At 60.3% G+C, this 54915-nt stretch carries 59 protein-coding genes and 6 pseudogenes (1 of these 65 only partly in view); 29 read left to right on the forward strand and 36 right to left on the reverse strand.

Going from position 1 to position 54915, the window contains the following annotated elements; genetic code table 11:
* Positions 1 to 90: 90 nt before the first annotated feature.
* Entirely contained in the window at positions 91 to 1041 is a 951-nt protein-coding gene (locus tag GGI60_RS13030) for an IS481 family transposase (protein ID WP_183916330.1), read from the reverse strand.
* A gap of 57 nt (positions 1042 to 1098) precedes the next feature.
* On the opposite strand from GGI60_RS13030, the pseudogene GGI60_RS31990 reads away from it, so the two are divergent.
* Together GGI60_RS31990 and GGI60_RS13035 are read left to right on the forward strand one after the other, a co-directional pair.
* Positions 1099 to 1287: pseudogene (locus GGI60_RS31990) on the forward strand (glycoside hydrolase family 15 protein); the annotation flags it as partial.
* A gap of 121 nt (positions 1288 to 1408) precedes the next feature.
* Positions 1409 to 1510, forward strand: a pseudogene (locus GGI60_RS13035) (DUF982 domain-containing protein); the annotation flags it as partial.
* 11 nt (positions 1511 to 1521) lie between these two features.
* Here GGI60_RS13035 and GGI60_RS13040 read toward each other — a convergent pair.
* Positions 1522 to 1768: pseudogene (locus tag GGI60_RS13040) on the reverse strand (transposase); the annotation flags it as partial.
* Positions 1769 to 2271: 503 nt separating this feature from the next.
* On the opposite strand from GGI60_RS13040, the pseudogene GGI60_RS13045 reads away from it, so the two are divergent.
* A pseudogene (locus GGI60_RS13045) lies at positions 2272 to 2989 on the forward strand (Crp/Fnr family transcriptional regulator).
* A gap of 421 nt (positions 2990 to 3410) precedes the next feature.
* Here the strand turns inward: GGI60_RS13045 and GGI60_RS13050 are convergent.
* The 3 genes from GGI60_RS13050 to GGI60_RS13060 form a co-directional block, all read right to left on the reverse strand.
* Positions 3411 to 3782, reverse strand: a complete 372-nt coding sequence (locus GGI60_RS13050) for a hypothetical protein (RefSeq protein WP_183916332.1) — start codon at positions 3780 to 3782, stop codon at positions 3411 to 3413.
* Positions 3783 to 4301: 519 nt separating this feature from the next.
* Positions 4302 to 4520 carry a 4-oxalocrotonate tautomerase family protein gene (locus GGI60_RS13055; protein ID WP_183916334.1) on the reverse strand — a complete coding sequence of 73 codons (219 nt, stop codon included), beginning with the start codon at positions 4518 to 4520 and terminating at the stop codon, positions 4302 to 4304.
* A 28-nt stretch (positions 4521 to 4548) separates the two neighbouring features.
* Positions 4549 to 5289 (reverse strand): SDR family oxidoreductase, encoded by a 741-nt coding sequence (locus tag GGI60_RS13060; protein WP_183916336.1) that lies wholly within the window; start codon positions 5287 to 5289, stop codon positions 4549 to 4551.
* Positions 5290 to 5391: 102 nt separating this feature from the next.
* Between GGI60_RS13060 and GGI60_RS13065 the strand changes: the two genes are divergently transcribed.
* Complete coding sequence (locus GGI60_RS13065) at positions 5392 to 6285, forward strand: LysR family transcriptional regulator (protein WP_183916339.1); 894 nt, start codon at positions 5392 to 5394, stop codon at positions 6283 to 6285.
* 211 nt (positions 6286 to 6496) lie between these two features.
* Here the strand turns inward: GGI60_RS13065 and GGI60_RS13070 are convergent, their stop codons facing one another.
* The 16 genes from GGI60_RS13070 to oiaX form a co-directional block, all read right to left on the reverse strand.
* Positions 6497 to 6694, reverse strand: coding sequence for a HigA family addiction module antitoxin (locus GGI60_RS13070; protein ID WP_183917007.1), 198 nt, complete (start codon positions 6692 to 6694; stop codon positions 6497 to 6499).
* 97 nt (positions 6695 to 6791) lie between these two features.
* Positions 6792 to 7400: a LysE family translocator gene (locus GGI60_RS13075; protein ID WP_183916340.1), complete on the reverse strand. Its 609-nt coding sequence runs from the start codon at positions 7398 to 7400 to the stop codon at positions 6792 to 6794.
* Between the two features lie 396 nt (positions 7401 to 7796).
* On the reverse strand, positions 7797 to 7919 hold the full coding sequence (locus tag GGI60_RS32475; protein ID WP_275621083.1) for a hypothetical protein: 123 nt from the start codon (positions 7917 to 7919) through the stop codon (positions 7797 to 7799).
* Positions 7920 to 7980: 61 nt separating this feature from the next.
* Positions 7981 to 8628: a dihydroxyacetone kinase subunit DhaL gene (gene dhaL, locus GGI60_RS13080; RefSeq protein ID WP_183916342.1), complete on the reverse strand. Its 648-nt coding sequence runs from the start codon at positions 8626 to 8628 to the stop codon at positions 7981 to 7983.
* A 3-nt stretch (positions 8629 to 8631) separates the two neighbouring features.
* Positions 8632 to 9636, reverse strand: coding sequence for a dihydroxyacetone kinase subunit DhaK (locus GGI60_RS13085; RefSeq protein WP_183916344.1), 1005 nt, complete (start codon positions 9634 to 9636; stop codon positions 8632 to 8634).
* Positions 9637 to 9690: 54 nt separating this feature from the next.
* Entirely contained in the window at positions 9691 to 11535 is a 1845-nt protein-coding gene (locus GGI60_RS13090) for a hypothetical protein (RefSeq protein ID WP_183916346.1), read from the reverse strand.
* Positions 11532 to 12566, reverse strand: a complete 1035-nt coding sequence (locus GGI60_RS13095; protein WP_183916348.1) for a Gfo/Idh/MocA family protein — start codon at positions 12564 to 12566, stop codon at positions 11532 to 11534. The genes GGI60_RS13090 and GGI60_RS13095 overlap by 4 nt, the downstream gene beginning before the upstream one ends.
* A 1-nt stretch (position 12567) precedes the next feature.
* Complete coding sequence (locus GGI60_RS13100; protein ID WP_049731474.1) at positions 12568 to 13632, reverse strand: ABC transporter permease; 1065 nt, start codon at positions 13630 to 13632, stop codon at positions 12568 to 12570.
* A complete protein-coding gene (locus GGI60_RS13105; protein ID WP_183916350.1) occupies positions 13629 to 15179 on the reverse strand; it encodes a sugar ABC transporter ATP-binding protein in 1551 nt (516 codons plus the stop codon). The genes GGI60_RS13100 and GGI60_RS13105 overlap by 4 nt, the downstream gene beginning before the upstream one ends.
* On the reverse strand, positions 15176 to 15820 hold the full coding sequence (locus GGI60_RS13110) for a DUF2291 family protein (protein ID WP_183916352.1): 645 nt from the start codon (positions 15818 to 15820) through the stop codon (positions 15176 to 15178). Before GGI60_RS13110 ends, GGI60_RS13105 begins: the two co-directional genes overlap by 4 nt.
* A 73-nt stretch (positions 15821 to 15893) precedes the next feature.
* On the reverse strand, positions 15894 to 16835 hold the full coding sequence (locus GGI60_RS13115; protein WP_183916354.1) for a D-ribose ABC transporter substrate-binding protein: 942 nt from the start codon (positions 16833 to 16835) through the stop codon (positions 15894 to 15896).
* A 98-nt stretch (positions 16836 to 16933) separates the two neighbouring features.
* Positions 16934 to 17761 carry a phosphogluconate dehydrogenase C-terminal domain-containing protein gene (locus GGI60_RS13120; protein WP_183916356.1) on the reverse strand — a complete coding sequence of 276 codons (828 nt, stop codon included), beginning with the start codon at positions 17759 to 17761 and terminating at the stop codon, positions 16934 to 16936.
* Positions 17762 to 17835: 74 nt separating this feature from the next.
* Complete coding sequence (locus tag GGI60_RS13125) at positions 17836 to 18282, reverse strand: RpiB/LacA/LacB family sugar-phosphate isomerase (protein ID WP_183916358.1); 447 nt, start codon at positions 18280 to 18282, stop codon at positions 17836 to 17838.
* Positions 18279 to 19082, reverse strand: a complete 804-nt coding sequence (locus GGI60_RS13130; RefSeq protein WP_183916360.1) for a triose-phosphate isomerase — start codon at positions 19080 to 19082, stop codon at positions 18279 to 18281. Before GGI60_RS13130 ends, GGI60_RS13125 begins: the two co-directional genes overlap by 4 nt.
* 1 nt (position 19083) lies before the next feature.
* Positions 19084 to 20418 (reverse strand): four-carbon acid sugar kinase family protein, encoded by a 1335-nt coding sequence (locus GGI60_RS13135; RefSeq protein WP_183917009.1) that lies wholly within the window; start codon positions 20416 to 20418, stop codon positions 19084 to 19086.
* Between the two features lie 5 nt (positions 20419 to 20423).
* Positions 20424 to 21680: a 3-oxo-isoapionate-4-phosphate decarboxylase OiaX gene (gene oiaX / locus GGI60_RS13140; RefSeq protein ID WP_183916362.1), complete on the reverse strand. Its 1257-nt coding sequence runs from the start codon at positions 21678 to 21680 to the stop codon at positions 20424 to 20426.
* A gap of 180 nt (positions 21681 to 21860) precedes the next feature.
* Between oiaX and GGI60_RS13145 the strand changes: the two genes are divergently transcribed.
* Entirely contained in the window at positions 21861 to 22565 is a 705-nt protein-coding gene (locus GGI60_RS13145) for a transcriptional regulator NanR (RefSeq protein ID WP_183916364.1), read from the forward strand.
* 136 nt (positions 22566 to 22701) lie between these two features.
* Here GGI60_RS13145 and GGI60_RS13150 read toward each other — a convergent pair.
* Positions 22702 to 23422, reverse strand: a pseudogene (locus GGI60_RS13150) (IS6 family transposase); the annotation flags it as partial.
* Positions 23423 to 23813: 391 nt separating this feature from the next.
* Positions 23814 to 24179, reverse strand: a complete 366-nt coding sequence (locus tag GGI60_RS13155; RefSeq protein WP_183916367.1) for a MarR family transcriptional regulator — start codon at positions 24177 to 24179, stop codon at positions 23814 to 23816.
* A 98-nt stretch (positions 24180 to 24277) separates the two neighbouring features.
* On the opposite strand from GGI60_RS13155, the gene GGI60_RS13160 reads away from it, so the two are divergent.
* From GGI60_RS13160 to virB11, 13 genes are read left to right on the forward strand one after another with little or no spacing between them, the layout of a single operon-like run.
* A complete protein-coding gene (locus tag GGI60_RS13160; protein ID WP_183916369.1) occupies positions 24278 to 24817 on the forward strand; it encodes a hypothetical protein in 540 nt (179 codons plus the stop codon).
* Between the two features lie 3 nt (positions 24818 to 24820).
* Entirely contained in the window at positions 24821 to 25480 is a 660-nt protein-coding gene (locus GGI60_RS13165) for a transglycosylase SLT domain-containing protein (protein ID WP_183916371.1), read from the forward strand.
* Positions 25477 to 25776, forward strand: coding sequence for a TrbC/VirB2 family protein (locus GGI60_RS13170; RefSeq protein WP_183916373.1), 300 nt, complete (start codon positions 25477 to 25479; stop codon positions 25774 to 25776). Before GGI60_RS13165 ends, GGI60_RS13170 begins: the two co-directional genes overlap by 4 nt.
* 6 nt (positions 25777 to 25782) lie before the next feature.
* Positions 25783 to 26121 (forward strand): type IV secretion system protein VirB3, encoded by a 339-nt coding sequence (locus tag GGI60_RS13175; RefSeq protein ID WP_183916375.1) that lies wholly within the window; start codon positions 25783 to 25785, stop codon positions 26119 to 26121.
* The gene (locus GGI60_RS13180) at positions 26114 to 28480 is read left to right on the forward strand and encodes a VirB4 family type IV secretion/conjugal transfer ATPase (RefSeq protein WP_183916377.1); all 2367 of its coding nucleotides are present in this window, start codon (positions 26114 to 26116) and stop codon (positions 28478 to 28480) included. The genes GGI60_RS13175 and GGI60_RS13180 overlap by 8 nt, the downstream gene beginning before the upstream one ends.
* Positions 28480 to 29178 carry a P-type DNA transfer protein VirB5 gene (gene virB5 / locus GGI60_RS13185; protein WP_183916379.1) on the forward strand — a complete coding sequence of 233 codons (699 nt, stop codon included), beginning with the start codon at positions 28480 to 28482 and terminating at the stop codon, positions 29176 to 29178. Before GGI60_RS13180 ends, virB5 begins: the two co-directional genes overlap by 1 nt.
* A complete protein-coding gene (locus GGI60_RS13190) occupies positions 29175 to 29408 on the forward strand; it encodes an EexN family lipoprotein (RefSeq protein ID WP_183916381.1) in 234 nt (77 codons plus the stop codon). The genes virB5 and GGI60_RS13190 overlap by 4 nt, the downstream gene beginning before the upstream one ends.
* A 3-nt stretch (positions 29409 to 29411) precedes the next feature.
* Positions 29412 to 30344 carry a type IV secretion system protein gene (locus GGI60_RS13195; RefSeq protein ID WP_183916383.1) on the forward strand — a complete coding sequence of 311 codons (933 nt, stop codon included), beginning with the start codon at positions 29412 to 29414 and terminating at the stop codon, positions 30342 to 30344.
* 41 nt (positions 30345 to 30385) lie between these two features.
* The gene (locus GGI60_RS31995; protein ID WP_246720381.1) at positions 30386 to 30670 is read left to right on the forward strand and encodes a hypothetical protein; all 285 of its coding nucleotides are present in this window, start codon (positions 30386 to 30388) and stop codon (positions 30668 to 30670) included.
* A 1-nt stretch (position 30671) separates the two neighbouring features.
* Positions 30672 to 31343, forward strand: coding sequence for a virB8 family protein (locus GGI60_RS13200; protein WP_183916385.1), 672 nt, complete (start codon positions 30672 to 30674; stop codon positions 31341 to 31343).
* The gene (virB9, locus tag GGI60_RS13205) at positions 31340 to 32197 is read left to right on the forward strand and encodes a P-type conjugative transfer protein VirB9 (RefSeq protein ID WP_183916387.1); all 858 of its coding nucleotides are present in this window, start codon (positions 31340 to 31342) and stop codon (positions 32195 to 32197) included. Before GGI60_RS13200 ends, virB9 begins: the two co-directional genes overlap by 4 nt.
* An 8-nt stretch (positions 32198 to 32205) precedes the next feature.
* The gene (virB10, locus tag GGI60_RS13210; RefSeq protein WP_183916389.1) at positions 32206 to 33378 is read left to right on the forward strand and encodes a type IV secretion system protein VirB10; all 1173 of its coding nucleotides are present in this window, start codon (positions 32206 to 32208) and stop codon (positions 33376 to 33378) included.
* Positions 33379 to 33386: 8 nt separating this feature from the next.
* A complete protein-coding gene (virB11, locus tag GGI60_RS13215; protein WP_183916391.1) occupies positions 33387 to 34415 on the forward strand; it encodes a P-type DNA transfer ATPase VirB11 in 1029 nt (342 codons plus the stop codon).
* 119 nt (positions 34416 to 34534) lie between these two features.
* On the opposite strand, the gene GGI60_RS13220 is transcribed toward virB11, so the two are convergent.
* Both GGI60_RS13220 and GGI60_RS13225 read right to left on the reverse strand, forming a co-directional pair.
* The gene (locus GGI60_RS13220) at positions 34535 to 35113 is read right to left on the reverse strand and encodes a PIN domain-containing protein (RefSeq protein ID WP_097583035.1); all 579 of its coding nucleotides are present in this window, start codon (positions 35111 to 35113) and stop codon (positions 34535 to 34537) included.
* Positions 35103 to 35624, reverse strand: coding sequence for a DNA-binding protein (locus tag GGI60_RS13225; RefSeq protein WP_183916393.1), 522 nt, complete (start codon positions 35622 to 35624; stop codon positions 35103 to 35105). The genes GGI60_RS13220 and GGI60_RS13225 overlap by 11 nt, the downstream gene beginning before the upstream one ends.
* A 500-nt stretch (positions 35625 to 36124) precedes the next feature.
* Between GGI60_RS13225 and GGI60_RS13230 the strand changes: the two genes are divergently transcribed.
* The 3 genes from GGI60_RS13230 (at position 36125) to GGI60_RS13240 (ending at position 40341) form a co-directional block, all read left to right on the forward strand.
* The gene (locus GGI60_RS13230; RefSeq protein ID WP_183916395.1) at positions 36125 to 38260 is read left to right on the forward strand and encodes a ParB/RepB/Spo0J family partition protein; all 2136 of its coding nucleotides are present in this window, start codon (positions 36125 to 36127) and stop codon (positions 38258 to 38260) included.
* A 111-nt stretch (positions 38261 to 38371) separates the two neighbouring features.
* Entirely contained in the window at positions 38372 to 39025 is a 654-nt protein-coding gene (locus GGI60_RS13235) for a hypothetical protein (protein WP_183916397.1), read from the forward strand.
* A gap of 125 nt (positions 39026 to 39150) precedes the next feature.
* Entirely contained in the window at positions 39151 to 40341 is a 1191-nt protein-coding gene (locus GGI60_RS13240) for a DUF932 domain-containing protein (RefSeq protein ID WP_183916399.1), read from the forward strand.
* 66 nt (positions 40342 to 40407) lie between these two features.
* Here the strand turns inward: GGI60_RS13240 and GGI60_RS13245 are convergent, their stop codons facing one another.
* On the reverse strand, positions 40408 to 40536 hold the full coding sequence (locus tag GGI60_RS13245) for a hypothetical protein (protein ID WP_409527258.1): 129 nt from the start codon (positions 40534 to 40536) through the stop codon (positions 40408 to 40410).
* 90 nt (positions 40537 to 40626) lie between these two features.
* Here GGI60_RS13245 and GGI60_RS13250 point away from each other — a divergent pair.
* Together GGI60_RS13250 and GGI60_RS32625 are read left to right on the forward strand one after the other, a co-directional pair.
* Positions 40627 to 40951, forward strand: a pseudogene (locus tag GGI60_RS13250) (dihydrolipoyl dehydrogenase); the annotation flags it as partial.
* A gap of 53 nt (positions 40952 to 41004) precedes the next feature.
* Positions 41005 to 41205, forward strand: a complete 201-nt coding sequence (locus GGI60_RS32625) for an ATP-binding protein (protein WP_409527259.1) — start codon at positions 41005 to 41007, stop codon at positions 41203 to 41205.
* Positions 41206 to 41435: 230 nt separating this feature from the next.
* Here GGI60_RS32625 and GGI60_RS13260 read toward each other — a convergent pair whose 3' ends face one another.
* From GGI60_RS13260 to GGI60_RS13270, 3 genes are all read right to left on the reverse strand, one after another.
* Complete coding sequence (locus GGI60_RS13260) at positions 41436 to 42197, reverse strand: slipin family protein (RefSeq protein WP_183916401.1); 762 nt, start codon at positions 42195 to 42197, stop codon at positions 41436 to 41438.
* Between the two features lie 28 nt (positions 42198 to 42225).
* Positions 42226 to 43629 (reverse strand): NfeD family protein, encoded by a 1404-nt coding sequence (locus GGI60_RS13265; protein ID WP_183916403.1) that lies wholly within the window; start codon positions 43627 to 43629, stop codon positions 42226 to 42228.
* Between the two features lie 121 nt (positions 43630 to 43750).
* The gene (locus GGI60_RS13270) at positions 43751 to 44254 is read right to left on the reverse strand and encodes a hypothetical protein (protein ID WP_183916405.1); all 504 of its coding nucleotides are present in this window, start codon (positions 44252 to 44254) and stop codon (positions 43751 to 43753) included.
* A gap of 256 nt (positions 44255 to 44510) precedes the next feature.
* On the opposite strand from GGI60_RS13270, the gene GGI60_RS13275 reads away from it, so the two are divergent.
* The 6 genes from GGI60_RS13275 (at position 44511) to GGI60_RS13300 (ending at position 48459) form a co-directional block, all read left to right on the forward strand.
* On the forward strand, positions 44511 to 45035 hold the full coding sequence (locus GGI60_RS13275; protein WP_183916407.1) for a tetratricopeptide repeat protein: 525 nt from the start codon (positions 44511 to 44513) through the stop codon (positions 45033 to 45035).
* Positions 45036 to 45145: 110 nt separating this feature from the next.
* On the forward strand, positions 45146 to 45580 hold the full coding sequence (locus GGI60_RS13280; RefSeq protein ID WP_312862802.1) for a universal stress protein: 435 nt from the start codon (positions 45146 to 45148) through the stop codon (positions 45578 to 45580).
* Positions 45581 to 45946: 366 nt separating this feature from the next.
* On the forward strand, positions 45947 to 46234 hold the full coding sequence (locus GGI60_RS13285; protein ID WP_183916408.1) for a DUF2282 domain-containing protein: 288 nt from the start codon (positions 45947 to 45949) through the stop codon (positions 46232 to 46234).
* A 64-nt stretch (positions 46235 to 46298) separates the two neighbouring features.
* Positions 46299 to 47186 carry a DUF692 domain-containing protein gene (locus GGI60_RS13290; RefSeq protein ID WP_183916410.1) on the forward strand — a complete coding sequence of 296 codons (888 nt, stop codon included), beginning with the start codon at positions 46299 to 46301 and terminating at the stop codon, positions 47184 to 47186.
* A complete protein-coding gene (locus GGI60_RS13295) occupies positions 47183 to 47965 on the forward strand; it encodes a DUF2063 domain-containing protein (RefSeq protein ID WP_409527260.1) in 783 nt (260 codons plus the stop codon). Before GGI60_RS13290 ends, GGI60_RS13295 begins: the two co-directional genes overlap by 4 nt.
* A complete protein-coding gene (locus GGI60_RS13300; RefSeq protein ID WP_183916414.1) occupies positions 47962 to 48459 on the forward strand; it encodes a DoxX family protein in 498 nt (165 codons plus the stop codon). The genes GGI60_RS13295 and GGI60_RS13300 overlap by 4 nt, the downstream gene beginning before the upstream one ends.
* A gap of 154 nt (positions 48460 to 48613) precedes the next feature.
* On the opposite strand, the gene GGI60_RS13305 is transcribed toward GGI60_RS13300, so the two are convergent.
* From GGI60_RS13305 to GGI60_RS13335, 7 genes are all read right to left on the reverse strand, one after another.
* Positions 48614 to 49183 carry a hypothetical protein gene (locus GGI60_RS13305; RefSeq protein WP_183916416.1) on the reverse strand — a complete coding sequence of 190 codons (570 nt, stop codon included), beginning with the start codon at positions 49181 to 49183 and terminating at the stop codon, positions 48614 to 48616.
* A gap of 64 nt (positions 49184 to 49247) precedes the next feature.
* Positions 49248 to 50552 carry an AAA family ATPase gene (locus tag GGI60_RS13310; RefSeq protein WP_183916418.1) on the reverse strand — a complete coding sequence of 435 codons (1305 nt, stop codon included), beginning with the start codon at positions 50550 to 50552 and terminating at the stop codon, positions 49248 to 49250.
* A 15-nt stretch (positions 50553 to 50567) separates the two neighbouring features.
* Complete coding sequence (locus tag GGI60_RS13315; RefSeq protein ID WP_183916420.1) at positions 50568 to 51512, reverse strand: type II secretion system F family protein; 945 nt, start codon at positions 51510 to 51512, stop codon at positions 50568 to 50570.
* Between the two features lie 7 nt (positions 51513 to 51519).
* The gene (locus tag GGI60_RS13320) at positions 51520 to 52473 is read right to left on the reverse strand and encodes a type II secretion system F family protein (RefSeq protein WP_183916423.1); all 954 of its coding nucleotides are present in this window, start codon (positions 52471 to 52473) and stop codon (positions 51520 to 51522) included.
* Positions 52470 to 53921, reverse strand: coding sequence for a CpaF family protein (locus GGI60_RS13325; RefSeq protein WP_183916424.1), 1452 nt, complete (start codon positions 53919 to 53921; stop codon positions 52470 to 52472). The genes GGI60_RS13320 and GGI60_RS13325 overlap by 4 nt, the downstream gene beginning before the upstream one ends.
* A 14-nt stretch (positions 53922 to 53935) precedes the next feature.
* Positions 53936 to 54508, reverse strand: a complete 573-nt coding sequence (locus GGI60_RS13330) for a L,D-transpeptidase (RefSeq protein ID WP_183916426.1) — start codon at positions 54506 to 54508, stop codon at positions 53936 to 53938.
* Positions 54505 to 54915: the final stretch of a pilus assembly protein gene (locus tag GGI60_RS13335; protein WP_183916428.1), read on the reverse strand. The gene runs 732 nt beyond the window's last position; 411 of the gene's 1143 nt are visible here — the last part of the coding sequence; its start codon lies beyond the right edge, outside the window; the stop codon is at positions 54505 to 54507. Before GGI60_RS13335 ends, GGI60_RS13330 begins: the two co-directional genes overlap by 4 nt.

Here is a 54915-nt window from a genome sequence, read left to right on the forward strand (position 1 = left end):
AGCTTCTGGCTGGCTGATGCCTATGTTCTTAGCGGCCGCCGGCAGGATGCACACCAGTTGTTTGACCACTTGCTAAGTCTTCGTAACGATCTAGGTGTTTAGTCCCGGCATTTGATGGATGGGGTCGATGATGAATCGATCCGGCTCCAAAGTCCATCGTCTACAGATGAACTCGTAAGGCGTAAGGCCCTTTAACGTCTTGAGCCGGCGCCCGAAATTGTAGGCGTCGATAAAGTCGGCCAGATGTTTTTTCAACTGCGCATGATCGTCGTAGTGGAAGCGCTTGACGGTCGCCTCCTTGATCGTTCGGTTCATCCGTTCGACCTGTCCGTTGGTCCAGGGATGCTTCACCTTGGTCAGGCGATGCTCGATGCTGTGATCGTCGCAGACCCAATCGAAGATGTGCTGGAAGGCATTTCGATCACAAGCTCGGTTGGTGAACTGAATGCCATTGTCGGTCAAAACGGTGTGAATGGTGTAGGGCACTGCCGTGATCAGATTGCGCAAGAACTGGGCGGCATTCATCTTGCCGGCTTTGGTGTAGAGTTCTGCGAACGCGAACTTGGATGTTCGGTCAATTGCGACAAAGAGATAGAGCTTGCCCTCGGCCGTCTGCACCTCGGCAATATCGATGTGGAAGTAGCCGATCGGATAACTATTGAACTTCTTCTTCGGCTCCTTGTCGCCTCCGACCTCCGGCAGACGTGAAATGCCGTGGCGCTGCAAACACCTGTGCAACGACGAACGCGTCAGATGTGAAATGGTCGGCTGAAGAGCGTAGAGGCAATCATCGAGCGGCAGCAACGTGTGCCGGCGGAAGGCGACGATAACGGCCTCTTCTTCGAGGGAAAGGGTCGTCGAGTGCGGGTCCTTTGGGCCTGTAGGAAGGTCGACCAACGATGTCCGCTTCTTCCATTTCGCCACGGTTTTCTGGTTGATCCCGTATCGCTTCGAAAGCGTTCTCAGGCTCTCTTCACTATTTTGTATTGCTCGACGGATTGCCTCTGTCGTCGTGGCGCTCCCGTGTAAAACCTGGCCCATAGTGCTTCCCTCCATGCCAAGGAAAATATTGCACCATCAAATGCCGGGACTAAACATCTAGGCTTGCTCGCGGAGGAATTCGACCCAATCCGCCGGCGCCTGCTCGGCAATTTCCCTCAAGCCTTCTCGCACATTGGCCTGATCAACACCGCGCATAATCTCGTCAGCGCGGGAGGGCCAGCGCGGCAGCGCGCTGAAAAGACCGCCCCCAGCAGGCCGAACAAGGTCTCATCGCACGCATTGTAGCGGCGCCGATACTCTGGGAGCCAAGTTGGCAGCTTGCTTGAAAAGCGGCTTGTTGTGCATAGAAGAGGTTACCAGCGCCTGAAGGGACTTGGATCGCACGCTCGGATCAATGCCAAGCTGAAAGGTATGCCTGGACGCGGCGAGTGGCGTTGTTCCCGATGCGGAAGCGCGATCTGCGTTCGAGGCTGCGGCGAAGGAAGCTGGCATCCTTCGACAAACTTGAGCTCGCGGCCGCACGTCCTGAAGCATGGCCTTGTCCAATGACAGGTCCGCGACGATCCGCTTCAGCTTGGCATTCTCCTCTTCAAGCTGCCGCAGACGCTTCATCTCAGACGGCATCAGGCCGGCATATTTTTTGCGCCAGTTGTAGAACGTCGCGTCCGAAATTCCTGCCTTGCGGCACACCTCGCCGACCGGCGTGCCATCTTCTGCCTGCTTCAGCACGAACGCGATCTGCTTCCGAAAACTTCGAGGCCTTCATCGAATTATCCTCTTCTTCCCATCGGGGATCATAAGTGGAAAATTCCAGTTCCAAATGGCCTAAATTATTGGGGGCACGTCAAAACTCCGCCGGGACGGGGAGAGCAAAGGGTGATGGTTTTCTAAGAAAACAAACAGCCTGATTGCCTTATAATAGATCTATGACAACACAGGTTATTTTGGAAATTCATATCAGATCGACATTGATTTTCCTCTCGCTATTCCAAGCAAAAGCGGTTAATTTTCGAAGTGCGCGGTTTTTGACAAAAGTCCTCGCCTGAATAACAAAAAGTAAAACTGTCCGCTATTCTTTCGCACCGAAGACAAGGCCGCTCAGCGATCTGTTGCTATCACCCCAGGCATCCAATTCTCCTGTGCGTTGGGCGGCCGCATAATCTGGTCGTGCGTTATCGGCATGAAAGCCTGTGTACCGGTTTATTGATGGCGTTTACTTGGCTCTCGGCTGGACCTGCGTTGGCGTTCCGATTAACAGAGGATGTGGCGATGTCGGCTCCCAGACAGCACCTTTTAAAGAACAAGCTTTTGAACATTCTGCCTGAGCAGGACTTCATTCCGCTTACACCACATCTGGAGCTGGTAAACCTTCCGAAGGGCACGGTGATTGCCAGAAGAGACGAGAGGTTCGAGCACGTCTACTTCCTTGAGAGCGGCATTGCCTCTGTTGTTCCAGTCACTCCTGACGGTAACCAGGCGGAAGCGGGTATCTTTGGATTCGAAGGTTATGTGCCCACTTCAGCCGTCGCCGGTATCGACAGCAGCACGCACGACATCAGCATCCAATGGGACGGCGCAGCCTACCGGATGAGCTATGAAAACTTCCGGGTCGCGATGGAGGAGAATCGCAACCTCTGGAAAGTCATCATCCGCTCCATTGAGGCTTTTTTCAGTCCAACTTGCCTACACTGCAGTAAGCAACGCCGTTCATGACGTCAACGAGCGCTTGGCGCGATGGTTGCTGATGTGCGACGACCGCATACACGGCAATGCGCTGCCCGTTACCCATAAATTCCTGTCCATGATGCTTTCGGTGCGGCGCGCCAGCGTGACGACGGCATTACACGTGCTGGAAGGCAACGGCTTCATCCGATCCGAGCGTGGCATTGTCGTCATCAGGAACCGGGAGGCAATGGAAGAGTTCGCTCACGATGCTTACGGCATACCCGAGTCAGAGTACCGTCGACTGATGACCGGGCTCTTTTGAAGACGGAAGCTTAGCGGCGCCGACGAGACCGTCAATCTCTCGGCGCGCCCATCCGCGATTGAGCTTGCCATTCCGATCGACACGATCCACAGGCCGCCGCGTTCAAAAGGAGTGGCGGATATGTTCTATTCGTCCGATCCTAGATTGGCAGCCGAGCAGGACGAGTTGTCGATGCGGCGGTTCGTCGTCTTCCCGTTTGCAGCTGATGGTGCAGAGCGTGCAGGTGCCGATCGCCTACCGCGGGCCGCCACGATGACGCCAAGCTCGAAAAGTAGGTCGTGTTTATCTCGCGCAAATTTCGACGCCCCTTGACAGGGTGATTGTCTCGATGTCTGACTGGGATGAGTCACGCGGTTGTATCATCGCCTTCATCCCAGTTTGAGCTTTTCAATTTTGCACTGAAAGGCTCCAGTGCGCCGGACTACTTGGCGACATGCCAAACGCCGCCGACGCCATCGCCGGTCATATCGCCGGGCTTCTTGTCTCCGGCGAAGGTGTAAAGCGGCTTACCTTCGTAAGCCCACATCTCCTTGCCGTCGGCCGCCTTGACGAGCGACCATTCGCCTTCGGCCTTGGCCTTGGCGGCGGCGTGGAAGGCCGGCCATTTCTTCAAGCAGGCCTCGTCGCAGTTTGATTTGCCCATGGTGTCCTTGTCGAACGTATAGAGTGTCATACCTTTGGCGTTTGCCAGGATCTTACCCATCTTCGTATCGACCATTTTGGCTGGTTCCGCTGCAAAGGCCGAAAGGACGGTTGCAGCCAATAGGCCCATGGAGACGATCAGCGTTTTCATGATTACCTCCGGTTCGGGAGTGCCAGCGGAATGCTGGTAGCGTCCGATGTGAGCCAGAAACGCTCCGGCGAGGTGGCGGTTCCATGATTTGGGTGGCGGCGATACTCATTAGGATTGTCTTGTGACCGGCAGAGGTTCCGAGGTTTGAATTGCGAGCAAGCGCCTTGTCCGGGCATGGATGAAAGGACCTGACGCCGCCTTCCGACCGTTGTGACTTGCCCTACCAGTCAAAGCTGACGGTTGCACCGCTGCCGTTGTCCCGCACCACGTCTTTCCACGCCGGCAGGTCTCTCCAATTTAGGGATAGCTCATCTTTCTGAACGAGCGGGAATTCATCAGCTCCACGAGTGATTGCCGCCACTGTGGCCCTGCTGCGAGATCTCCATCATAATCCCGACGACCGACAGTTGCAGGAGCGCGTGGTGGCAGGTCACGCTCCTCGCGTCTTCAGACCGGCACCCTCTGCCCTCGGGGCGAACTGGTGCGGAACCTCCGCCCCAGCTCTGATCACTCCCGGAATCAACCGTCTTCTTTCGCGCGATAGGCGTCCGGAAGAATGAAAATCTCGTCCGCACGCCCGTATCCGCCGTCCTTCACTTCCTCAATGAGCACCATTGTGTGTGGCCGTGCCGCCTCGGAGAAATACTCCACCAGCATGTCGGTGGCGCGGTGCACGATTTCTTCCTTCTGGGAGCGGCTAAGCGCGCCCTCAGGTGTCTTTATGTTAACGAATGGCATAGGACTCTCCTTTCTTGTGGGTTCTGCTTCAGATCATGCCGCCATTGGCGCGTAACACCTGACCGTTCACCCAGCCGCCTTCCGGACCGGCAAGGAAGGAAACGACCGAGGCAATGTCATCAGGTTGGCCCAGGCGCGCCAGCGGAATGGTACCGACGATTTTCTGGACCAGTTCGTCGGGCTTGCCGGACATGAACAGTTCGGTCTCGACGGGACCGGGCGCCACCGCATTGACGGTAATGCCGCGCCGGCCGAGTTCCTTGGAGGCGACGTGCGTGATCGCCTCGACGGCCGCTTTGCTCGCCGCATAGACACCGTAAGTCGGCCCGTAAGCGCCGACGACGCTGGAAGAGAAATTGATGATGCGCCCACCATCGCGGAGCCGACGGGCAGCTTCGCGCACGGCGCGGAATGTCCCTGTGAGGTTGATGGCGATCTGCTCCTCGAAAGTCGCGTCGTCCATATCGGCAATCGGAGCCACCTTTAGAATGCCGGCATTGTTGACCAGGATGTCGGTCCCGCCGAAGCGCTCTTCGGCCGCGGTAAACAGATCACCAGCGGCGGCCGGACCGCTTATGTCAGCCTGCACCGCGAGAGCCTTCCCGCCGCCCAATTCAATATCTGCGACGACTGCATCAGCCGCCTGACGGCTGCTTGCGTAATTCACCACGACGGCGATGCCGTCTCGCGCCAACCGAAGCGCAATGGCTCGGCCGATGCCTTTGGATGCGCCGGTGACGATAGCGACGCGCTGCCCTTTGATGGTCATGGCACCTTTCTCCTACGTGACGGAATAGGAGATATTGCCGGCGCCGTGGAAGAACAATCTCCTGTCATTTGACAACAGAATTCGACCGTGGTGAATAAAGGTATGGATCGGCTTGATCGCATGAAGCTCTTTATCCGGATCGTTGAGCGGCGTAGCTTCGCCGCGGCGGCGTCCGACCTTGGGCTTGCCCGCTCCACGGCCACCGAGGCGATCAAGCAGCTGGAAGACAATCTCGGGGTTCGGCTTCTCGAGCGAACCACCCGGCATGTCGCGCCGACCCTGGACGGCGCGGCTTTCTACAGGCGATGTGTTGCGATCCTGGCGGAGGTGGACGAGGCGGAAAACGTCTTTCGTGACATGCAACCGCGCGGCCTGCTGCGCGTCGACGCCCATCCCTTGCTGACACGCACATTCCTGTTGCCGCGGCTCCATGAATTCCTCGATCGTTATCCTCTGCTGGACCTACAGATCGGGCAGGGCGACCGGTTGGTGGATCTCGTCAGGGAGGGTATCGACTGCGTCATCCGCGCCGGAGAGATTGCTGATAGCGGCCTGATCATGCGCCGCCTCGGTATGATCGCAGAAATCACCTGTGCCAGCCCGGCCTATATAGCGAGGCACGGAGTGCCACGCTCACCCGACGCGATGGAGGGGCATCGCGCCGTTGGTTTCATATCGTCCCGCACCGGGCAGATCATGCCGCTCGAGTTCACGGTCGGCAACGCTGTCCGCTTCGTATCCTTGCCGTGTCGGCTAACGGTCAACAACTCGGACACGATGTCCGATCTCGCCCGCCTCGGCTTCGGCCTCATTCAGGCACCGCGTTACCGCCTGCAGCGGGATCTGGACGAGGGGACGCTGGTCGAGGTCCTTGCCGACTTTCTTCCCCCGCCGACACCGCTTACCGCGCTCTACCCGCAGAATCGCCAGCTTTCGCCGCGTGTGCGGGTCTTTCTCGACTGGATCGTCGAATTGTTCTCCGAAGCAGCCTTGTGACGGTTCGCGGGGTTCGTGACTATTGCCCGTCGATACCGTACGCGGGTTTCAATAATACCTCCTACGCCACTGACACTGAAATAGCGGGTCAACGGTTCTGGCGAGAGCTTCCCAGGCGAGCGCCCGGCTTGTTGCTATGGGGTTCACGTTTTGGCCAGGAAGATCGCATAATGGATCGACTGGAATTGTTCCGGGCGTCGGCAGGGCCCGGCTATGCTGCTCTGTCGATTTCCCGGATCAGCTCGAGTTCGCTACGAAGTGCTATTTCCTCTGTCTTGAGGTCGAAGCTGGCTTGCATGTTCATCCAAAACTCCGGCGTCGTGCGGAAGTACTTTGCGAGGCGCAGTGCGGTATACGTCGGAATCGGTGTTTGCTCCGCCGCAATACGTTCGATGCGCCGATAGGGAATGCGCTTATCGAAAGTGAAGTGTTACACAGGGGTGATCTGTGAGGATCGCTGACCGTGGCCTATGGATACCGTTGTGACTCAAGCCAGTTGTAGAGGACTAACTGCGTGTCGCGATAGCTACCGCTGCGCCTCCCATGCAAAAGGCAGCACTCCGGTTCATCATAGACATCGCCCTTGGCGATGTAAGTGCCATTCGCGCCCGGGCGCCGGCGAGTGCGAAGGGATATTGGGCAACTGCCAGGATCACGGCCGTCATGGCAAGCAGCAGGATGATATCCGTGCTCGATAGCCCATTCACGTCCACGACTGTCGGCAGAATGGATACGTAGAACAATACCGATTTTGGATTGCCCAGGGTCACCAGAATGCCGGAGGCGAACACGCCGCCTGCGGTGGAGGATCTATGCTGCGGCAGCAGCGAGTTGGGAGCGTTCCAGAATCGATAGGCGAGCCAGCATAGGTAGACGACGCCAGTCCATTTGATGACGATTAGCAGTGTGGTGAAGGTCGCTGCGATATAGGCCAGCCCCGCCAACGCCGACGAAAGATAGATCACGTCGCCGACCACCATCCCGGCAGTCATCCATGCTGCCCTGCGGTATCCCGAGTGGAGCGCCTGCGCTATAATGGCAACGATCTGCGGACCTGGTATGATCGCGGCGATGGCGAGCGCGCCAGAATAGGCCAGAAAGCCAGAAAGCGTCATCAAAAGCTCCAAGAAACTTTGTTTGCTCAATATTCACATTCCCAGGCGAAAGCCAATGCCGTTTCGGAACCTATTCGCCAATTCTGGATTTCACTGCTGCCCGTGTGCCGGCCCAAGCGCGGCAATTGATCTGGCCCGCGGTAATAGCACCGAGATACTCCCCGCGCGTTAGTGCTATGCCGATCGGCCGCGTCAATCTGTATCACCGGCTCAAGGCGGCAGCGTGGATCTCGCTCTGCTTTTGATAGAGGTGGCTCGGGCAGCACATTAATCTGGCGAAAGGTTGCAGATGTGCGTTGATTGCAAAGCCTTCGCACGCCACCACAGACAATCTTACCAATGACGAGGGCAGCGCGTGCAAGGAAAACGATGGGGTGCGCATTGTTGCGCAGCTCATCAATGCTCCCACGAAGCACGCTGCTCTGAGGTGGTTTCCATCTTTGCACTGCGCCTGTAGCAGAACTCGACGCGTTCAATTTCGCCGATAGGATCGGCGCCGCCGCCGATTGGGAGAAGCATGACTCCTCCTCTTGATAAGCCGAACCCTTATCGCACGTTTGCATGCCAACTGATATATGAGCTACCTATCATGATGATGGATAAATCTCGTGAAGGAAGCGATGATTATGGCCGCTGATGCCGCGCCTGGATCGATGTGGCCAATCACCCGGTCCCCCAGCCGCGATGCCCGCCCCTTTGCCGCCGTCATGTCCCGGGTCGCCTCGCAGCCCTGGAGCGCTGCCTGCTCCGCCAGACCGAAGCATTGCTGAAGGGAGGCTCCCGATGCCAAGGCATCGAGCGCCGCATCGGCCGCGGGCTTCCAGGCATCGACCATGGTCTTTTGGCCGGGTTCGGCCTTGCCGCGCTCTTGAATGCCCGCAGCCATCGCAGCGAAAGCGCGCACGAATTCCTCGTCGCCGAGGTCCGGCCTGTCCTTGACCGCGGCTCCGGCACGCATGAAGGCCGTTGCATAGAGCGGGCCCGATGATGCGCCGACCGCGTTCAGGAATGCCTTTGCAGCCGCATTGAAGGCGGCCGTCGGCGCCGCCTGCCCGGGATCGAGCGCAGCGACCGCCTTGGCCGCGGCCTCACAGCCGGCGTCCATGGCAAGGCCGTGATCACCGTCGCCGATCGCGCCGTCCAGCTCGCAGAGATGGTCGCGATGCGCCGCGATATCTTCGGCGATCAGGTCAAAGAGACGCTGCAGATCTTTGGAGGTGATCGCCATCGATCACCTCCTGAACATGGCGCAATCGCAGGGATGGTCGATCAGCCGCCGGAGTTCGTCGTCGAGATGCATGAGCGTGACCGAGGCGCCGGCCATTTCGAGCGAGGTGCAGTAATTGCCGACGAGCGAAGTATGGATGACGAGGCCGGCCTCGTCGCACCGCGCCTTCACCCGCCGCATCATTATGTAGAGCTCCATCATCGGCGTCGAGCCCAGCGAATTGACGAGCACGGCGACACGATCACCCCGCTCGGCTTTCATCTCCTGGAGAAGATTGTCCATCAGTTCGTCGGTCACCGCATCGGCCGTCTTCAGCGGCCCGCGCGCCACGCCGGGCTCGCCGTGGATGCCCATGCCGATCTCCATCTCCTCCTCGCCGATCTGGAAGTTCGGTTTCAAGGTTTGGGGCAGCGAGCAGGGCGAGAGCGCCACGCCCATCGTATAGGTGCGCGCATTGGCATGGCGGGCGGCGCGCTCGGCCTCGTCGAAGGAATAGAGAAGATCGCAGGCAGCGCCGACGGCCTTGAAGATGAAGACATTGCCCGCCACGCCGCGCCGCCTGTCCTTCTGATCGGCTGGGGCGGACGCGACATCGTCGGTGGTGAGCACGGTGCGCACCGCGATGTCGTCGAGTGCCAGCATTTCCGCGGCCATATCGAAGTTCATGACGTCGCCGGCATAATTGCCGTAAATGAAGAGCACGCCGACGCCGCCGTCGACGGCCATGGCGCAGGCCATGATCGGATCGGGCGGCGGCGAAGCGAAGACGTTGCCGATCGCGGCGGCATCGGCGAGCCCCTTGCCGACATAGCCGAGGAATGTCGGCTCGTGCCCGGAGCCGCCGCCGATCACCAGCCCGACCTTGCCCTTGCGCGGCCCGTTTCTGGCAATGATGGCGCGCGGCATGCTGTCCACGGCATAGAGGTGCTCGGGATGGGCCGCGAGAACCCCTTGCAGCATTTCATCGACGGCATCCGCGCCTGAATTGATAAGCTTCTTCGTCTTCATGCCGATCCTCCCAGGACTTCTCCGCCTGAATAGATGCGGCTGGCGTGCGGGACGTCAATCCGCCAGCGGCAAGACAACCGTTGCGAACGGCGCGAGCTGCACCTCTCTCTCCAATGCGCTGCCGCCGACCCATCGCTCTTTGCCTGTGAGATTGACCATGTAGAGCTTGGCGCCAGCGGCATCCCGCGCCACGAAAGACAGCACTTCGGAGGGCGAAGACGACATGCATTCCTGCCAGGAGGCGCCTGCCAGTGCCGACAAGGTCCGCACCGTGTTGAAGAGCGGCCGCCGCCCGCCTCGTTCGACCGGTTCATCTGGACCGGCGATCAATCCGAAAGGACCGGTCAGCGCCGAAAGCGTCAGGCATTCGAGACCGGCATCCAGCACGCGGATCGCATAGCCGAGCGCGAAGGCCTCCGCGAAACGGCCGTTGTGGCGAGGGTCGCGGTTGGACATCGGAATGCGTCCACCGGCGGTATTGTCCATCGTGCGGCTGCCATAGGGATTTTGCCGCATCGGGATCGTGGACGGGCCGATGCGATACGGCTTGTCGCCGTAGATCGCGCGGACGGAGCGCGTGATGAAGGGCAGCGCTTCCAATGTCTGCATGACGCTGAGATCGTCGGCCGCATGCACGATCGGATTGGTGCAATGGCTGACGAAATCGATCTCGCCCGCCGGCACACGTTTGCGATTGAGCTCGGTGAAATAGCTGAGCATGCCGCCGCCGATGCGGATACCGGGGAAGGCGGCGCGGGCCGCGGCATAGACCTCTTCGAGCGGAGGGCAGTCCGGCCATTGGCGGCCGGGCGGCGTCGATTGCCGGTCGACGGAAGGCGAGATCAGGATCGCATCCGGACGAAGGCCTGCGATCTGCATCTGCCGGGCGATCTCGGCTGCCTCGACTGCCGGCGACGATTTGCAGGGAAGCGCGATCTCCAGCGTCGAGCGGCCGTCATGGAGAGCGGCGATCGCGGCAAAGTTTTTCAGCCCCTCAAGGCCGTGCCCGGCGACTGGATCGAAATGGAAGAGCAGTTCCCGGGGCGCGATCTCCGATAGGAGGGACCCGGCCGCCAGGGTCTCATCGGCCTCCTCGGGCGTCACGATCACGCCGATATCCGGCATGGTGCCGGTCCCTACGCCGATTTCGAGCCTTATGACTCCGTTCTGCGCCGGGTCTGAAGGCGCAACGGAGCGGCTGATATCCCTGATGAGGAGCGACGTCTTCTGCCGGGCGGGCTGATTGGCCGGGATTTGATAAGGCCAGGGCAAAGCGAGCGGCCTGACATAGGTCTTGTACGAGGCATCGGACCAGTTACGCTGATCCTCCATCTCGAAAATGTCGCCCTCCATCCGGCATTCCGCGGTAACGCCTGGCATGACCTGATGGGTGATGGCGCGCATGTCCTTGAAGGGCTGCCAGGGCTCGATGAGATCAGGAAAACGCGTGGCCGCGATCTGTCCGTCGACATGCTCGACCGCCGCCGGCGAACCGGCAACGTCGACGATCGGATGCAGGATGCAGAAGCCGCAGCGGTTGGTCTCGAAGCCGGTCCCGCTCTGGGCTTCGGCCTCGAAATCGAGCCTGTCCTGATTGCCGCTGATGCGGACGTCGATCACGAGCGTCGTCTCATCGGGCCCCTGGCAGCGAGCCCGATAAGTCACCTCGAACCGATCCTCGCCCTGCTCGATCCTGAGGTCGGTGATGTCAGGACTGTAGGTGCCCCAATCCCGGTCGCGGACGAGATAGGAAATCGCCCGCAGCACTTCGGTTCCGTCGTAACGGATCGAGCGAAGGTTGCCGTCGGCGAGATCAGCCGTCAGCTTTCCCGCCGTCAGACGGACCGGCGATTTTTCTCCAGCGCGGGTGCCGTAGAGCTGGAACGCATCGGTCGTCATCGCAGCATCGCCCTGACATCGATCGTCTGGCCGCGCGCGGCGCTGTCATAAGCGGCCTCGACGAGGGCGAAGGTCTTCAGATTGTCGGCGCCCGAGGTCGAATGCTCGGCGCCGCGCCTGAGCTGGTCGACCCAATGCTGCTCAATCGCATAGACGCTTTCCTGGATATTGTGCCAGGGCCGCGAGGCCCAGGACAGCAGTTTCGGCGAGACATCCATGACGGTCGTGCCCCTGCCGTTGGTGATCTCCAGGCCGTAACCCTGGCTGAGGCGGATCGTGCCTTCGGAGCCGTCGAGCTCGATCAGTGTCTCGGGGAAGGGCTCTTTCGGAAGCTTCGTGGCATAGCTGACGTCAACGACCGAGGTCGCGCCGTTCTCATGATCGAGCAGGATGGTCGCCACATCCTCACCCTTGATCTCGGGATTAACCCGCTTCGTGCGGGCCGTCAGCGAGCTCACGTCGCCGAGGAGATAGCGGGCGATATCGAGCGTATGGATGCCGAGATCCTCGATGATGAAGCGCTCGCCTTCGGCGAGATAAGGCTGGCCGGAAAAGACGTCATAGCCCGAGCGGAAGGAGAAGCGGCCCCAGAAGGGCGTACCGATGGCGCCGGCATCGAGCGCCTTGCGCACCGCCTGGATCGGCGTCTGCCAGCGGAAATTCTCGTGCACCATCAGCGCCACGCCGGCGGCCCGGCAGGCCTCGACCATCGCCTTGGCATCGGCCAGCGTCTTGGCGAAGGGCTTCTGGCAGATGGCGGGGATCTTATTCCTCGCAGCCATTTCCACCAGCGCACGGTGGCTTTGAACTGTCGTGGCGATATCGAAGAAATCGAAGCCGCCGTCGGCAAACATCGCTTCGGCATCGCTGTAGCGCCGCTCGATGCCGAACTGGTCGCCGACGAGTTTCAGCCGCTCGGGATCGCGATCGCAGATGGCGACGATCTCGGCACCGTCGACATCGTTCCAGGCATGCATCTGGTTGATCGCAAAGAAGCCGCAGCCGATCAACGCGCCTTTCAATCCGGTCATGTCAACCTGCCTTTGCCATCTGCATGAGGGTGACGCGCTGCTGCAGGCGGCGCTGTGCCTGGTCGACGACCACGGCGATGATGATGACGAGGCCCTTGATGACCATCTGCCAGAAGGAGGAAACGCCCATCATGACGAGACCGTCGGAGAGGATGCCGATGACGAAGGCGCCGATGATCGTGCCGCCGATCGTTCCGCGCCCGCCCGACATCGAGGTGCCGCCGAGCACGGCCGCGGCGATCGCGTTGAGCTCGAAGCTTTCGCCGGTCGCCGGATGGGCGGCCATCAGCTCCGAGGAGATGACGACGCCGACGATGGCCGCGCAAAGGCCGGAGAACATGTAGACGAAGATTTTTACGAGATCGACGCGGATGCCGGACATGCGCGCCGCCCGCTCATTGCCGCCGACGGCGAAGATGTGGCGGCCGATCGGCGTCGAGCGGGCGACATAGGCGGCCGCGAGCGCCAGCACGATCAGGATCCAGATCGACACCGGCAGGCCAAGAATGCGGCCCGCGCCGAAGAAGTCGAAGCCGGTCGTGGCGTATTCCGGCCGGCCGACAAGGTTCGGAAAGGTCTGGCCATCAGAAGACAGCAGCGCCAGGCCACGGGCGACATAGAGCGTGCCGAGCGTGGCGATGAACGGCGCGACGTTGAGCTTGGTGATCAACAGACCGTTGATGAGACCAATGACAAGGCCGATCGACAGCGTGATCAGCACGATCTCGAAGAGGTTGAAATAGATGGTGTAGCCGATCGGCAGTTCGATCCCGTAGAGGATCAGGCCGCCGGCCACCATGCCGCACAGGCCGACGATCGAACCGACGGAGAGGTCGATACCGCCGGTGATGATGACGAAGGTCATGCCCATCGCCAGGAACGCATTCAGCGCCACATGCTTCGACATCAGGATCATGTTCGCCGTCGAGGTGAAGTTCGGCGCGAAGATCGCAAAGAAGATGATGACGGCGAAAAGCGCGATGAAGGTCCTGAGCTTCATCAGCGTCAGAAGCGCGGAGCCGTTGGCGCCTTTCGGCGCAAGAGTGGTAGACGTAGCCGCCATCATGACGCGAGTTTCCCTTGATGTCCGTGTCCCTTGGCCGAAGCCGCGATGATCGCTTCTTCCGTCGCCTCGTCCCGGTCGAAGACAGTAACCAACTGGCCGTTGCTCAAGACCGCGATGCGATCGGATAGCGCCATGACCTCTTCGAGGTCGGAGGTCGAAAACAGAATGGCGAGCCCGTTTGCCGCCAGCCGCCGCATGGTGCGGAAGACGTCCGCCTTGGCGCCGACATCGATACCGCGGCTCGGCTCGTCCATCAGCAACACCTTCGGATTGGTCATCAGGGCCTTACCGATGACGACCTTCTGCTGGTTGCCGCCGGACATCGAAGTGACCTCGAAATCCGGGTTCGGCGCCTTGATCGAGAGATCGCGGATCGCCTCCCGAATGGCGCTTTTCTCCGCGCCGCTGTCGATATGGAAAAGCCGGGTGAAACGCGAAAGGCTTGCGAGCGTCAGATTGGAGGCGATGGAAAGCACCTGCACCAATCCTTCGCGCTGCCGATCTTCCGGGATGAGCGCAAGGCCGCGGCGGATGCGCCGCGTGGTGTCGCGTGCTCGCACTTCCTTGCCGTCGATGAAAATCTTGCCGCTCGAATGCATATGACGCCCGATCACGCATTCGAAGAATTCGCTGCGCCCGGCGCCCATCAGGCCGTAAATGCCGAGAATTTCGCCTGCCTTGACCGACAAGGAGACATCGTTGACAGCAAGCCCGCCGGTCGGTCTGGGAAGGCTGATATTTTCGGCGCGGAACATCTCGCTGCCGATAGAATGGGTAACGGATTTCGCAAAATCCTTGGCATCCGAGCCGATCATCGAGCGCACGATCCAGCGTGTATCGATGTCGCGCACCATGGCATGACCGGTGATCTGGCCGTCGCGCAGCACCGTGATGTAGTCGCCGATGCGCATCAGCTCTTCCAGCCGGTGCGAGATATAGACGATGGCCACGCCCTGCGCCTTCAGCTCGGCGATCACCTTGAACAGGATCTCGACTTCGGCCGCCGACAGCGCGGAGGTCGGCTCGTCCATGATCAGGATGCGGGCATTGAGCGACATCGCCTTGGCGATCTCGACGAGTTGCTGCTGGCCGATCGGCAGATCCTCGACCATAGTGTCGGCCTCGATGCCGGCATCGAGACGCCGCAGAAATTCATTGGCTTTCTCGACCTGCGCCCGGTGATCAATGCCGAGCAGGCCGCGAGTGATCTCGCGCCGGGCAAAAATGTTTTCGGCAACCGACATGTTGGCGAAGAGATTGAGTTCCTGGAAGATCATGCCGATCCCATTGGCCTGCGCGTCGGCCGGACTGTCGAAGGAGACAGGCTTGCCGTCGAGGATGATGCGGCCGAGCGTCGGGCGCTCGACGCCGGCGATGATCTTCATCAGCGTCGATTTGCCGGCGCCGTTTTCGCCGACGAGCACGTTCACCGCGCCGCGGCGCAGCTCCAGATTGGCGCGCTTGACGGCAACGATGCCCGAATAGACCTTCGACACGTCATCGAGGCGCAGGATGATATCGTCCTCTTGTGCCTCTGCCACCGTCATGAGCCCACCTTCAGTTCAGAAGGGGTCACGAGCGGAAGCTCGCCGCTTTTCGGCAGCGGAAAGGCGCCGATCACTGTCACCGTCTTACCGGCGAGGCCGTCGCGCGGAACGGCGGAGAGAAAAGCGGTATTGGCCTTCTCGTTGAACGCCTTGCCGAACTGCGCCCATTCGATCTGGTTTTTGAATTCGTTGAAATTGACGAACTCCAGCGTGTCGCGCAGTGCGGTGCCGCGCAGGGCCGGTCCGATCTGCACCTTCGCATCGGCCTTGCCGTCGCCATCGGCGTCGACATCAAGCGTTGCCGCGCGAGAGGCCGTGTCGGCCGCAACGACCTTGCCGGTGATCTTCACCGCATAGGTCCAGGGCGAACTGCTCTGCTTGCGCGGATTGCCGTATTTCTCGCCGGCAGCATCCGGATTGGAAGTGGCAAGTAGCATGACGTCCTTCAGCTCGCCGGCGCGCTTTTCGAAATAGGGCACCACCTCAGGCTGCCAGATCGCCTCGACCTTGGCATTCGGGTCAAAAGCGGTCTTGGCCGCGGCCGCCGCCTTCTCCTCCGCGGTCGGCGTCTTGATGATCTTGCAACCGGGCAAGGCCGCCGCCACGACGGCGGCAAGCAGGGCGCCCTTCATTTTCAACATGCGGGTGAACCTCGACGTCTTGCAAAATGCATTGCGGAGGGCGCAACGCTGCACCCTCCGCAATTGGTGCTGATCAATTCGTCAGGGCGAAGGTCTCGAGCTTGCCGGAATTGTCGGCGTTAATGAGAACGCAATCCATCAACTGCTTCTCTTCCTTTGGCATCGTCTTGTTCTTGATGTAGGCGTCGGCCTGTTCCACCGCCAACTGGGCCTGCGCGTAAGCCGGCTGCAGCACGGTAGCCTTGATGCCGCCCGACTTGATCGAGTCGCGCACATCGTTGGAGCCGTCGAAGCCGACGACGATCACGTCCTTGCGGCCTGCGGCCTGAAGGGCTGCGATCGCGCCCATGGCCATGGTGTCATTGCCTGAGATGACGCCCTTGATATCGGGATTTGCCTGGAGGATGGTTTCCATCTTCGAATAGGCTTCCGTCTGGCTCCAGTTGGCCGACTGCTTGGCGACCGACTTCAGCTCCGGATAATCGTCGATGACGTCGTGATAACCCTGCGAGCGGATGCCGGCATTAGTGTCGGACTCTTTGCCCACCAGCTCGACGTAATTGCCCTTCTCGCCCATCAGCTTGACGAATTCCTGCGCCCCGAGCTGGGCGCCCTGATAGTTGTTCGAAACGATCTGGGCGACGGCAACGCCGGTTGCATTGATTTCGCGGTCGATCAGGAAGGAGGGGATGCCGGCATCCTTGGCCTTCTTGACGGCGGCGACGGAGGCGTCCGCGCCGGCATTGTCGAGGATGATCGCCTTGGCGCCGCGCCCGATCGCCGTATCGATCATTTCCGACTGCTTGTTGGCGTCGTCGTCATGGGTCATGACGAGGGTCTCGTAGCCGAGTTCCTTTGCCTTGGCCTCGGCGCCGACGGCTTCGGCCTTGAAGAAGGGATTGTCATGCGCCGGCGTGATGATGGCGATGAGATCGGCCGCAAAGGCCGGCATTGCCGTGCCGAGCGCCAATGCGCTGGCAAAGGCTGCGAGTGTCAGTCTGCGCGTCAGTTTCATTCTTTCCTCCCTGTGGTGAATGACGCCCCGTTCTCCTCGGAGCGGTGCCCCGTCTCCCGGGGCGGTATAGGGGGAGGGCTTTGCCTCCCCAAGCTGGTTCAGGTGATGCGCCGGATGCTTTCGGCGATCTCCTGCGGTTCGAAGACTTTCTTCCAGTCATCGCGCATCAGCGCCGGAATGCCGAACTCGATCGCCTTGTTGCAGGCATCCGAGAACACGCCGTCGACCTCCTTGAAGATGACCGCGCCGAGCACGTTCATATGGCCGAGCAGAAAGTCGCGGGCGGCCTGTTCCGGCACGCCTCGCGCCACGCATTCGTCCATTGCCTGGCGCATGACGACGAGCAGAGAGGCGCAGACGGTCTCGGACAGGCCGGGTTCGAGCATGGCGAGCTGGTCGACGGTGACCCGGTGCGAACGCATGACCGGCGCCCAGATGATCTTGGCGATTTCCTCGCCGAGTGCGTAGGCGCTGTCCGGCCCCTGCATCAGCGCCGAGACGATATGCTGCTTGGCAAAGAGACCGCCGAAATGATCCTTCTTGGCCTGCATATCCGTCTCGTCATTGAAGATCGGTGGATGGCAGGGATGGGTGACGAAATAGGTGAGGTCGTCACGCTTCGGCAGATGGCCGGCGAAGGGAGCGGCAGCATCGAGCGCCACCACCATGGTGCCGGGCGCAAGCTTGTCGACGATGCCGGCCGCGACCTTGCCGATCGCCGTATCCGGCACGGCGAGGATGACGACGTCGGCGCCGTCGAGAGCGGCATCGACCGGCACGCAATCAAGGCCGAGATCGTTCTTCAGCCGCGCCTTGCCGGCATCGCTCACCTCGACATGGCGCACATCGAAGCGCGACCCTTTGAGATTTTTGGCAAGCCGGTATCCCATTTTGCCGCCGGCGCCAAAGAGAGCAATGTTGGTCATGTTTTCCTCACCTTGTCAGTTTTGAATAGATTAACTGGTATGATGTGTCAATCACCATACCATCAATTAGGCGCTCAAGCTCCATGTTTTTCCGCATCGAGCCTGTCGATCGCCTGCACGTTGCCGGCCGACGGGCCTTCAGGATCGAATTCGGAGGCGAGCCAGACGTCCACGATCGATTTCGCCAGTTCCGGACCGATGACGCGCGCGCCCATGGTGATGATCTGGGCGTTGTTGGATTTCGCCGCCCGTTCGGCCGAATAGGTATCGTGGGTGAGGGCGGCGCGGATGCCCGGCACCTTGTTGGCGGAGATGCACACGCCGATGCCGGTGCCGCAGAACAGGATGCCGCGCTCATGCTCGCCATCGACGATCGTCTGAGCTAGGCGCTGGGCGAGATCGGCATAAAAGCCGGTCTGGCTGAGATCATGAACTTCGAGGCCCGCCTTGCCGGCGAGATGGGCGGCAATGACATCCAGGAGCGGTTTGCCGGCGCTGTCGGCGCCAATTGCGATCTTCATGGCAGTTTCCTTTCACTCGCCGTCTGGCGTGAAGATGAGCGGTCGATCGCTGCGCTGACGCGGCCGAGAATGTCGAGATAGCCTTCGAGGGACCAAGCGGAGCGGCCGATGAACAGGCCGTCGATATCGGGCTCGCAGATCAGTTCCTCGCAATTGCCGGCGTTGACGCTGCCGCCATAGAGGACCGGCACCTGGCGGCCGAGAATTGATTTCGCCACCTCGGCGATCTTGCCGTGCCGCTCCGAGGCGTAACCAGCCGTCGCCGGAATGCCGTTGACGCCGATCGCCCAGACCGGCTCATAGGCAAGCAGGATCGGAGCCTCGCCGGCCTCGGTGTCGACGCCCCTCAGGGCGGCCTCGACCTGCCGCCGCAGCACGGCGTCGGCCCGCCCCTCCTGGCGCTCCTGCAGGGTCTCGCCGATGCAGATCAGCGGCGTCAGGCCGTGGCGGATGGCGGCGGCAACCTTGAGGCCGACGGTTTCGTCGGTTTCGCCGAAATGTTCGCGCCGTTCTGAGTGGCCGAGCTCGACGAGATCGAGGCGGCAATCCTTGAGCATCAGCGGCGAGATTTCGCCGGTCCACGCGCCGGCATCCTCCCAATGCATGTTCTGGGCGCCGACCTTCACCGAGGTCTCGGCCAGCACACGCTTGACCTCGCGCACCGCAGTGAAGGAGGGAATGACGAAACGCTGCACGGGGGCATCGCGGCCGCCGTCAGTATCGGCGAGGCGGCGCGCGAAGGCGAGCGCTTCCTCAAGCGTCTTGTTCATCTTGAAGCTGGTGCCAACCCAGACGACCATCTTAATTCTTCCTTCCGTCACGGATCTGCGCGAAATAGCCGTCGGTGCCGACCTGGCCGCCCTTGAGCGCGATCTGCAGGCCGTTGGTCGCGGCATAGTCGCCATGGGCGAGGCAGAGCGGGGAGCCCGGTGTCTGGGGAAGCGGCAACAGCGTCGTCAGCGCGTCGATCTTCAATTGCCGGAGCGCATGGCTCGACGTGTCGCCGCCGGCAACGACGGCGCGAGACAGCTCTTCCGCTTCGATAAGGCGGCGCAGTATCGTGCCAAGGGTACTGCCGAGCCGGTGACGGGCGCCTGGCAGCCGGTCGATATCGGCGCCGCGGTCCGCGGATGGGCCGAGCGCCGTATAGAGGATGACGCTCCTGCCTTCTTTCAGTTTCCGGACACCCGCCTGCACGGCCGCCTCCACGGCGGCTTCGCCATTGGAAATCAGCGCCAGCGGATCGAGCGCAATGCTGTCGAAACCGTTCTCGGCAGCCGTGCGGATCTGCCGCTCGGTCGTCGGCGAGACGCTGCCGGAGACGACGGCGAGGCGATCGACCGGGCCGATATCGGCAAATTCGGCGCCGGTCTCGCCGATCATGCCGGCCTGCCGCCAGGTGCTGAGCAGGGCATATTCGACCCCCGACGAACCGGCGACGAAACCTCCCGAGCGGCCGGTGACCCGCAGCATCTGCCGGCCGGCGGCCGACTGCGTTGCCTCGGAGTCGACATCGAGGAGCAGGATTCCTTTGCCATTCGATGTCAGTGCGTCGATCCGTTGGTCGGCGTCCGCCGCGGTGATCGCGACGAGATCGGCGAGCAGAACGGGGAGGGAGGTCTGCTTCGACAGGTGGAGCGCAAGATCCGCCTCGCCCATCGGCGTGACCGGGTGGCGGCTCATCACCGGATGGCGGTCGATGCGGTAGACGTGGCCCTGATAGCCGGCGAAGAGATTGCCGAACGCCGTATAGCGCTTCAATTGCGGCGCGCCGACGATAACCGGCACGATGGATTGCCCGAAACGCCTGCGGCCGATTTCAATCGCCTTGCCGATATTGCCGATCCCGGGGCTGGAATCGAAGGTCGAGCAGACCTTGTAGTGGCAGATCGAAGCACCGAGCGAATTCAGCCAGTCGAAGGCCGGCGCAAGGTGTTCCTCCATCCATGCGGGCGTTTCGCTGCGGCTCGTTCCCGCCAGGCCGATCGCGCGGCAGTGTTTGAAGCGGGCGAGCAATTCCGGCGTGGGAAGGTCGAGGAAGAGCACGGTCTCGACACCGTTCGAGGCAAGCGCCTCCATGACGTCGGTCGAACCGGTAAAATCATCGCCGTAATAGCTGACGAGACGTCCGTTCATATCGGTCACGCGCCCTTGCCGTCGCTGAATTTTGCAATCGAGGCGGCCAATTCAGGATGATCCTTGGCGTAGACCTCGAGCGGAATGTCGGCGACCGCCGCCTGCCAGGCCTGCTGCACGGCGCGAACACCGGCGGCCGGACCGCCGGGATGGCTGACGATGCCGCCGCCGCAGAGATAGAGGAGATCGACGGTACGGCCGGTGCGCTGATAGGTCTCCGGCGCCTGCCCGCCCCATTGGCCGGAGCCGGCGACGGGAAGCGGTCGATCGGCGTCGTCGAAGAGCGGCGCGCTGACGGCCTTGAAGGAAGAGACGAAGCTGTCGTCCGGCTCCCAATATTTTACCCTGATGCCGTTGATCTGGAACTGGTCGACGCCCAAGAGCCGCCAGAACTGCTGGTAGACCTTGAAGTCCATCCCGGCGCCCGGATCGCGCGTCAGCACGTCCCAGCCGTTTCGATGCGCGTGCAGCACCAGGCTCGAGCGCTTGCGCAGAAAGCTCATGCCGCCGAAGCCGATCGAGTTGATATTGACGACGGCGCAGTTGCCGCCGGCTGCAGCGACGATGTCGTGGTTACGCATCATCTCGTCGGGGTCGGCATGCGAGATGCCGAAGGCATACATGACCTTCTTGCCGGTCTTCTGCTGATGATCGAGAATGCGCGGCATGATCGCCGCGACGCGGTCCTTGAGCGGCGAATAGGCCGGGCTCATCAGTTTCTCGTCGTCCTTGATGAAGTCGACGCCCGATGCGATCAGCTCACCGACGAGTTCCGCCGTCTCGTGCGGCCTCAGCCCGAGCGCCGGCTTGACGATCGTGCCGATGATCGGCCGGCCTTCGACGCCGGTAAGGCGGCGGCTGCCCGGAATACCGAACTGCGGTCCGGGATGGGCGTTTCGGAAGGCGTCCGGCAGCTTCATGTCGACGATGCGGATGCCGGTCATGCCCTTGATCGAATAGACGCCGCCGATCGCGATCGTCATCAAGGCGGAGAGATCGGTGCCGATCGCCTCAAGCGGAAAGCCGATGTCGACGTCGGCGCGGTGGAGCAGCGTGCCGTGAGCCGCCTCCGGCCAGGTCGGGTGACGCCCATCCTCGAGCGGGCGGATCGCCAGCACCCGGGCGGCGACGCGCGCCTTCAGCTCCTCGGTCTCGCCCGAAACCGGCACGAAGGTCCCGGTCGACTGGTCGCTGGCGATCTTCTCCGCCATTGCCTCGACGCTGCCGGGCGTTTCGATGCGGTAGGTCAGGGTAATCATCATGAACCGACAGCTGCTCCTCGTAGCTTTAGTATATTGTCATGGCGTCAACTTGTGATGTGGTATAATGAGTATTCCAACCATTGCAAAGCGGAATTTTCGGACGCGCAAATTTTCGGCCGCAAGCTTTGTCCTTGGTTCGGAAAACTGTTAGGAGGAGACATTTTGAGCCAGCGAGATCTCATGACCCAGCCCCTCGAACAGATCGTCCGCCGGAAACTCTCCGACGAAGTGTTTGATCGACTTGAGCGATTGATCACCTCAGGCGAGCTTCAGCCCGGCGACGAAATGCCCTCCGAGCGGGTGCTGATGGAGCGCTTCGGCGTCGGCCGCCCGGCGATCCGCGAGGCCATGCAGTCGCTCGCCAACAAGGGTCTCGTCAGCATTTCGCACGGCGAACGGGCGAAGGTCTTGCGGCTCACGGCAAAATCGATCTTCCGCCAGGTCGACCTCACCGCCAAGATCATGCTGTCGCAATCGGCGGATTCGCTCGAACATCTGAAGAGCGCCCGCATATTCTTCGAGCGCGGCATGGCCCGCGAGGCCGCGCAGCGGGCTTCGGCAAATGATATAAAAGACCTCAGGGCAATCATCGAGCGCCAGCGCGCCTCGCTCGGACGGGCCGAAGAGTTCATCGACGCCGATATGGAGTTCCACACCCGTATCGCCCAGATCTCAGGCAATCCGATCTACATTGCCGTCAGCGAAGCCATGCTTGCCTGGCTGAAGGAATATCACACCGAGATGCTGATCTGGACCGGCAAGGAAAAGTTCACGCTCGCCGAACACGATGAGATCGTTGATCGGCTCGAAGCTAATGACGTCGACGGCGCCGAAACGGCAATCCTGAAACATCTCGAGCGGTCGCGCGCGCTCTATGCCAAATAGAACGCGAAAACAAAAGTCGCATAGAGAAAACTACGAAGGGGTCCTGAACGCCGCAGTTCGTAGATCATCGGGCGATGTCACGTTGTTTCATCAGTGATCGAAGAGGCTGTGGATCTGCGAAATCAGGCACGTGCGCGGTGACGGCTTTCCACTGTGCCATGGCGCGGATTCGATGGATGTGGGTGGCGAGAGCTGAGCATTTTTGAGGTGGTGCGACGAAGAGATTTCTGACTGCCGAAAAGATCGATACGAAGCGCTGCACGCCGCCGGCCGATCGAAATCCTTGCATTCGCAGCGGTAGGTGAGAGTTCTCCGCCCGGTTGTTGAGACCCTTGTGAGATCGATGTTCGACATCTGGCATGACTTCCCGCTTTGCCGCGCCGTACGAGCGCAGTTTGTCGGTGACGATGCGCTTCGGCATGAGACCTTGCTTCCTTAGCAGCCTGATCAGCAATCGCTTGGCGGCCTTGATATCGCGGCGGGTCTGGACGATCTCATCGAGAACATAGCCGGCCTGATCGACGGCGCGCCACAGCCAGTGCTTTCGTTCGGCGATGCAAATCACCACTTCGCCCAGATGCCAGATGTCTGCTCGCGAAGGCTTCTTGCGGCGCAGTTGCTTTGCATAGGTCGGACCGAATTTGCGGCCCCATCGGCGGATCGTTTCATACGACACAACAACCCCGCGCTCCAACAACATCTCCTCAACCAGCCGCAGGCTCAAAGGGAACCGGAAATGAAGCCAGACCGCGCGGGCGATGATCTGCGGCGGAAAGCGGTGGTTCTTGTAGCTGATGGTACGTTCGCTCATCCCGCCCAGTTATCCGCGAACCGTTAAGCCACAGACAACGTGACATCGCCTCTGTGCTGCACCACTGGAGGCTCGGTGTTCGCGCGCATGTGGCGGCTGGTTTCCAGCATCTCTTCAAGGTCCGTCTGGAAGGCCGGACGCGAATGAGACGGTCGAGATCTCACTTCGGCTCTCCACCCTGTCACCACTGGAAGAGGCGCTTGTTAACGATGCCTGACGCTGGTGGCCCCGAAAGTGAAAGAATCGGAGGGATGGGAGTGGCACTCGTCAATCCGTGGAATGTTCCGGCATAGCATCATTTCGGATCCGGTCAGGACGGATCTGCTTGTTCGTCAGTAGGCCTAGAATCAGAACGCTTGCAGATGTGGCGATAGCCCCTTCTCACCACATCTTCTGCGATTCGCCGGCTGCACGATTACTCGCTGAAAATAGCTATTTTAATCCGACGCTCGGCTTTCATTAAAAGAGCTCAGGTTTTTCAACAGCCCCTCCGAAATCTTGAACTGACGTGCCGTTCCACGGCCCATCGAGTTTTTCACAATCGTCTCGTTCAGCATTCCTCGCTTCACCAAAAGATCGACCGTCTCCTTGACGCCTGTGCGTGTCAAAGCCGTAACTTCCATTATGCTGGAAAGGGTTAGCTTCTGGTGAGCCTGGTTCATGCTGTAAATGATGGTCATCATGCCGACCTGCTTAAGCCGGGCTTGTGGGGTCTCATCTTCAAGCGGGTGGTCGAGGATCTCATGCAGAATGAGGCCTGAAAAGGCGAGGCTATGCCATTGCGTCTTCATTGCTCTTGCCATGTCATTTAACTATGTTATATAAATTAGTAAGCCCACACGCCCACCGAGCAAACTGTACCGTGTGCGCTCGTGCATTGTGATGTCCGAGGGTCTGTCCCATGAAAAACCTTCTGCTGAATGGCCTGCTTGTGATTGGTTGCATATTACCACCCTATCTCATTTCGGACAGCAACGCGCGAGCGGATGATTGGGGATGCCAGGTTCTCCTCTGCCTTTCGAATCCCAGCGGGGCGACCCAGTATGTCGAGTGCCGGCTGCCGATCCAGAAACTATGGCGGGAGCTTGCCGAGGGCCATTCGTTCCCGACGTGCAGCGGCGCCGGCTTTCGCAGCTCGCGACCGGGCTACGAGCCCTACTATTGCGACGCGGGATACAGGCTGGAAGGCAGCTATGGCCCGCGTGGAGAACAAGCGACCTGCATCTCGACATCGCTGCAGCGGGTCAGCGAGGCTTTTTGCCACAACGGGCGGGGCGGCTATCGTGCCGAAAACAATTCGGTTCAATCGCCGCGGTGGCAGCGTGAGGACGGCCGCACTGGTTGCATGGCCTATCCGATCGTCCGTCCTAATGTCCGGTCGCACCCGCACTACGTCGATGTGACGATCGATGGCGCCGGCACGCAGCGAGTCTGGTACTGACCGATGGCGGCCTTCGTGGATATGGCGCAGAGCTGCGCGCCGATGGTTGAGGTGGAGACGCTGGCCGGCGTCGTCAGTCTCGAGAGCCGGTTTCAATCTTTCGCCATTCGCATCAACAGCGGCCCTCCGCTGGCGGCGCAGCCGACGACCAAGGCAGAGGCGATTGAGGTCGCCACGTCCCTCGTTGCCGACCGCCAAGATATTCAGCTCGGCCTTGGCGGTCTTGATATGGAGGAGCTTCGGAAACTGAAGCTGTCGATATCGGATGCCTTCGATCCGTGCCTTAATCTCAAGGCCACCGCACAGCTTCTCGACGGCTACTACCGCCTCGCGCTGCGCGAGGGTGCGAGTGCGGTGCAGGCCGAAAACGTGATGCTTCAGTCCTATTACGGTCGCGACGATCCTTCCGTCGGCGCGATGGTCAGATACGACGTCCAGGTGCGCGATGAGGCAAAGCGGCTGTTGCCCGGGCTTGCCTCGCTGACCATCGGGGATGCGCCCGGTCTGGCCGACCCAAGTGCGCAGCGGGACCAGCAGGTGGCGCGCCCGCTTCCAACGCAAAATTCCACAACCGCCGAGGCATTGCCCTGGGACGTTTTCAGCGTCGGGCGGCGCGCCTCGGTTCTCGTTTTCCATAATGATCGATCGGAGTCTAACGAATGATATCCAAGACCCAACTGCGCCCGATGGCCGCCTCCGCTTTCATGGCAGTCGCGATAGTCGCCTGCCTGGTCGAGCCGGCCTTCGCCCAGGCCGCCGGCGTCGAAACCGTGCTGCAGAACATCGTCACGATGCTGACCGGCAACATCGCCCGCCTGCTGGCGGTGATCGCGGTGATCATCATCTGCATCGCGTGGATGTTTGGCTACATGGACCTGCGCCGCGCCGGCTTCTGGATCATCGGCATCGGCGGAATTTTCGGCGCCACCGAACTGGTCAACACGATCGTCGGAGGCTGACCCCGCATGGCAAGCACTCCCAGCCTCGAAGAAGACATCCTGTTCCTCGCCTGCACCCGCCCGGCGATGATCGCAGGCGTGACGATGGAGGCGATGGGCGTCAACATCATGCTGACGACTATTCTCTACATTACCGTGGGATCGATCGCCTATGCGCTGGTCGGCGTCGTCTTCCACGTCGTGTTCCGAGCACTCGTCAAGCACGACCACAACATGTTCAGGATCCTGATTGCATGGATCGAAACCCGCGGGCGCTCGCGAAACGCCTCCTACTGGGGCGGGGCGACGCTGTCGCCGCTAAAGCTGGTGCGACGCTACGACGAAAGGGATTTCTGCCTTGCCTAGTCTTGCGACGCTGCGTTCCCGCGAACTCGGGCCGGAAACCTTCATCCCCTATGTCAGGCACGTCGATGCCTCGACCATCGCTCTCGATTCCCGCGCGATGATGGTGATGATCGCGCTCGATGGCATGTCCTTCGAGACTGCCGACGTTCTTGACCTCAACAGCCTGCATCGCAGTCTGAACACGCTCTATCGCAACATCGCCGACGAGCGGCTGTCGCTGTGGACGCATGTCATCCGCCGGCGCGACAATGCCTATCCCGACGGTCAATTCGCCAATTCCTTTTCCGATCGCCTGAACGCCAGATATCGCGAGCGGATGGTAGGCGAGGATCTATTCCGCAACGATCTCTATGTCACCCTCGTTTGGCATCCCGATCGTGATCCCGCCCAAAGAGCCGCGAGCCTTCTCAACCGGCTGCGAAAAGCGCGCCGCGCGCGAATGGAAGTAGATGAGACTGCAATAAAGCACCTGCGCGACAAGGTCGCGGATCTCACAGCGGGCTTGAGGCGCTTCGAGCCCCGTGTCCTGGCGCTCTATGAACAGCATGGCATCGTTTTTTCAGAGCCGAGCGAGGTGCTTCATCAGATCGTCGGCGGGCGGCGCGAGCCGGTGCCGCTGACGGAAGGGCGGATATCGTCGGCGATCTATTCCGACCGCTTGATCTTCGGGCGCGAGACCATCGAGATCCGCCATGAAGCCGAAAGCCGCTATGCCGGAATGTTCGGTTTCAAGGAATATCCGGCGACAACGCGCCCGGGCATGCTCGCTGGCATTCTGACTGCGCCGTTCGAACTCATCCTGACGCAATCCTTTGCCTTCACCCCGAAGGCCGACGCGCGTGTGATCATGGGCCGTAAGCAGAACCAGATGGTCAGCGCCGGCGACAAGGCCGCCTCGCAGATCGGCGAGCTCAGTGAGGCGATGGACGATTTGGAATCGAACCGTTTTGTCCTCGGCGAACATCATCTCGCGCTTTCCGCTTTTGCTCCTTCAGTCAAGGAGCTCACCGACAATCTGGCGAAGGCGCGCGCTTATCTGACCAATGGCGGCGCCGTCGTCGCTCGCGAGGATCTCGGCCTGGAAGCTGCCTGGTGGGCGCAACTGCCCGGCAATCGTCGCTATCGCGCGCGATCGGGCGCCGTCACATCGCGCAACTTTGCTGCTCTGTCCCCCTACCATTCCTATCCCACAGGTCAGAAGGACGGCAACGAATGGGGGCCGGCGGTCGCCATGCTGAAGACCGCGTCAGGCTCACCGTTTTATTTCAACTTCCACCACGGCGATCTCGGGAACACCTTCGTCTGCGGCCCATCGGGTGCGGGCAAGACGGTGCTGTTGAACTTCATGCTCTCGCAGCTCGAAAAACATGATCCTCATATGGTCTTCTTCGACAAGGATCGCGGCGCGGATCTCTTCGTGCGCGCGGTTGGCGGCACCTATCTGCCGCTGACGAATGGTACCGCCACAGGCTTCGCGCCGTTGAAAGCACTGGAACTCACCGCAGAAAACAAGATATTTCTCACCGGCTGGATCGCTAGGTTAGTCGGATCTGCCCGTGGCGAACTTTCGTCCACCGAGTTGCGCGACATCGCCTCGGCGGTCGACGGGGTGGCGGACCTGCCGGTGGAGCATCGTTCCATCGGCGCCCTGCGCACCTTTCTCAACAATACCGATCCCGAGGGCATCGCCTCGAGGTTGAGGCGTTGGGAGAGGGGTGGGCCACTTGGCTGGGTGTTCGACAACGAGACCGACGACATCGGCATCGGCGCCAAGTTTATCGGTTACGACATGACCGATTTCCTCGACAACGAGGAAATCCGCACGCCGCTAATGGCTTACCTATTCTACCGCATCGAGCAGCTGATCGACGGACGGCGCATCATCATCGTCATCGACGAATTCTGGAAGGCGCTGCAGGACGAAGGCTTTCGCGATCTCGCCCAGAATAAGCTCAAGACGATCCGCAAGCAGAACGGTCTGATGCTCTTTGCCACGCAGAGCCCGCATGACGCCATCGTCTCGCCGATCGCGCATACGATCATCGAGCAGTGTCCGACGCAGATTTTTTTAGCCAACCCACGCGGCGACCGCGCCGACTATGTCGATGGCTTCAAGCTGACCGAGCGCGAATTCGAGCTCATCTCACGAGAGATCCCGGTCGAGAGTCGCCGCTTCATCGTCAAGCAGGGTCACAACAGCGTTGTTGCCGAATTGAACCTCAACGGCTTCGACGACGAGCTCGCCATCCTCTCCGGCCGGACTGCCAATGTGGAGCTTGCCGATGCCGTTCGGGCCGAGGTCGGCGACCGGCGTGAGGATTGGCTTCCATTGTTTCTACAAAGAAGGAGGGCAGGCTGATGCGAACAGATGGAACAAGGACGGCGATTGCCTTGTCTCTTCTGTTGATATCGGCCGACTTTGCGGCCGGACAGGGCATTCCGGTTATCGATCAATCTGCGATCGCCAAGCAGATAGAAAGCATCACCCAGCTGAAATCCCAGCTCGACACGCTCAACCAGCAGTTCAAGCAGGCCCAGCAGCTCTACGGATCGCTGAACAAGATCACCAATATGGCCGATGTCGCCAATCTCCTGAACGACCCTTCGATCCGCAAGGCGCTCCCGCAGGATTTCAACGCCATCGAAGGGTTGTTCAAGGGCTCAGGGAACGGCGCCTTCGGCAGTTCGGCCTCGAAGTTTCTTGAGGGCAATTCCACCTACCGCACCGACGCGGATGACTTCTACGCCCAGGAGCTCTCGCGGATCCAGCATCAGAACGCCGGGCAGATGAGCCTCGGCCAGCAGATCTACGACGCTGCCACCAAACGCATCGACGGCATCGACCAACTCCGTCACCAGATATCAGGCGCGGCCGACGCCAAGGATATCGCCGATCTGCAGGCCCGCCTGCAGGCCGAAACGGCTTTTCTCCAGACGGACGTGCTTCGCATGCAGGGTCTGCAAATGGTTCAGCAGGCGCAGGTCCAGATCGATGAGCAGCGCCAGGCCGAGGATTGGCGCAAGCGCATGGACACGATGGGAGCGGCCCTGAAATGAGATGGTTTTTATTTGGAGCGGCCGTGCTTTTCCTATCGGGCTGCTCTCCACAAACTGAGCAGTTTCATACGGTCGATGAGTTGATCGCTGACGATGCGCTGCTCACAAAGATCATCGCGGAATGCCGCGCCAATCCCGACGAGCTCCACGACACGCCGAATAGCCGCAATGCCGAGGCCGCCGATGGCAAGCTGCGTCTGGAGCGCATGCGCAAGGCGCTCGGGGGCTGAGCGATGTATCAGGTCTTCAGCTTCGTCGATGGACAGTTCAAGACGCCGCTCGAGAACTTCATATCCTCCGGCACCTCGAACATCGCGAGCTGGGTCAGCGGCCCGCTGACGGCGGCCCTCACGCTCTACATCGTGCTCTACGGGTACCTTGTGCTCCGTGGCTCCGTGCAGGACCCGATCATCGAGTTCGCCTTTCGGGCGATGAAGCTTGCGATCATCGTGATGCTGGTGCGCAATGCCGGCGAGTATCAGACCTATGTCACCAACATCTTCTTCGAAACCCTGCCGAAGGAGATCTCGCAGGCATTGAACTCCGGCACGGCGCCTAGCGCCTCGACCTTCGACAGCCTCTTGGATAAGGGTCAGAAATGCGCCTACGAGATCTGGTCGCGCGCCTCCTGGCCGGTCGACATCGTCACCGGCATCGGCGGCATGATGGTCATCGGCGCCAGTTTCATCGTCGCGGCGATCGGCTATATCGTTTCGCTTTACGCGCGGCTGGCGCTGGCTATCGTGCTTGCGATCGGCCCGATCTTCATTGCGCTCGCGATGTTCCAATCGACCCGGCGTTTTACCGAATCCTGGATCGGCCAGCTCGCCAACTTCGTCATCCTGCAGGTGCTGGTGGTGGCGATCGGCTCGCTGCTGATCACCTGCATCAACACGACGTTTACGGCGATCGAAGGTTACAGCGATGTGCTGATGCGCCCGATCGCGCTTTGCGCCATCTGCCTCGCCGCCCTCTACGTCTTCTATCAACTGCCCGGCATCGCCTCGGCGCTCGCCGCCGGCGGGGCATCGCTCACCTATGGATTTGGCGCTGCCCGTGATGCGCACGAAAGCACCCTCGCCTGGGCGACATCCCATACCGCCAGGGCGGTCGGTCGTGGCGCCCGTTCCGTCGGCCGGCGCCTCACGCCCGGCCGGCCCGAATGACGGTCACAGACATTCATCGAAATTCGACAGGTTAGTTCTTGATGATCCATATGCTCTTATCGCTTTTCCTAACCGTTGGTCTCGTCGGCTGCGGTTCGATTTCCCACTCTCTGCCCAAATGCGATGGTTACTCGCGCCGGCCGCTGAACCGCTCGATGTGGCAGTGGCAAGGCGATGGGCAATCGAAGCCGCCGGCGACCTCGGCTGTTCCCGCGAAGCCGGTGAACCACGCCGCCTCATATGCTGAGGAGAACGCTTCGGCAGTGCCGGCAGCTTTCGCGAACTTCGATGTCGCTGGCTCCTATCGTCCATGCGAGGGCCGATGACATGGTGACCAACGATAGCCTTAAAAACTACTTCGATAAGGCCAGGCGGTTCGACCAGGACCGGTTGATCCAGGTCGAGCGTTCCGCCCGTGTCGCCTGGTTTATCGCCATTTGCGCCAGCATCATTGCGACCGTCTCGGTCTTTGCGGTCGCCGGGCTGACGCCTCTCAAAACCGTCGAGCCTTTCGTCGTGCGCGTCGACAATTCGACAGGTATCGTCGACGTCGTTACCGCCCTGACATCGGCCGTCGGCACCTATGACGAGGCGGTGACAAAGTATTTTGCCGCAAAATATGTCCGCGCCCGCGAAGGCTATGTCTGGAGCGAGGCCGAGGAGAATTTCCGCACGGTGGCATTGCTGTCGACTCAGCCCGAGCAGACGCGCTTTGCTGCTGCCTACAAAGGCAGCAATCCGGATTCTCCGCAGAATTTCTATGGCCGTAGCGCGACCTCGCGCGTCACTATCGTTTCGATCTCGCTGATCAACGCCAACGTCGCCTCCGTCCGCTATATCAGAACCGTCACCCGTGGCGACGATGTGCGCACCACGCATTGGGTTGCGACTCTCACCTTCTCCTATGCCAACGCGCCGATGTCCTCGACCGACCGGCTGGTCAACCCGCTGGGCTTTGCCGTCAGCGAGTATCGCGCCGATCCGGAGGCGATCAATTGAAGCCCCATCTTGTCATTGTCTTGCTTCTCACCTCTGGCCTTTCCACGACTGCGCTCGCGCTGGAGACCCCGCGCGGCGCGCAGCAGGACAGCCGCATCCGCTTCGTGGATTACCAGCCCTACAACATCACGAAGATCGTCGGCACCTTGCGCTCCTCGGTCCAGGTTGAGTTCGCTGCTGACGAAGAGATCGCGCATGTCGCGCTCGGCAACAGCGTCGCCTGGGAGGTGGCGCCGGCCGGCAACATCCTGTTCCTTAAGCCTCGGGAAAACCAGCCGGTGACGAATATCTCGGTGGTGACGACGCGCCGCGACGGCTCGACACGCAGTTACCAGATGGAATTGACCGTGCGCGACGGTAGCGTCGAAGCGGGGCAGAACACCTATTTCTACGTGAAATACCGCTATCCGGCCGACGAGGCGAAACTGCGCCGGCAGGAGGCGGCCGCCACGGCGCAAGCCGCTGAGGCATGGCAAGCCGATCGCGTGCTTGCCTTGCATGAAGCCTATGGGCCGCGCAACTGGCGATATTCGGCGCAAGGATCCCAGGCGCTCGAGCCGCAAGCGGTCTATGACAACGGCAAGGTCACGACCTTCGCCTTCGTCGGCAATCAGGAGATGCCTGCAATCTACATGGAAAATTCCGACGGCACCGAAAGCCTCGTCCCGAAGTCCGTCGACGGCAATCTCGTGCTGGTTCACGCGATCAGCCGCAAGTTCATTTTGCGCAGGGGCGGCGACGTCCTCTGCGTCTTCAATGAAGCCTATGATCATGTCGGTATTAATCCGGAGACCGACACGACGTCACCATCGGTCGAGCGCGTCGTCAAAACGTCGCCCGACGCGGCGCAATAGGAGGCGTGATGCCCGAGGGAGAGACAACCGAGATCCCCGGTGAGCGCGCCGCAATATCGACCGGCCGGCGGCTCGACAACCCGATCCTGAAACGCGGCGTTGTCTCTTTTGCTATCGTCGCCTTCGTCGCATTTGCACTTTGGTCGATGCGGAGCGAGGAGCCGGGCGACGGTGTCCAGCCGGAAAGGGTCGTTATCCGCCAGACGTCGGATTTCGAGCCGGCGAAGGAGCCTGTCCAGCCGGTGACGCCGCCGGCGGAAGTACAGCTTCCGACGCCCGTCGCAGCTGAACAGGCGCCGGCCGAGGACGACAAGCTGCTGGATGCGGCACGTCGCGCCCCTGTCATGGCCTATGGCGGTGAAAAGTCACCTCAAGCCCGCCCACCGGAAGAGGAGGCTGGCGGCGAAGCTCAATCGAACTATGTTCCGCTTGGAGCGAACCCCGCTGGCAACCTTGGTGGCCAGGGCGAAAATGAGGACCAGCGCTTCGACCGCTTGTTGACGCCAACGCAACTCCAGGGATCGCGCGCTGGCACGCTCGGCAATCGCGATTTCATCGTCGCCATGGGCACGTCGATCCCGTGTGTTCTGGAGACCGCACTCTCCTCCGACCAACCGGGCTTCACCAGCTGCGTCGTCAATCGGGACGTGCTTTCCGACAATGGCCGCGTCGTGCTGATGGAGAAGGGCACGCAGATTGTCGGTGAATATCGCGGTGGTCTTCGCCGCGGCCAGAAACGGCTGTTCGTCCTCTGGAACCGGGCGAAGACACCGAAAGGGGTGATCATCACGCTCGCGTCGCCGGCAACCGACGCCCTCGGTCGGGCCGGCATCGACGGTTATGTCGACACGCATTGGTGGGAGCGGTTCGGCAGCGCGATCCTGCTGTCGATCGTCGGAGACGCGACCTCCTACGCCAACAGCCAATTGCAGGATAGCGGTGTCGAAGCCCAGAATACGACCAGCGCCGGCCAGCAGGCCGCGGCGATTGCCGTCGAGCAATCGATCAACATTCCGCCAACCCTCCTGAAACATCAGGGCGATCTCGTTTCGATCTTCGTCGCTCGCGATCTCGATTTTTCCGGCGTCTATCGGCTTCGCGTCACAGAACCGCGCAATCGGATCTATGACCGCGCCGTGCTTGGCGATTTCAAGCCGGCTTCGGTGCTTGTTTCGAAATAGGGTAGTCGATGACAGAAGCACCTGACACCGGTGTCGTGCGCGAGCTTCTCTCGCCGCTGTCGCCGTTCCTGCGCGACAAGTCGCTGTTCGAAATCATCGTCAACTGGCCGGGACAGGTGATCACCGAGGGAATGGCCGGCTGGCAGACATATGAGCTGCCGGAGCTGTCATTCGACAGGCTGATGCGTCTTGCGCGCGCGGTCGCAAGCTATTCGAACCAATCCATCGATGAAACCCGGCCGATTCTTTCGGCAACGCTGCCCGGTGACGAACGCATTCAGATCGTCATTCCGCCGGCAACGACGAGGGGAACAGTCAGCCTGACCATCAGAAAGCCATCGTCTGTCTCGTTGAGCCTCGACGCGCTTGACCAAAGAGGACTATTCGCCGACGTCGCCAGAACGGAGATCGACGTCTCTCCTGCAGACCGAAAGCTTCTGGCGCTCTATCGAAGGGGCGCCTATCAGTCGTTCCTCAGAGAGGCGGTTTATCTGCGCAAGAATATCATCATCTCGGGCGCGACCGGGTCCGGCAAGACGACGCTTTCAAAGGCATTGATCCGTCATATCCCCTCGAGCGAACGCATTATTTCCATAGAGGACACGGCCGAACTGGTCATCCCGCAGACGAACCACGTCCGGCTCTTTTACTCCAAGGGCGGCCAGGGGATGGCGAGGATCGGCGCGAAGGACCTGCTCGAATCCTGCCTGCGCATGCGGCCGGATCGCATCCTGCTTCAAGAACTGCGTGACGGGACGGCTTTCTACTACATCCGCAATGTCAACTCGGGCCACCCAGGCTCGATCACGACGGTCCATGCCGACTCAGCCCGCCTTGCCTTCGAGCAGCTGACGTTGCTGGTCAAGGAATCGGAAGGCGGCGGTGACCTCGAACGCCATGACATCCGCGACATGCTGAAAATCGCCATTGACGTTATCGTGCAATGCAAGCGGATGGACGGACGGTTTCGGGTGAGTGAGATCTACTTCCGTGGCGCCGCGACGGACCTGGACCGCTCCTCGTCAGATCGAGCCTAGGGCCGGATCGCTTCGTGGCGTATGCGGCAGAGGTGGCGGTTCTGAACAGCAAATGAGATTAGTTAGTTTGGGACAGGGATTGCGTCCGGAAACTCGGAGAATCCTGCCGGGCTCGACCGTCAGTCCAATTGTGTTGCCTTCTCACGCAGTATCGCTGAAAACGCACGGAGGCCCTGATGGTCCAGTGCATCGATGAACTCGTGAACCGCCGGCGCCGTCTTGCGCAAATTCAACCGAGCGCCCCTGATGCTGTCGATCAATGCGCTCGAAAAGGTAGAATGGAGGCCGACGAGAAAATTGTCCGGTGAGTCACAGGTCACGCCATGAGGCCGAAGGTCGGCGGCCGGGAAATCCTTGAGATTCCAAGTGACGATCACGGAAGCCTTTCCGGCGATGGCGGCAGCTAAAACATGGCGATCATCGGGATCCGGTAGAGAGAGGTCGGGGATGAGAATTCGGTGGTTGCCGACATCCGCATCGGGCAAAACTTCCTTCATCCGATCCCGGGTCGCTTCCAGACGTGAGATGGGTATCTCGGGTGAGCCGATGGCCAGATTTCGAATCCACTCGGCGTGGATGTCGTCGGTCCAGCGAGCGTCGACAAGACCGTCGAAAGCACACTGGACCAACACATTGCGTAAATGGAAAGGGTAGAGGACGCAGGCATCATAGACCGCGACGGGCGGCTTAGAGGCCATGATTGACGATCAGATCCTCTGTGTCTTCGGCCAGCGCGTTCAGGCTTTTCTGGCGAATGTCAAGCTTGGCCTTGAGCGCGAGAACATCCTTCAACTTGGCTCGGCGGTGCTTGCCGACATAGCGGAAGGGCAGATCACCGCGATCCATGCGCAGCACCACGAGAGGACGTGAGATGCCGAGGATGGTGGAGGCGTCGGTCGGGCTCAATTCCTGATCTTCTGTTAGCACGGCAACACGCTCGCCGCGCAACAGATGATCGAGGAGTGCTTCGACAGGCGCGAGAGCCGAGGCTGGGAGAGAAAGGGTTTGAAGTTGTCCACCTTCTCCGCGAATCCGCAGCTCCAGGTGGTCGCCCTCCGCCAGCTTTGGCATAGGCGCGACGGCCTTGCGGTCGCGATCCGATAATTCGGTAAATTGAAGAACACGGCTGGTCATGACGGACACCTCTGACCATGTATATAGGGCAAGCCGCTCATAACTGCAATAACTGAAATACTTTCCGATCTTCATCTCCGATTTCTGGGGAGAGCGAGCGGCAATGAGCTCGACCAGCCAATTTGAAGATTGGGTTACCGCAAGACGCTCCGCTTTCGGTGTGATCGTGCAATGCAAGGCGGCCGCCTCACCCAACGCCTATGCAGAAAAATAGGGCCGCTGCAGCTATGCTGAAAAAGCAGGAGGTCAAGCGGCGCGGGTTCTGTCAGGGGCGTCTAAAAAAACGGAACGCACAGGCGGGGGCAGTCGGTCCCGCCTCTCTACCGGCCGCTATGCTGAGGCTCCTGCGGCTGCCCTTCTTCCGCCCTTAGCGTGTCGAGAATTCCCGAAATCCCACCTTGCGGCGGCGCTTTGCTGATTTCTCCGATACTCTTCATTGTTTTTGGAACCCGCCGTGCCGGCGGGCGCAAGATGGAAAGGACGAGGGCGCATCAGAGGGAGAGGAGGGAAGGGGTTGCCGTGACGGGTCAGGAGGCAGGAGAGAGGCTCCGGCCGGCTCGTCATGGAGAAACGATATGGCAGAGGCCAATCAGAAGATCACCCTCAATGTCGGGCGCGACATTCCCTTTGATAAGCTCGTTTTGAGCCAGCAGAACGTCCGCAAGATCAAGGCCGGCGTCTCGATCGACGACCTGGCGGAAGACATCGCTCGCCGCGGGCTGCTGACCAGCCTCAATGTTCGCGCCGAACTCGATGCCAAAGGCAACGAGACCGGCGTCTATCGCATTCCCGCCGGCGGCCGGCGCTATCGCGCACTTGAACTGCTTGTCTCATGCAAACGCCTTGCGAAGACGACCGGCATCCCCTGCGTCGTCAGCAGGGGCGACACTCCCGAGGTCGAGGACTCCCTCGCAGAGAATGTCCAACGCGCCGACCTTCACCCGCTCGACCAGTACCGCGCTTTCCAGACCCTGCGCGAGCAGGGACTTGGCGAGGAGGAGATCGCGGCACGCTTCTTCGTCTCGGTAGCAACCGTCAGGCAGCGTCTCAGGCTGACGTCGGTTTCGCCGCGGCTGCTGGATCTCTATGCCGATGACGAGATGACGCTCGAGCAGGTCATGGCCTTTTCTATCACCAACGACCATGTCCGGCAGGAGCAGGTGTGGGACACGATCTCCCGCCAGCAGATTCGGGAACCCTATTATATCCGACGGCTCCTGACGGAGACGGCAATCCGGGCGGGCGACCGCCGCGCCGTCTATGTCGGCGTCGATGCCTACGAGGCCGCTGGCGGCGTGGTGATGCGGGATCTCTTCGAGCAGGACAGCGGCGGCTGGCTGCAGGATCCGGCTCTGCTCGAACAACTCGCGATCGCGAAGCTGAAAATCGAAGCGGAGGCCCTGCAAGTCGAAGAGGGCTGGAAGTGGGTCGAGGCAGCGTTCGACTTCTCCTACGGTCATACTTCGGGACTTCGTCGCTTCTTCGGCAAGCAGGCGGAGATGAGCGAAGAGGAACTCGCCCGGCACGGTGCGCTGAAGGCTGAGTACGACAAGCTCGACTCGGAATATGCCGAAGCTGAGGCCTACTCCGACGAGATCGAACGGCGGCTCGAGGAGCTTGGTTATGAGCTCGACCGGATCAACGATCGGCCTCACGTCTTCGATCCGAAAGAGGTTGCACGTGGTGGCGCCTACGTCTCGCTTGCCGCCAACGGCACGCTGAAGATCGAACGGGGCTTCGTCCGCCCCGAAGATGAGCCGCGGATCGAAGCTAACGGTGAGGATGCGGCGGAGATGGACGACGCTGTCGGAGGCGACGTCAGCGCATCATCATCGGTCGGAGGTGTTTCGGTCAATGGCAAGGCGGTCGTCGGCGATCAGGAGGAGGAGGATGACACGCTGCGGCCGCTCTCCGATCGTCTGGTGCTCGACCTGACGGCAACGCGCACTGTGGCGCTTCGAAACGCGCTCGCTAATGATCCCGTCATCGCCTTCATTGCCGTCCTGCACGCGTTCGTGCTCAAGACCTTCTATCTCTATGGTTCCGACACGTGTCTGGAGCTGACGCTGCAGAGCGCCAGGTTCGGTCAGACCGAGGGATTGGGCGATACCGTCTGGGCCAAAGAGATCGAGCAGCGGCAAGAAGCATGGGGTCAGGATCTTCCGAGAAAGCCAGAGGATCTCTGGGACTTCTTGATCGCGCTCGACGAGGTCAGCCGGGTGGCGCTCTTCGCCCATTGCGCATCGCTGTCGCTGAACGCGGTCATCGAGCCATGGAACAAGCGCACACGCGCGATCGCGCATGCCGATCAGGTCGCCCGCTCGATCGGCTTCGACATGGCGGGGGTCGGTTGGGTACCCACGGTTGACGCCTATCTCGGCAGGGTGACCAAGGCGCATATCCTGCAGGCAGTGCGCGAGGCGAAGGGCGAACAATCGGCGCAACTCATCGATCACCTGAAGAAAGCCGACATGGCGCGTGAGGCGGAATGCCTGCTTGACGGCAGTGGCTGGCTTCCTGAGCCGCTGCGACTGGCGATCGATGATGCGTCGGCAGTCGGTGCCGAAACACCGGCCGATGACGGCACCGAAGGCACCGGCGACGACGCTCCGAGCGAAGACGAAGGTGCGGTTCTTCCTGCTTTTCTGACGAACGAGACGGCGGAAACGAACGAGTCCGCCGCGCAGGAAGATCTCGAAGCGGCCGAGTAGGCTCTGCCTCCGGCCAATCAAGCCCGGCAGCATGCCAGGCTTCAATACACGACCATTCCCCAAACCTCGCCCGGCCGCTGCGCCGGGTTTTTGCGTTTCAGGAACAGAGAGATGCCCGACTATACGATCGAAACGACCTATCACCTGCCGATCTCGCGCACGCGCACTTATTCGGCGGACACTGCGGAAGCAGCATGCCACACAACCATCAAGGATGATGACTGGGAGGAGGCCAGAAACGATCACGAAACGCCCGGAGAAATCCATGTCACCGGTATCTGGGAAGGAGCGGATGCCGCTTATCGCGGTTCGGCAATCCCCGTCCCTTCGCAGTTCCGCGGGATGACCGAGCGCAAAACCGTGCATTGCGAAATCCTCCTCGGCATCCTGAAGATCGTCGTCAGTGACGCTCAGGCGGGGCGCTCGACGTCGGCCGATTGGATGGTCAAAGCCGCCTCGGCGACTTCACGAAGCGAGGCGATCCTCGCCGGCGCGCCTGATTCGCACCGGTCAGTCGATCTTCCGGAACCTTATCATGTCCTGGCCTTCTTGCGGGAGGACCGCGTGCGCGCTGCCATCGCCGCAATCCTCCAAGTCGATCACGATTTCGGCGGCCTAGCCCCTGATGCGGTGACCGATGAGGAGATCCACGCCGCCTGCCTGACGGTCGTGACAGTAATGGACCTCTCGGATGAAACGCGCACGGCTGAATTTCAAGCAGGCATGGCGGCGCTCCGCCAGGCCCGCCGGCGCCGCAGCGTCTGAGCCACCGTCGCCTCCAATTCACGATCACAACGAAGGGGCTGGACAGAACCACGCTGCCCGACCCTGCCTTTCAGCAACGACGCCCGGCCACCGCGTCAGGCTTCGGCTCTTCCAGGAGACAGCACATGAATACCATGATTTCGAACACCCGCCCGGTCTCATCCGGCTTCAAAGTCGACATATCACGCGGCGAGCGCGTCGGCCGAGTCTCGTCGGAGTGGTTTTCGCGATCGGACGACGAACGTTACCTATCCCTCGGCGACCTCTACGATGCGGTCAAGTCGCGTGCCAATCGCGCGCACGCCCGCACGGTGGAAAGCTCGGCGATCCGTGTCGAGGCCAGCCGCAATAATGCCGAGCGTCTCGAGCTCATCGTTCCCGGCGACCGACAGCCGATCGCGCCGACGCACTGGAGCTATGGTCAGCTCTGCAGCCTGGTCGGGGCGCCCGCCACCTATATGCGCCAGCTGCCAGCGCCGCTCGCCGCGATCAATCTTCAGCATGGTCTGCTCAACCATCGCGCCGAACTGGTGAAGACGCTGGAGTTGGACGACGGCCGCGTCGAGCTGCGGGCGGTGACTGGTCCCGAATACGGCAGAATCTGGGACCACGAGCTGGTGTCGGCGGTGATGAAGATCGCCGGCAATGGGACCGGCGACACGATCTGGAAGGTACCGGGCCTCCTCGACTGGACAAGCATGACGCACAATCCCTTCGTCGACATAACCAAGGACACGACGACGCTCTATGCTTCGGATCGTGATGTTTTCCTGTTTCTCGTCGACGACACCCATCCGATCGAGGCGGGACGCCTGCCGAATGGCGAACCGGATCTCTTCTTCCGTGGCTTCTACGCTTGGAACAGCGAAGTGGGATCGAAGAGCCTCGGCATCGCGTCCTTCTATCTTCGAGCGGTCTGCGCCAATCGCAATATCTGGGGTTCGGAGAATTTCCAGGAGATTAGTATCCGCCATTCGAAATTCGCAGCCGATCGCTTCGCTCACGAAGCGGCGCCGGCATTGACCAGTTTTGCCAACTCCTCGCCGGCGCCGTTTGTGACCGGTATCCGTGCCGCGCGTCAGCGGATCGTCGCCCGCAATGACGAGGATCGCCAGAGCTTCCTGCGCCGACGCGGGTTCTCGAAGAGCGAGACCGGCAAGATCATCGAGACGGTTCTCTCGGAAGAGGGCCGTCCGCCGGAATCGATTTTCGATTTCGTCCAGGGGATCACAGCGTTGGCCCGTGACAAGACCAACCAGGACACGCGGCTGGAACTCGAAGGCAAGGCGAAGCGACTGCTGGAGGGTGCTTCCTGACGATTATAGGGCTGCCGCCGGCGCCCGCCTGCAACATGCATCGATTTTCTCTGTGCGGGAGGCTCATTACGGCAGAGCAGGCATATCGCCCTCGGAGATGCGCCAAATCCATGGCGTCATCTCCGGACGGGCTTCGATCATCGCTTCCAGCGCGGCTTCGTACTCGCTGTCGGCGCTCGCCGGCACTATGAACATGGCGGCCGGATTCGGGCGTTGCCCCGGCAGCGTCAGAGATACGATCGTGTACGGTGCAGGTTATATTCTTGATTGCCGCGACGGTTGATGCGCGCCAGTGGCAAGCGCTGCATTCCCGCCATCTGCTTCACAGATTCCGACATCGTCAGGGCGGGCCTTTCGTCGGCGGAGGCGCGGGCAAAGGCCATGAAACCCGCACCGACCGGTTTTCCGTTCAGCGCGAATGGACGTGCGATGACGACGATCTCGAAGGAGGGCTTCATGCGCATCGTTGCCGTGCCGACACCAACCTCGTTCTCGCCTGCAGGAGGTGGGACAGGGGTGAACTCTCGGCGGCCTTTGCTCTGGCGATCGAGCTAGGCGCCCGGAAGACATCGCCGGCACCATCCACGCCTATCCCGAGAGGCAGCGCTGAAAGCTTTGAAGAACGCTTCGCAGGTCTGAGCCGAGCTGCCCAAAGACCACGGGGTGGCAGCGTTCCGCAAGACCTACCAACTTCTTATCATCGGTGAGCTGGGCTCGTGCCGCACCGGCGGCGAATTGCTCTTCGAGCTGATCTCACAACGCTACGAACGGAGTGCCACCCTGATCATCAGCAATCTTTCCTTCGACGAATGCGCGCAAACACTGGGTCCGAACGCCCGACCGGGGTGCGCTGCTCGTTCATAGCCACCCCGCCAACATCCTCCAGATGAATTGCGACAGCTATCGTCTCCAGCAAAGTCGCGCCCGAACGACCCGCTGAAACCCACTCGAAAATCGCCGCGCCCAGACCCTTGGACGACCCCGTCCGGAGTCTCCTCAGAGCAAACCGTGGCCGACTGTTTCTCTGGGGCGCGGCCTGATTTTGCCCCAACGTTGACATCCAAGCCTGAACAATCAACGCCAGTGCCGTTCAATCACTTCGGCTTAATGGCCATCAGATTGCCCAACTCCATCGGGAAGGGAAATAAAATCGTCGAAGTCTTCTCGCTGGCGATGACGTTCAAAGTGCTCAAGTAACGAAGTTGCATCGCCTCAGGCTGCTTGGCCAGAATTTCGGCCGCTTCCAGTAGCTTCGCTGCAGCTTGCTGTTCGCCCTCGGCATTGATTACCTTTGCGCGGCGTTCGCGTTCGGCTTCCGCTTGACGAGCAATCGCGCGGATCATCGACTCGTTGATATCCACATGTTTGATCTCGACAGTGGCTACTTTAATTCCCCAAGCATCCGTCTGAGTGTCAAGGATTTCCTGAATATCCAAGTTGAGCCTGTCACGTTCTGCCAGCATTTCATCGAGGTCATGCTTGCCGAGCACGGATCGCAACGTCGTCTGGGCAAGCTGGCTTGTTGCCATCATGAAATCCTCGACCTGTATTGTCGACTTCTCGGGATCAATTACCCTGAAATAGATCACCGCGCTGACACGAACCGAGACATTGTCATGTGAGATGACGTCCTGGCTAGGGACATCGAGTACGCGCGTGCGCAAGTCGACTCGGATCATCTGCTGGACATAGGGGATGAGCAGAATTAGGCCGGGTCCCTTGACTCCGGTAAAGCGGCCGAGTGTGAACACGACGCCGCGTTCATATTCCCTCAGGATCTTGACCGCGGAAGCGAGGATGACGACCAAAATGACAACGGCCACCAAATAGAAGGCAAGATCTGCAAACATATCCATGACTTCTCCTCCTGCTTCCTGAGCGCCGCTAAGTGTCCTTTGGACGGCTGGCGACCTCGAGCGCCAGCCCATTGCGGCCGGTCACGCGGACAGGGTCACCAGCAACAAGGGGTTCGGCGGAAACCGCCTTCCAGCGTTCGCCATGCGCAATGACGTACCCCGTGAGCCCCGTCCAACTCTCGACTTTGCCGGAAATGCCGATCATCTCCTCTGCACCGGTGGCAACCTGGCGCAAGCGCGAGGTGAATGCCAGGCGAGCAACGACAAGGCTAAAAGCAAGAGTCGCAAATGCAATTGCGCCCAGTAGGGGGCGCGACACTTCCAGGCCGGGTATATCGGGATCAAACAAAATGGTTGCTCCAAGGATCACGGCTATCCCGCCGCCAATGCCAAATGCGCCGAAGCTTGGCGAATGCGCCTCAGCGACCGTCAATCCTACGCCGAGGAAAATAAGCCCAAGACCGGCAAAACTCACCGGCAGCAATGCCAGGGCATAGAGACCAAGCAGGAGGCAGATGCCGCCGATTGTGCCAGGAAGCATTGTCCCGGGTGCGAGAAATTCGAAGATCAGGCCATAGATGCCGACCATCATCAGGATGATTGCGATGTTCGGATCGGTAATGACGGAAAGCAGCCGGGTGCGCCAGTCAGGCTCGAATTCCTGCACGGCCAAACCGGTGGTATCGAGCCGCACGTCCGTTTGGCCGACCCGCACCATGTGCCCTTGTGCTTTCGCAAGAAGATCGTTGATATCAACTGCGGTGAAATCGATGGCATGTTCGCGCACTGCCGCGGTGGATGAAAGGCTCGCAGCTTCGCGGACAGCACGCTCTGCCCAGTCGGCGTTGCGATTGCGCAATTCCGCAAGCCCGCGAATATAAGCGACTGCGTCGTTAACGGCTTTTGCTTCGTGGGCATTGCTTGGAGCTTCTGCCTGCTTGCCGCTAGGTTCACTCGGCTTCTTTTCGGGTTCCTCATCACCGCCGAAAGGCTTTACGCCGAGCGCGATTGGTGTCGCCGCACCTAAATTGGTCCCGGGCGCCATGACCGCAATGTGGCTTGCGTAGAGAATATAAGTGCCGGCGCTGGCAGCCCGTGCCCCGCTTGGCGCGACGAAGCTCGCGACAGGCACCGGCGAGGCCAGGATCGCGCGAATGATTTCCCGCATGGAGCTGTCAAGGCCACCTGGTGTGTCCATTTGCAAAATGATCAAGGCCGCGCCACGTTCGCCAGCACGCTGAATGCCTCGTTTTACGTAGTCAGCGATCGCGGGCCCAATGGCGCCGTTCACTTTGAGAACGACAGAAGCGCGGTCAGACGCCGACGGTGCGATGAAGGCCCAAGCTGAGAGCAGCAAAAACAACAAAGTGAAGATTGGCGGTTGCCATCGCCAACACCTTAATCCCCGCGTGACAATCTGCGGAACGTACATGATATTTAATATATGTCGGAAATTACAAAGAAAAAGAAAGAGGGCGTCTCATGTTTACGAACCAGCGAGGACGCCGGACCTTACCGATTTTTATTGAGCCGGGGCGGCTCGATCCTTTCTATCACGTGGATAGTGTGTGCTTGATGACTCTTAAATGACAACCGATGCAAGCCGCAAACACCGATATAAAAAGGAAGGTCGCGAGCGGTGAGTAGGATAGCGGCAGGAACGACCAATCGCCCCGCTGAAGTTGAGGCAGCGTAAAATCCGAAAGGCCGGCCTGCGCAACTGCTGCCCGCCCCATGGTCAGACCGGTCGCGATCAGCGCGATATGGGCATGGATGAATCCTGACCGGTGGTGTCTTTGCGGCTGCAAGGCCACTCGAATCCCGAACATCGATGCAAGCATCAGCAGGACCATGGCGCTCCAAATTCCAATGCCGGGTACCGCCAAAAGCAGATAGATCGGCTCGCGCATGACAGGAAGAATTGTCATATGCAGCCACCAGGCGGAGACGCTTGAGGGGTAGCTTTCCAAGAGCAGCATGCTGAGAACGAAGATTGATGCTGTCGCGTAAGCCAGCGATGGCCCAAGTCGCATCAGCGTGAAAATAGCGATCGGCATAGGGCGTACCATCCTTTGACCCGACGAAAAGGGTAGGCGACGTTGATTAATTTTCTACTCTGAGAATCACCGGGTACATGATACCAACTTTGGATAGTTGGCGTGTATCACCTTTGCGCGTGCCGGCGAAGACCGCATCTGTCGTTTTTTTGCGACTATTTGCTCAAATTCTGGAGTTGTTAGCTTTTTTTTACGATGATTTTCGGTGAGCGCATCCGAATCTCAGGTAAGAATGTCTGATGGGGGATCAAGTTGAATGTTGCAGATCAGAGCTGGAACTAAATGTATTGCGTTTTTGATAGCGACCGCAGCAGTTTTGGCTGGTTGCCAGTCATCGGGCGTCGATGGTCTTGCTGCCTATGGCGATAGTGCAAAGACCCTTCAGGATGACTCGGCAGTCGCCTTCTACAAGAACGACGAGTTGATAACCAACGGGAAACTGCAGTTTCAGGAAAAGAACTACGGAAAATCCTACGCCATTTACAAGCGAGCGGTTGACGTTTTTCCGGAGGATCCGGCCGCTTGGCTAGGCTTGGCAGCGTCGGCCGACATGGTTGCCCGCTTCGACACGTCCGACCGCGCCTACCAGCAGCTCTCGCGAATGATCGGCAACACCCCGGTCTACTACAACAATATCGGATACTCTCACCTATTACGCGGTGACTTGCGCACTGCCAGACGGTATTTCCTGAAAGCCTATGAGCTTGATCCCGGGAACGAAGTCACTGCCCGTAATCTCGAATTGATGAAAAACAGCGTGAATTACCCTCAGCGGGGATAGCCCTTCGGCGATTTCGCAGTTTCCATCACGCTAATGCAAGTCGCGCGGAAGCGTGCAGCGGTTCCGGGACACCTCCCAGCCAAAATGCCGGCAATCTCACGGGCCATGTCGTGAATAGTTGGAAACCGCACGATCACGCGCAGCGCGCCGTCGTCGCGGCGAGACGCTGGCTGGCGGCAGCCAATCGTGTCACCGTTCTCTGCGTCAACGATAAGCCCGACGGAAGTTATCAGTTTACGGCGCGGAAAGTGCTCAAGCAGCTCGGCCTTGACGGCGACGTTATCGCAATCGCAGGCAGCCGCTCCGTCGGCGAGACGATCCTCGATTTCGCGAAAGTCGCCAACGCCACCTGTCTGCTGATCGGTGCCTTCAAGCACGGCTACTTCCTGAATCTCCTGCTCGGTCGCGTCACCCGCTACCTGTTGTCGCACAGCACACTTCCGATGATGATGAAAGCATTAGCCGTTGGCTGCCGTCACTTGACGACATGGCACGAGCCGCTTGACCGGCTGCTCGCCATCGTCGACACATTGATCCATTCGTAAACGGACGTAATGGACGGCCTTACACAACTTCATTCTCTAGGCTGAGACCGGACGATGAGGCGACTGCTTTCGGCAGAAGCCTACTCCTCTACGTGTTCCAGGGTACGGAATCCCCCCGCACATTGGATGAGCGCCCGCGGCACGATGATCCCTGGTATGCCGCCAAGCGCGGCGGGACAACGAACGTGCTCGAGGGCCATAAAAGTGTAAAGGTGCGGGATAGGGGAACGGCGGCGACCGCGGCCGATACGTCTTGTCGATCACGAATTCGTGTTCGTGCCGTGCGTAACAGAAGACCTTGCCGGATCGAATGGAGGATTACGCGGCCGATGACCGGCACGCGGAAGGTCCAAGAGGAGATCATCTATGAACCGTTCAACGCTCACCCTCACCCTCGCCGGCTCGCTCGCCACCGCTCTTGCATCCGTTGCCTTCGCTGCACCGTTGCCGGCTGAGAAAATGGTTGGCAACGAGAAATGCTATGGCATCGCCCTCAAGGGGCAGAACGACTGCGCAGCAGGTCCCGGCACGACCTGCGCCGGCACCTCGACGATGGACTACCAGGGCAATTCCTGGAAGGCCGTGCCGGCCGGTACCTGCACCAGCATGAATGTCGACGGTCACATGGGCAAGCTGGAACCGATCAAGGGTTGATCCCAAAGTTGGGGCCCGGGCGACCGGGCCTCCGCACTGCCTGAAAAAACCGGGGAGAACCGCGATGTCCGCTTCAAAAGTCCCAGCTGCCGCCTTGCCCGCGCGCGCCGGTCTCGGGCTTAACCCCGAGCACTACGAGACCATTCTGGCTAATCGGCCGGACGTCGGCTTCTTTGAGGTGCATGCCGAGAACTACATGGGTGCAGGCGGGCCGCCGCACCGCTATCTTGAAGCCGTCACAGAACTCTATCCGCTTTCGTTGCACGGTGTCGGCTTGTCGATTGGCGCGGCACGCGGTCTCGACAAGGCGCATCTGAAGCGGCTGCGGAACTTGATCGATCGCCACCGTCCGCAGAGTTTCTCCGAACATCTTGCCTGGTCCACGCACGAGACAGGGTTTCTCAACGACTTGTTGCCGCTTCCCTATACACCGGAAACCTTGGCGCGTGTCATCGAACATGTGGACGAAACGCAGCAGGCGCTCGGGCGACGGTTGCTGCTCGAAAACCCGTCGACCTACTTGCTGTTTGCTGACAGCACGATCGATGAGGTGGACTTTCTCGCGATGATTGCGAAGCGGACCGCCTGTGGTCTTCTGCTCGACGTCAACAACGTGATGGTTTCGGCGGTAAATCACCGGCTCGATGCCACTACCTATATCGACCGATTCCCAGTCGAGTTGGTCGGCGAGATCCACCTCGCCGGCTACGACGAGACCATCGATGACGCCGGCGACCGCTTGCTGATCGACGCCCATGGTACGGCGGTGAAGAGTGATGTGGTCGCGCTCTACGAATACACACTTGCGCGCAGCGGGCCGCTGCCAACGTTGATTGAATGGGACAACGATGTCCCGGATTTCGCGACGTTGCAGGTGGAGGCGGCACGCGCGGATGAAATGCTCGCCACCGAAGCGCTCCGCCGCAAAGGGCGGCAGATACAGGCGGCATGACGATGGACTTCGCCACCTGCCAGAACGCCTTTGCCGGCGCATTGCTGCACGCCGACCAACCGGTACCCGACGGTATCACCACCGCGCGCGGTGGAGCCGATGCAGCGCGGTTCGCCGTCTACCGCAACAATGTCTTCGTTGGACTGACAAAAGCGCTGGCACGGCACTTTCCGGTGACGGAGCGCCTTGTTGGCACGGAATTCTTCATGGCCATGGCGAGGGCCTATGCCCAGGACCACAAGCCGGCCTCACCGCTGATGATCGAATATGGCGGCGATTTCCCGGATTTCATTGCGAGCTTTCGACCAGCGCGGGAACTTGCCTACCTGCCCGATGTCGCGCGAATGGAGGCCGCTTGGATGCGGGCCTACCATGCGGCGGACGCATTGCCGCTCGACTTCGCGGTCCTCGCAGCCGCGACGCCCGAGATGCTTGCGAACTTGCGGCTCGTTGCACACCCCTCGGCGGGTTTGATTCAGTCGGACTATCCCATTGGTTCCATCTGGAGCGCGCATCAGCAGGAGATGGTAACGCCGGTCGCGGACTGGCAACCGGAAACCGTGTTGGTTTTGCGGCCGGAGATGACCGTCGATGTTCATATCCTTCCGCCGCAGGACGCAATCTTTGCAACGTCGTTGTTCAACGACTCAACTCTCAGCGTGGCCGCCGAGGCGGCATTTGCCGCCAGCCCCGAATTCGATTTCGGGGCGGCGCTGCTGGGTCTTGTCAGTCTCGGCGCATTCAGTGCCCTCCATCAGGATGAAGGAAACGTCCCATGAAGACCGAAGCAGCCCCCTCACATGGCCCTGGCGCAAGCCTTGCCGCCCTGATCACACGTGCCGAAGGTCTACTCGCCTCGATTCCCCAAGCGCTGCCGCTGCTGGCACTGCGTTTCGCGCTCGCGGTTCCCTTCTTCAAGTCGGGATTGACAAAATGGGATGGGTTCCTGACGCTTTCGCCGGGTGCGAGATTTCTGTTCGAGCAAGAGTTCAAATTCCATGTCTTCGGCAGCGAGATCCCCTATCCGTTTCCACTGGCCATGGCGACGGCGGCCGGGATTGGAGAACTGATCCTGCCGATCTTGTTGATCCTTGGCTTGGCGACACGCTTCGCGGCGCTCGGCTTGCTGGTGATGACGGCAATCATCCAGCTCACTATCCCGGATGGCTGGGCGAATTTCCACCTGCCATGGGCGGCGATGGCGCTGGCATTGGTCGTGTTCGGCGGGGGCAGAATCGCGATTGATCCGCTTGTCATGCCAGGCCGCAATTGACGCACGGTCGCTTGCCGCCGCTCGCTCAACCCGTTCGGGAGAATCAAATTTGATGAGACGCGGTGTAAGAGCGCCGTTGCCGCATTGCAAGCATCGGCGCGGCGCCCCTGGCGGCGTTCACCGATTGTTTTGGAGATTTCGCTGAATTCGGTGTTTACCGTGCCTTCCGAAGGATGAGCTGGCCTTCCGGCGAGAGTGTGCGTTCGTAACGCGGCAGGTTATCGATCGCAATGCCCCCAGCTTGGATAGACGCAAGGGTGCTATCCGGAGTTTGAGCGTCCGCCGGCACAGCACGGGGGGCGAAAAATTGTGCTGGTTCCTTGCCGGGTGCGCTCAGGACCAAAGCTGAGCCCATTCGTGCACCGCTTATGTCGTTACGCATCCGTTCATTCGCCGAAAGTATCGCCTTTTGCAGGCTTTCCATTTCCTGACGGATAGCGGCGAGTTCGTCGGCCTTGGCGTTGCTCGCGATCTTGTCCGACTGCTTTTCCATTTGTCCTCTAAGGGCATCGATCGACCGCTTAAGCGCGGCGACGGTCTCGCGGCTCTCGCGAACATCCGCTGAGTTCTTGGCCGTATAGATGAGAACGCCAGCATTCACAGGCAAGAGCATGAGCAGCAGACCAACGAGCAGCGGGTTTCTGGAGGCTTTCGGCTCAATTGCTCGCGTATTGCTTGGTCTCGCGCCGCCTGCTTCGCCTTCGATGCTCGGGATGCTGGTCATTCGTTTACTCCTCCCGTAAGTCGTTAATTGGATCGATTCAGGCACCGTGCTCAGTGCCAAGCAATCATTCCGACGTGAATACGCCTTCCCAGGCCCGTTCGAGCATATCGAGCGACGCGATTCTCGCTATGTCATTGAACTCGCAGTAAGAACTGACGAAATCCAAAAGATATTTCGGATGATAGCAAGACGCTAGCACATCGTCTTTATATTTGCGATCGTAGAACAGGTGCAGATCTGGTTCACAAACAGCCAATCCCGTGCCGCTCGCATATGATTTGAAAATTCTGATATATTCGTCGCGCGACGGAGTGTTGACAAATATCTTGTATTTGAAGCGCCGCAGGCCGGCCTCGTCGGAAAGGTCCTTCGGTGCGATATTCGTCGAAAATACGACCAGCTCGTCAAAGGGAACCCTGAATTTCTTGCCGGTGTGGAGCGTCAGGAAGTCGTATCCGCGCTCGAGCGGGACGATCCAGCGGTTGATAAGCGCCTGCGGCGCCACTTGCTGGCGCCCGAAGTCGTCGATGATGAAAACGCCGCCGGACGCCTTCAAGTGTATGGGCGCTTCGTAAACATTTGGTCCCGCGTTGAAAGTGAGATCGAGCTGATCGAGGGTCAATTCCCCGCCTGTCTTGATCACCGGACGGCGGCATTCAATCCATCGTTGATCCGCTTTCGGATGGGATTCTGTGTCAGCCTCCGATACGGGGTGATGCACTGCTTCATCATAGAAACTGATGACATGGCCGCCGACCTCGATGGCATAGGGCACCCAGATGGTTTGGCGAAACAGTTGCGACGTCCGCTCGGCGATGCTCGTCTTTCCGTTGCCGGGTGGCCCGTAAAGCAGGATCGAGCGCCCTGAGTTCAGGGCCGGGCCGAGCTTCTCGACCAAGGTATTTGAGAGCACCAGCCCGTCAAGGCTCGCCGTCAGCCGCTCCGGGGTCACGCGCTCGGAATGGATGGACTGCAAACCCACTTGCCGGCAGAATGCGTCCAGCGACACCGGCGCCGGCCCAACATATTGGCTTTGACGCGACGCGGCGTGGGCATATTCGAACCCCTTCATTGACAGCGCATATCGAACATCGGATCTCACATCCTCACCAGCCAAGCCGCGAGCCTCGAGGTAAGCGAGTTTCACGAGTTCCTTGATCAGGACATTGACGATCACTTTTGGCAATTTCATGCGCTCCGCGAGATGAGATGCCGTGGTTGTATCCTGCTCGGCCGCACATTTTGCGGCCAGCCGGAGCAGGAACGACGGATCCAACCCTGATTGTTCTACGCTTGCCGGTGTCGCTGGCATACGCGGGTCAAGGGAAATGATGGTATCGTTACGATTGTCTTCGAGCGAATACTGCATGGGACCTCGCTTGGCTCAACCGCCGGGTTTCATGCCGACGAGAAGACTGACGACACGCATAATAATGGGAACGAGAACGATGAGGAGGCTTACCGGAAAAAGGAACCCGCCGAGCGGCAGCAGCATCTTGACAGGCAGAGCGTTCGCCTTTTCCTCCGCGCGAACCACACGCAGATCGCGCATTTCGTTGCTGTAGACCCGCAGCGTCTGCGTGACGCTGGTCCCTAGCTCCTCCGATTGGCGGAACAGAACGGAAAGGGCCCGGGCCTCGTCGATCCTCAGGCGGGTGGCAAGATTGGCGAGCGCTTCGCGTAATCGCCGGCCGCCCCGCACTTCGAGCATCATGATAGACAGATGCAGGCCGAAGTCCTGCTGTTTGTCGACGAATTCGCGAGCAACCCGGTTTGCCGCTGCCTCGATGCTCATGCCCGCATCGAGGCAGACGATCAGCATATCCATGAAGTCGGGAAAGAGGCGGCGGTACTCCCTCTCCTTTGCGGCGCCACGCCGGTCGATATAGATGTTGACGAGAATAAAGGTCGCGCCCGCAGCAAACATGGCAATGATCAGGACCGCCATCTGCGACATGGCTGGCGCGATCCGGTTTGCGGCCCAGACCGCGGCGACGAGCATGCCGATACAGATCACCGCGCGAACGACCTGGAAGGTGGTGACGGCGCCGGCAGCGAAATACCCCGCCCGGATCAATCGGTTTTGGGTGGAGTTCACATTCGTGTCACGTCGCGTAATCTCGAAATAGCGACGGATCAGGCGGTTTTCCGCCTCACCGAGATCGGCAATCGTCGTATCGCCGAGTTGGAACTCCTCGCCGGCCGCCGCCGAGCTCTTCGACACCCGAACCGAGACCTCGCGCTGTCGAAAAAACAGTTCCGAGGCTGCTGCAGTAAAGATCAGGACCGCAAAGAAGACGATGAGGTAAATTCCATACTCACTCGACATGACCGCCTCAGTACTCGAAGTTGACCATCTTGTAGAGAATGACATTCCCGATCGCCATGACGGCCAGGAGCACGCTCACCACGGCGGTTCCGTAGCCGCTATCCCAGAGGGGATCGAAGTAGGTCGGCGACAAAGCCTTGATCATCGCATAGAGCAGAAAGGGATAGGCCGACATGAAGATCGCCGTGATGCGTCCTTCCGAAGAAATCGCCCTGACCTTTGCCTTCAGCATTGACCGGCCTCGCAGCGTCTTCGAAAGGTTCTGCAAGATCTCGACCAGATTTCCGCCGGTTCCCGCCTGGACGCTCAACGATATCGCAAGCAGATTCAGATCCTCGACGCCGACCCGGCCCGCCAGGTTGAGAAGGGCATCGTCCAGCGTCACGCCGTAGGTGAGTTCATCGGAGAGGAGGCCGAATTCGGTGCCGATCGGATCCGGCATCTCGCGAGCCACCAGAGCAATCGCCGCCGGCAGCGGATGGCCGGCGGCCAAGCTGCGATTGGCGACATCGAGCGCTTCAGGAAGCTTCAGCTCGAATTTCTTCATGCGGCGCGCCCGGGCGCGCCAAACAACGAGAGCTGGGACGAGGAGGCAGATCAGGAGAAAGATAGGTATTCTAAACAGAGTGCTCGGCACGAGGAACTGAACGACCAGCCACGTCACAAGTGCGCCGGCGATCGCGAAGAGAGCAAATCGCCTGGCATCGAACTTGATCCCCGACTGGGCGTAGAACTGCAGCAGCCGCCGCATCATGGGGGTTTGCCGCCAACTGCCGGCGACACCGCGCTCCTTGAGCATATCGCTATAGGTCTTGCGATGATCATCGCTGAGCTCGAGCAAGCTCAGCCGATGGTTCACAGCGCGGTGGCGTTCGGATGTCTTGAAGTAGCCGCGCATGATCGCTTCGACAGCGACAAGGGCCGCGGTGAAAACAGCGGCGTAAACGAGAGTCAGGGTCATTGAACAGGTCCCGTTTGCAGCGGTTTACCGGGATCAAAAATCGCCACGGGGATCTCGATCCCGAGTTCGGCAAATTCCTCGACGAACCGCGGCCGGATGCCGGTGGCGCGGAATTCTCCATGGATCCGCCCGCCTTCGTCGGTGCCGAGCTTCTTGAATTTCATAATCTCCTGCATCTGCACGACTTCGCCCTCCATGCCGGTGATCTCGGAAATCGAGACAACTTTGCGGCTACCGTCGCTCAGGCGCTGGACCTGCACGATGATGGTGATGGCGGACGAGATCTGCGAGCGAATGCTCAATTGCGACATCGGCATCCCGGCCATGCCGACCATCTGCTCAAGCCGGCCGACGGCGTCGCGCGGCGTGTTGGCGTGAATAGTCGTCATCGACCCCTCGTGACCGGTATTCATCGCCTGCAGCATGTCGAATGCCTCGTCGCCGCGGACTTCGCCGACGATGATGCGGTCCGGACGCATGCGAAGGGCGTTTTTCAAAAGTTCGCGTTGACGGATCTCGTTGCGTCCGTCGAGCGTCGGCGGCCGGGTTTCCAAACGCCCGACATGGGGCTGCTGCAGTTGAAGCTCGGCCGCATCCTCGATGGTGATTAGGCGCTCCTTTGGAGAAATCTGCGACGAGAGAGCGTTGAGCAAGGTCGTCTTGCCGGAACCGGTGCCGCCTGAAATGACCATGGACACCTTGCCCTTGACCGCGGCGCTGAGAAGGATGCGCATCGCATCGGCCATTGCGCCATATTGCACGAGGCGCTCCAATGTCAGCGGCTTGCGGGTGAATTTGCGAATGGAAACGAGCGGCCCATCGACTGAGATCGGCCTGATGGCGACGTTGACACGTGAGCCATCCTTGAGGCGGGCGTCAACCATCGGCGTTGATTCGTCGACGCGGCGGCCGACTGCCGAGACGATCTTGTTGATCACCCGAAGGAGATGGTCCTCGTCCTTGAACCGCACGGCGGTGCTCTCGAGCTTGCCGCTCCGCTCGACATAGACGCTGCTGTAACCGTTGATGAGAATATCTGCGATCGTCTCGTCGGCCAGTAGCGGCTCGATCGGTCCGAGCCCCAGCATCTCGTCGGTGATATCACGGATCAGATCATTGATTTCCTTCGCATTCAGCGGAAAGTTGTTGCTTCGGATATAGTCCTTGACCAGCGGCCGGATTTCAGTGGCGATCTCCTCATTGTCGAGCGTGTCGAGGATCCCGAGGTTGATGCGATCGAGCAGGTAGCGGTGCAGATTCACCCGCTCGGAAACCATGTCCGCCCCGAGCGAAGCCTCGTCGCCACTCGCCGCGGCGCTGTCAGGAACCGGTTGGGCGGGCATGTTTTGGATTGCGCCGACTAGAGACAGGTCGGCCGTCTCCAGACGTTCCTGGCTTTCAGGCTCCTGCTGATGCTTGTAGAAACGCCCCATGATGCCGTTCGCCATGCTCCCCACTCCTACTATTTTACAATGACCGTGGAACCGACTTTCACCCTCTCATAGAGATCGATGACGTCGGCATTGCTCATGCGAAAACAGCCCGATGAGGCGAAATCGCCGACCGTCGACTGCTCGTTGGTTCCGTGAACGCGGTAGAGCGTGTCAGTCCCGCCCTTGTAGAGATAGATCCCGCGAGCGCCCAATGGATTGAGCGGCCCGGCAGGGACGATGTCCGGAAGTCCCGCTGCGCGCGCCTTCATCTCGGCGGGCGGGCGCCAGTCAGGCCACTCAGCCTTGCGTCCAACCTTGACGGTGCCGCTCCAGCGAAAGCCGTCTCGTCCGACGCCGATCTTGTAGCGGATCGCGCGTCCCGGGGAGATGACGAGATCCAGCGTACGGTTCGCGGTGATGATGACGATTGTTCCGGGTGCGTAGTTCTGTTCGATCGCCACCATGGCGCTTGTCGTCGGCCCAAGGCTTCGTGGCACAAGCCCGGCTGCCGTGGCATCCCCGGCAGCCGCCAAAATTGCCAAAACTACAAGGCCGACATGGACGGCGCAGGACCTTATGCGCCCGCTGTCGATCGCCTTCATCGCACCAGTGCTCCGAGTTTGCCGACCGAGGAGCAGAAGCGCGCCCGGGAATTCACTTGAAATGGCAGCACGCCGCGGTTGGCCGCCTCGCTCAAGGTCTCCCAGTCATCCCCAATGACATGCGTCGGGATATCCTTGAATATCTTCTCCGTTTGTTGCCGGCGCACGCCGAGGCCGAAAAGCTTGGCGCGGTATTTGTTGATGACGATGAATATCTGATCCGAACTGCCTCGCAGCCGTACCAGATTGGCAAACAAATCCTTGGCTTGAGAAAGCGCGGGAACCGTCATTTCGGTGACGATGCAGATGCTGTTGACCGAAGTGAGCACATCGTATTTCCACGGCGTGTCATAATAGGGAATGTCGATGATCGTGTGGTCGCTCTCGAAGGCGGCCACGTCGAGCAT

The organism is Rhizobium lentis, from assembly GCF_014200175.1.
GTDB lineage: Bacteria > Pseudomonadota > Alphaproteobacteria > Rhizobiales > Rhizobiaceae > Rhizobium > Rhizobium mulingense.

Excerpts from the sequence above, each read along its gene's own strand:
- GGI60_RS13030 (WP_183916330.1), bottom strand. The coding sequence starts at position 1,041 with ATGGGCCAGGTTTTACACGGGAGCGCCACGACGACAGAGGCAATCCGT.
- GGI60_RS13050 (WP_183916332.1), bottom strand. The coding sequence starts at position 3,782 with ATGAAAACGCTGATCGTCTCCATGGGCCTATTGGCTGCAACCGTCCTT.
- GGI60_RS13055 (WP_183916334.1), bottom strand. The coding sequence starts at position 4,520 with ATGCCATTCGTTAACATAAAGACACCTGAGGGCGCGCTTAGCCGCTCC.
- GGI60_RS13060 (WP_183916336.1), bottom strand. The coding sequence starts at position 5,289 with ATGACCATCAAAGGGCAGCGCGTCGCTATCGTCACCGGCGCATCCAAA.
- GGI60_RS13065 (WP_183916339.1), top strand. The coding sequence starts at position 5,392 with ATGGATCGGCTTGATCGCATGAAGCTCTTTATCCGGATCGTTGAGCGG.
- GGI60_RS13075 (WP_183916340.1), bottom strand. The coding sequence starts at position 7,400 with ATGACGCTTTCTGGCTTTCTGGCCTATTCTGGCGCGCTCGCCATCGCC.
- GGI60_RS32475 (WP_275621083.1), bottom strand. The coding sequence starts at position 7,919 with ATGCTTCTCCCAATCGGCGGCGGCGCCGATCCTATCGGCGAAATTGAA.
- dhaL (WP_183916342.1), bottom strand. The coding sequence starts at position 8,628 with ATGGCGATCACCTCCAAAGATCTGCAGCGTCTCTTTGACCTGATCGCC.
- GGI60_RS13085 (WP_183916344.1), bottom strand. The coding sequence starts at position 9,636 with ATGAAGACGAAGAAGCTTATCAATTCAGGCGCGGATGCCGTCGATGAA.
- GGI60_RS13090 (WP_183916346.1), bottom strand. The coding sequence starts at position 11,535 with ATGACGACCGATGCGTTCCAGCTCTACGGCACCCGCGCTGGAGAAAAA.
- GGI60_RS13095 (WP_183916348.1), bottom strand. The coding sequence starts at position 12,566 with ATGACCGGATTGAAAGGCGCGTTGATCGGCTGCGGCTTCTTTGCGATC.
- GGI60_RS13100 (WP_049731474.1), bottom strand. The coding sequence starts at position 13,632 with ATGATGGCGGCTACGTCTACCACTCTTGCGCCGAAAGGCGCCAACGGC.
- GGI60_RS13105 (WP_183916350.1), bottom strand. The coding sequence starts at position 15,179 with ATGACGGTGGCAGAGGCACAAGAGGACGATATCATCCTGCGCCTCGAT.
- GGI60_RS13110 (WP_183916352.1), bottom strand. The coding sequence starts at position 15,820 with ATGTTGAAAATGAAGGGCGCCCTGCTTGCCGCCGTCGTGGCGGCGGCC.
- GGI60_RS13115 (WP_183916354.1), bottom strand. The coding sequence starts at position 16,835 with ATGAAACTGACGCGCAGACTGACACTCGCAGCCTTTGCCAGCGCATTG.
- GGI60_RS13120 (WP_183916356.1), bottom strand. The coding sequence starts at position 17,761 with ATGACCAACATTGCTCTCTTTGGCGCCGGCGGCAAAATGGGATACCGG.
- GGI60_RS13125 (WP_183916358.1), bottom strand. The coding sequence starts at position 18,282 with ATGAAGATCGCAATTGGCGCCGACAGCGCCGGCAAACCGCTCCTGGAT.
- GGI60_RS13130 (WP_183916360.1), bottom strand. The coding sequence starts at position 19,082 with ATGGTCGTCTGGGTTGGCACCAGCTTCAAGATGAACAAGACGCTTGAG.
- GGI60_RS13135 (WP_183917009.1), bottom strand. The coding sequence starts at position 20,418 with ATGAACGGACGTCTCGTCAGCTATTACGGCGATGATTTTACCGGTTCG.
- oiaX (WP_183916362.1), bottom strand. The coding sequence starts at position 21,680 with ATGATGATTACCCTGACCTACCGCATCGAAACGCCCGGCAGCGTCGAG.
- GGI60_RS13145 (WP_183916364.1), top strand. The coding sequence starts at position 21,861 with ATGACCCAGCCCCTCGAACAGATCGTCCGCCGGAAACTCTCCGACGAA.
- GGI60_RS13155 (WP_183916367.1), bottom strand. The coding sequence starts at position 24,179 with ATGGCAAGAGCAATGAAGACGCAATGGCATAGCCTCGCCTTTTCAGGC.
- GGI60_RS13160 (WP_183916369.1), top strand. The coding sequence starts at position 24,278 with ATGAAAAACCTTCTGCTGAATGGCCTGCTTGTGATTGGTTGCATATTA.
- GGI60_RS13165 (WP_183916371.1), top strand. The coding sequence starts at position 24,821 with ATGGCGGCCTTCGTGGATATGGCGCAGAGCTGCGCGCCGATGGTTGAG.
- GGI60_RS13170 (WP_183916373.1), top strand. The coding sequence starts at position 25,477 with ATGATATCCAAGACCCAACTGCGCCCGATGGCCGCCTCCGCTTTCATG.
- GGI60_RS13175 (WP_183916375.1), top strand. The coding sequence starts at position 25,783 with ATGGCAAGCACTCCCAGCCTCGAAGAAGACATCCTGTTCCTCGCCTGC.
- virB5 (WP_183916379.1), top strand. The coding sequence starts at position 28,480 with ATGCGAACAGATGGAACAAGGACGGCGATTGCCTTGTCTCTTCTGTTG.
- GGI60_RS13190 (WP_183916381.1), top strand. The coding sequence starts at position 29,175 with ATGAGATGGTTTTTATTTGGAGCGGCCGTGCTTTTCCTATCGGGCTGC.
- GGI60_RS13195 (WP_183916383.1), top strand. The coding sequence starts at position 29,412 with ATGTATCAGGTCTTCAGCTTCGTCGATGGACAGTTCAAGACGCCGCTC.
- GGI60_RS31995 (WP_246720381.1), top strand. The coding sequence starts at position 30,386 with ATGATCCATATGCTCTTATCGCTTTTCCTAACCGTTGGTCTCGTCGGC.
- GGI60_RS13200 (WP_183916385.1), top strand. The coding sequence starts at position 30,672 with ATGGTGACCAACGATAGCCTTAAAAACTACTTCGATAAGGCCAGGCGG.
- virB10 (WP_183916389.1), top strand. The coding sequence starts at position 32,206 with ATGCCCGAGGGAGAGACAACCGAGATCCCCGGTGAGCGCGCCGCAATA.
- virB11 (WP_183916391.1), top strand. The coding sequence starts at position 33,387 with ATGACAGAAGCACCTGACACCGGTGTCGTGCGCGAGCTTCTCTCGCCG.
- GGI60_RS13220 (WP_097583035.1), bottom strand. The coding sequence starts at position 35,113 with ATGGCCTCTAAGCCGCCCGTCGCGGTCTATGATGCCTGCGTCCTCTAC.
- GGI60_RS13225 (WP_183916393.1), bottom strand. The coding sequence starts at position 35,624 with ATGAAGATCGGAAAGTATTTCAGTTATTGCAGTTATGAGCGGCTTGCC.
- GGI60_RS13230 (WP_183916395.1), top strand. The coding sequence starts at position 36,125 with ATGGCAGAGGCCAATCAGAAGATCACCCTCAATGTCGGGCGCGACATT.
- GGI60_RS13235 (WP_183916397.1), top strand. The coding sequence starts at position 38,372 with ATGCCCGACTATACGATCGAAACGACCTATCACCTGCCGATCTCGCGC.
- GGI60_RS13240 (WP_183916399.1), top strand. The coding sequence starts at position 39,151 with ATGAATACCATGATTTCGAACACCCGCCCGGTCTCATCCGGCTTCAAA.
- GGI60_RS13245 (WP_409527258.1), bottom strand. The coding sequence starts at position 40,536 with ATGTTCATAGTGCCGGCGAGCGCCGACAGCGAGTACGAAGCCGCGCTG.
- GGI60_RS13260 (WP_183916401.1), bottom strand. The coding sequence starts at position 42,197 with ATGGATATGTTTGCAGATCTTGCCTTCTATTTGGTGGCCGTTGTCATT.
- GGI60_RS13265 (WP_183916403.1), bottom strand. The coding sequence starts at position 43,629 with ATGTACGTTCCGCAGATTGTCACGCGGGGATTAAGGTGTTGGCGATGG.
- GGI60_RS13270 (WP_183916405.1), bottom strand. The coding sequence starts at position 44,254 with ATGCCGATCGCTATTTTCACGCTGATGCGACTTGGGCCATCGCTGGCT.
- GGI60_RS13275 (WP_183916407.1), top strand. The coding sequence starts at position 44,511 with ATGTTGCAGATCAGAGCTGGAACTAAATGTATTGCGTTTTTGATAGCG.
- GGI60_RS13285 (WP_183916408.1), top strand. The coding sequence starts at position 45,947 with ATGAACCGTTCAACGCTCACCCTCACCCTCGCCGGCTCGCTCGCCACC.
- GGI60_RS13290 (WP_183916410.1), top strand. The coding sequence starts at position 46,299 with ATGTCCGCTTCAAAAGTCCCAGCTGCCGCCTTGCCCGCGCGCGCCGGT.
- GGI60_RS13295 (WP_409527260.1), top strand. The coding sequence starts at position 47,183 with ATGACGATGGACTTCGCCACCTGCCAGAACGCCTTTGCCGGCGCATTG.
- GGI60_RS13300 (WP_183916414.1), top strand. The coding sequence starts at position 47,962 with ATGAAGACCGAAGCAGCCCCCTCACATGGCCCTGGCGCAAGCCTTGCC.
- GGI60_RS13305 (WP_183916416.1), bottom strand. The coding sequence starts at position 49,183 with ATGACCAGCATCCCGAGCATCGAAGGCGAAGCAGGCGGCGCGAGACCA.
- GGI60_RS13310 (WP_183916418.1), bottom strand. The coding sequence starts at position 50,552 with ATGCAGTATTCGCTCGAAGACAATCGTAACGATACCATCATTTCCCTT.
- GGI60_RS13315 (WP_183916420.1), bottom strand. The coding sequence starts at position 51,512 with ATGTCGAGTGAGTATGGAATTTACCTCATCGTCTTCTTTGCGGTCCTG.
- GGI60_RS13320 (WP_183916423.1), bottom strand. The coding sequence starts at position 52,473 with ATGACCCTGACTCTCGTTTACGCCGCTGTTTTCACCGCGGCCCTTGTC.
- GGI60_RS13325 (WP_183916424.1), bottom strand. The coding sequence starts at position 53,921 with ATGGCGAACGGCATCATGGGGCGTTTCTACAAGCATCAGCAGGAGCCT.
- GGI60_RS13330 (WP_183916426.1), bottom strand. The coding sequence starts at position 54,508 with ATGAAGGCGATCGACAGCGGGCGCATAAGGTCCTGCGCCGTCCATGTC.